A 49,543-nucleotide genomic window follows, 5' to 3' on the forward strand; every position below is an offset into this window, starting at 1 on the left:
TGCCTGGTTCTGGACTGAGCCGGAACGCGCGGCGCGCGACCGTCCGCAGGAAGGGCGGGACCCGGTCGATCATGGGGTTGTGGTGCCTCGCGAAAGGCGCAAAGCACCGTGTATCGGGCACCAGAAGTCCATGATCGACGCAAGCGGGGGCGAGCGGGGTGGGTTGTCGGGTGGGCTAGAGGCGGATGCCTAGGAGGGCGTCCACCGTCTTCGCGAAGAGGGCGGGTGCTTCGGGGTCATCCGTGGTGCCCGCCAGGGTCGCGTCGGCCCAGAGGTCGGCCACGGCCAGGGCGCCCGGGGTGTCCAGGTCATCGGCCAGGCGTTCGCGTACCCCGGCCAGCAGCTCGGCCCCGGACGGCCCGGCCGGCGCGGCGGCGGCCCGCCGCCAGCGGGCCAGGCGCTCCTGGGCGGCGGTGAGCAGGTCGTCGGTCCAGGTGCGGTCGCTGCGGTAGTGCTCGGAGATCAGCGCCAGCCGGATCGCCATCGGGTCGACCTTGTCGGCGCGCAGCCGGGACACGAAGACCAGGTTGCCGCGGGACTTGGACATCTTCTCGCCGTCCAGGCCGATCATGCCGGCGTGCACGTAGTGCTCGGCGAACGGGGCCTGACCGGTGAGCCGCTCGGCGTGCGCGGCGGACGCCTCGTGGTGCGGGAACAGCAGGTCGTTGCCGCCGCCCTGCACGTCGATGCGGTCACCGAGGAGGTTCATGGCGATCACCGCGCACTCGATGTGCCACCCCGGACGGCCCGGCCCCAACTCCCCGCCCGGCCAGGACGGCTCGCCCTCGCGGGCCCCGCGCCACAGCACCGGGTCCAGTGGGTCGCGCTTGCCGGCCCGGTCGGGGTCACCGCCGCGCTCGGGGAAGATCTCCAGCATCTGCTCACGGGTGAGGTTGGACTCGTAGCCGAACCGGCCGGTGGCGGAGATGTCGAAGTAGATGTCGCCGGTGCCGTCGTCGAGCCGGTACGCGGCGCCGTCCTTGACCAGCACCGCGACCTTGTCGGCGATGTCCGGGATCGACTCGACGGCACCCACGTAGTGCTCCGGCGGGATGATCCGCAGCGCCTCCATGTCCTCCCGGAACAGCGCGGTCTCGCGCATCGCGAGGACCACCCAGTCCTCGCCGTCGCGGGCGGCCCGCTCCAGCAGCGGGTCGTCGATGTCTGTGACGTTCTGCACGTAGCGCACCGGACGGCCGGCGTCGCGCCACATCCGCTGCACCAGGTCGAACGTGATCATGGTGGCGGCGTGACCGAGGTGTGTGGCGTCGTAAGGGGTGATGCCGCAGACGTACATGCTTCCCGCGTCGGCCGGCTCACTCGGGTGGACGCCCTGCCGCGCCGAGTCGTACAACGCCAACGGCTCGCCCTTGCCCGGCAGCCGTGGCACCTCGTGTCCCGCCCAAGACTCCATGGGACCAGCCTAGCCAGCCCGGCGACGCCGCCGGAGCGCACCACGGGTGATCAAGATGACAGCAGCTCACATGGGGGGCCAGGGCATCGCCGGCCAGTCCTCCGGCGGCTGCGGGAAACGGCCGCTCTCGCGCAACCGGTCGACCCGGCCGGCCAGCTCGGCCACCTCGCTGATCGTCAGGTGGTCGGCAAGCTCCGCGCCGAGCGCTCCGGTGATCTGCCCGGCGAGCCCGGCGAGCATCTCCACCGCGTCCGGGGGAAGCTGTCGGCCGGCCCAACCCCAGAGCACCGTACGGAGCTTGTCCTCCACGTGGAAGCTCACCCCGTGGTCGACGCCGTAGATGCGGTCGTCCGGGCCGACCAGCACGTGCCCACCCTTGCGGTCGGCGTTGTTGATCACCGCGTCGAGCACCGCGAGGCGGGCCAGTCGTGGGTCTTCGGCGTGCGCCAACACGTACGCCGCGCCGTCGTCGTCCCGGGCCGCGGCGATCGGGAACCAGCGCGGCGGCAGCTCGTCGGCCGGCAGGAAGCCGACAAGCGCCTCGGCGTCCTCCGGCTCGTCGATCCACAGCTGGCAGGAGCCGGGGCCGAACGGCCCGTCGCGCAGCACTGTGGGCGGCACCAGGCCCCAGCCCGTCGCCTCGGAGACCAGGTACGCCGAGACCTCCCGACCGGCCAGGGTGCCGTCGGGGAAGTCCCAGAGCGGTCGTTCGCCCCGCACCGGCTTGTAGACGCAGCGGGCGGTGACCCCGTCCAGGGTCAGGATGCCGCGCAGCGTCGTGTTCGACGCGTCGACCAGCCGACCCTCCAGGTCGAGCGTGCCGTCACGCAGCAGCCGCAGCGCCGCGTCGCCGTCCTGGCGAGGCTGGAGGCCGGACGAGGTCACCGGTGGTAACCGTTGTGCCGCGGGCAGAGGTGCCCGGCGGGGTCCAACGGTTGGCCGCAGAGCGGGCACGGCGGCCGGCCCGCGTTGACCACTCGCCGGGCCCGCTCGATGAACTGGCGGGTCGCCTGCGGGGTGAGCCGCACCCGGAGCCGGTCGAGGTCCTCGTCCGGCTCGTCGTCCTCGACATCGTCGTCGTCGGGGTCTTCGTCGTCCTCGTCGCCCAGCTCGACCTCGGGCTCCACCTCGCCGGCGGCGATCGCCTCGATCACCACGGTCGCGGTGTCCACGTCGAAGGCCAGCCCGAGGGTGCCGACCCGGAACTCCTCGTCGACCGGCGTGTCGAGCGGCTCGTTGTCGCCGATCACCGGCGCCAGCTCGGGCAGGTCCACCCCGAAGCGACGCTGCGCCTCGGTGAGCAGCTCTTCCAACTTCTCGGCGAGCAGGGACACCTGGACCTTCTCCAGCGCGACACTGACCAGCCGACCGCCGCCGCGGGCCTGCAGGAAGAAGGCGCGCTCCCCCGGCGGCCCGACGGTCCCGGCGACGAACCGCTCCGGCGGTTCGAACGCGTGCACCTGGTGGGTCATACCCACGACCCTATCCGGCCCGCCAGGGCACCGCGCACCCCACCGACCCGAATCACCGTGCGCCCCGCCACGCCCGGCGCACCGGTCCTGGCACCCGGGCGCGGCGGACGCCGGCTCACCGGCCGGCCCCCGCGCCGCCGCCCACCGGGGCGTCGGAGTCGGCAGTGCTCGCCGCCGCCCGCGTCGCCCGCCGACGCTTGCGGGGCGGCGGTGCCAGCGCGGCCAGGTCACCGCCGGTGTCGTTGAGCCGGAGCAGGAACGGCCGCAACGGGGTGTACCGGATCGCCGTCACCGACGCCGGGTCGGCCACGATCCGTTGAAAGAGATCAAGGTGTACGCCGAGCGCGTCGGCGACTATCGCCTTGATCACGTCGCCGTGGCTGCAGGCCAGCCAGACCGCCTCCGGGCCGTGCTCGGCGGTGATCCGGGCATCCCACGCGCGTACCGCCGCGACCGCCCGCGCGGCCATCGCGGCCATCGCCTCGCCGTTCGGGAAGACCGCCGCGCTGGGGTGCTGCTGGACCACCGGCCAGAGCGGCTCCTTCGCCAGCTTCTTCAGTGGCTGCCCCTCCCAGTCTCCGTAGCCGCACTCGATCAGCCCCTCCTCCACGAGCGGGGCGGTGTCGGGCAGCGCCAGCTCCAGGGTCTGCCGGCACCGGATGAGCGGACTGGTCACCACCGCCGCGAGCGGCACCCGGCGCAGTCGTTCGCCGACCGCTGTCGCCTGGGCCCGGCCGGTGTCGTCCAACTCGACCGGCTGGCGGCCGGCCAGGCCGCCGTCGGCGTTCGCTGTCGTCCGGCCGTGTCGCAGAAGCAGAAGGGTCGCCACGGGGACCACCCTATGACCTGGGCCCGACCGGACGTCGCCGTCGGGCGACCAGGGTGTCCGGCCACCGGTGGCGGGGGGGCTGGCGAAAACGGACTGAAGCACCAGGCTGACCGTAAAATGCGGTGTGCCGGTCTTGTCCGGAGCCGTTAGCGGAGGATGGGGAACGCGATGGGCGACTCGCCATCCCGACGGCCCCCGGACCCGCAAGACGCTTACCGGGAGTTCCGGTACCCGCTGCTGGTCCTCGCCGTGACCACCGGGATCGCCGGCTTCGTGGACGCCTTCGCGTTCCTGCGCTACGGCGCGTTCGTCGCCAACCAGTCGGGCAACGCCGTCCTGCTCGGCATCGGCCTGGCCGGACGGCACGCCGCCTGGCCCGAGTCCGCCGCCTCACTTGTCGCGTTCGCCACCGGGACCGGCGTGGTCTCCCAGGTACGCGCGGCGCGCAGCAGATGGTCGCCGGCTCTCCGGGGCCTCGGCAGCGCTGTGCTCACCCTCGCACTCTGGGCGGTGCTGAACGCCCTGCTGCACCACGGCCGGCAGGGCGGATGGCAACGAATCGCGCTTGCCGCTGCCGGCGGTCTCGCCATGGGCGCGCTGGCGACCCTGTTCGTCCGCACCGCCGGGGTCACCACCGCGATCACCTACCAGTCCGGCACGGTGGACAAGATCGGTGAGCGCATCGGTCGGTGGTTGGCCGGTCCGGACACCGGCCGGAAGCGGGCCCGGCAGGGCGCCTTCCTCGGGCTGTTGGCGCTTACCTGTTACGCCGCCGGTGGTGGCCTCGGCACGATCGCGCAGCAACGGCCCCTGTGGGTGCCGGCGTGGGGAACGCTGGCCCTGGCCGCCCTCTCGTTCCTGCTCCGCTCGGGACGGTCCCGGACCTGATCTCAGCGCACGTCGGTCGCGAGCTGGATCTCCTGCACGAAGCACTCCGGACGCTCGGCGCCGTACCGAACCAGCACGTCCAACACCGCGGACACCGCCTCGCGCTCCACCACCACCTCGACCCGGGCCCGGCCCACGAGATCCTGGTCCTGCCAGTAACCCCGGGGCAGCGAACGGGCCGCCGGTTCGGCGGTGGAGACCGTCGCGTCGGAGAGCACGATGGAGGTGGCTCCCGCGCCGACCAGGGCGTCGCGAAGCTCCCGGGTCGTCGGCAGCAGCGTCGGGTTGACAGTCGCGGTGACCAGTCGGGCGTTCTGGATCGGCCGGGTGGGCCGCTCGGCGGCGTGTCCCGGTCCGGGCTGGCGGCGTTGCGGTGCGCCGGTGCCGTTGAGGCCCGCCACGCCGCCCAGGTGGTAGGCATCGGCGTCCTGCTGGGCGTGGTCGAGGTTGTCCTGCACGTCGGCGGGGGCCCGCAGCCCGAGTACGGCCTGCACCGCGGCGGCGATCGCCCAACTGAGCACGAAGGAGAAGGCCACCACGGTGACCACGCCGACGATCTGGTGCCACAGCAGGGATCCGCCGCCGCCGAAGAACAGGCCATCCTTGCCGAGCGGATTGATGCCGCTGTCGCCGAAGAAGCCGACAAGCAGCGAGCCGAGCATGCCGCCGACGAAGTGGACGGCGAGGACGTCCAGCGCGTCGTCGAGGCGGAGCAGGTACTTTAGCCGCAGCGCGAAGTGGCAGACGAATCCGGCGATCGCGCCGATGGCGATGGCGGAGACCGTGTTGACGTACCCGGCGGCGGGGGTGACCGTCGCGAGCCCCGCTACCGCACCGGAGACGCCGCCCACGACGGTGCTGTGGCCGTCCTTCACCCGCTCGGCGATCAGCCAGACGAGCATTCCGGCGGCGGCAGCGAGATGGGTGTTGATCAGCGCCTGGGCGGCGAGTCCGTTGGCCTGGAGTCCGTCGCCGCCGTTGAAGCCGAACCAACCGAACCAGAGGATGCCCGCCCCGAGGATGGTGAGCGGGATCGAGTTGGGCGGGGACGCGGTGCGCGGCCAACCCCGGCGGCGTCCGACGACAAGCAGGGTGCCCAGCACGGCGGCGCCCGCCGAGGCGTGCACCACCATGCCACCGGCCCAGTCCTGGGCGCCGAACCTGGCCAGCCAACCGTCGGGGTGCCAGAGCCAGTGCGCGACCGGCGCGTAGACCACTATGGACCAGATCGCCAGGAACGCGACCCAGCCGGCGAACTTCAGCCGGCCCGCCGTGGCCCCGGTGACGAGCGCGGGGGTGATCACCGCGAACATCATCTGGTACGCGACGAACGCCAGGGTCGGGATGGTCACCTGACCGGCGATGACGTGCAGGTGGGGCGCGGGCGGGACCTTGAGGTCGGTCAGGCCGAAGAGTTCGAGGTTGCCGAAGAGGCCGGTGCCGGCGTCGTCACCGAAGGCGATGGTGTAGCCCACCAGGACCCAGGTCAGGCTGACCACGCCCAGCGCGATCATGTTCTGCTGGAGCATGGCGAGCACGTTGCGGGTGCGGACCATGCCGCCGTAGAAGGCGGCCAGGCCGGGAGTCATGAACAACACCAGGCCGGCGCAGACGAGCACCCAGGCGGTGTCGCCCGAGTTCACCGCTTCCTGAGCGAGCATCGCAGCTCACCTCTCCTCTCGGTACGTCAGACGGTGCGTCTCACCTCGGTGAGGATGGACTCCTTGACGCGTTCGTGGTTGGGCACCGGCGCGAAGTGCCGCTTGGGTAGCAGCAGCAGCCAGGTGGCGATGTTGAACGGCCCGGTCAGCACCGGAATGCCCAGCGGGGTGAGCACAGTCGCCAAGGCCAGTTGGACGAACAGCGTCAACGCGATGCCGAAGAGCGTGTAGAGGGTGACCATCGCTCCGGGTCGGTGCAGCACCGCGCCCACGGCGATCGCTGTCAGCACCGCGTTGAAGCCGAGCAGGCCCTTGTCCAGGGAGGACGCGTCGGCGCCGAACCAGAGCGCCAGCAGTGTCGCGCCGACGGCACCGATCACCGCGAAGAGCGCCGACCAGCGGGAGTTGACAAGCAACGCGACCAGGATGATCAACCCGGTGACCCAGCTGTCGATCAGGTAGACCTGGGACACCCCGCGCAGGAAGGTGGGGATCAGGTCCCAGTTGAAGCGGCCCCCGGTCAGTTGCCCCTCGCCGGGGAACATCGGCTTCAGTTTGGTGAGCACTGTGAACCTGTCGAACTGGTAGGCGGCCATCAGCAGGACCCAGGTGGTCAGCACGAACGGCATGGTGAACGCGGTGAGCCCCCAGGTCTTGAAGATCGCGTTCAGCGCGAGGGTGACCACAGTCGTGGCGATCGCGCCGAGCACCAGGTAGAGCCACATCAGCGGTCGGTCGTCGAGGAACGTCGGGACGGCGATGCCGGTCAGGAACGGGCTGAAGCCGAACAGTCCCTTGCGTAACGAGGGCTCGTCGACCCGCAGGGCGACGGCCGTGGCGGTGCCGACGACGAGGCCCACTACCGCTCCCCCGAGGATCCGCGGTTGCCCGTTCTCGAAGGCCCCCCAGGCGACCGCCACGAGGACGAGCAGGCCGGTGAGCGGGTTGTTCTGCAGGACGACCTGCGCGGGCCCGCGCAGGCAGGCGTCGACGAACCCGAGCAACGGGTTGCTGTCACTCAGCCTGTCCCAGCCCTGGGTCACGCTCGTCACGACATGCTCCTCGGATGCGTCATCGCCAGCTGAACGTCGGCGGGAAGGTGCGGCCGGTCACCTCTTCACGGGCGGCCACGCAGAAGGCGCGGACGGCGGCACGAACCGCCTCGGTCTCCTGCCCCAGCACCTTGAAGATGAGGCCGGCGTCGTTCGGCAGTCGGCTGACGGCGCTGGCCAGCGGTGTGTTCTCGTCCCAGACCGGCGTCGCGGTCCGTTCGAAAACGCGGGCGGCCCGCTCACCGCTGGTGAGCAGTACGACGTTGCCGAAGATGTGGAAGCGGTCCATGACCCCGACCCGCGCCACCGGAAACTGCCCGGGGGCCGCCACGAACTTCTCCACGAACAACTGCCGGCCGTCCGGGCGCTCGGCCCGTAAGCAGGAGGAGAAGAGGTCGTAGGCGAACAGTTCGCCGTCGCGGTAGTACTTGCGGCCGGGCTGCAGGACCTCGGCGTAGAGCATTGTGGCGTTCTCCGGGAGCCGCACCCGGGTGTCGGTGACGAACCGGCTGCCCCGGTACGGGATGGTCGGCTCCGGGAGGTATTCGAGATAGCTGTCCTCGGCCAGGGTGAACGTCTGGATCTGCGAGCCGTAGTTCGCGTCCATCTCCTGGATCTTGGTGGCGGCCTGGGTGACCAGGTGCGCCTGGCTGCCCGGCGCCAGGTCGACCTCCAGGTGCAGGCGGTCGCCCTGCAGCACCCCGCCGGAGGTGGTGAGGATCATGACGCAGGGCAGCTGCGGCATCTCCTCGTCCCAGTACAGGGCCCGCTGCACGAGCAGTGGTGACTGCCGGTAGAGGTCGTGCAGGATAGTCCGGTCGCCGCGCCGCTCGAACCCGAGGCGCAGGATGCCGACCTTGCCGTTGGACGCCGCGGGCAACTGGGCCGGTTGGTCCTGGTACGGCTCCAGTTCCCGCGCGCTGTCCAGTGTGATCATGCGACCACTTCGGCGTCGAAGAGCGCGTTGCGGCGGATCAGCGACACCAGTTCGTCGATGCCCTCGCCGGTCTTGCAGTTGGTGAACACGACGGGCTTGTCGTTGCGCATCATCGCCGCGTCGCGCGCCATGACGTCGAGGTCCGCCTCCACGTAGGGCGCGAGGTCGGTCTTGTTGATCACGAGGATGTCGGACTTGGAGATCCCCGGACCGTTCTTGCGCGGGATCTTGTCGCCGGCCGCCACGTCGATGACGTAGATGAAGAAGTCGACAAGCGCGGGGCTGAACGTGAGGGTGAGGTTGTCCCCGCCGCTCTCGATGAGCACCACGTCGCTGTCCGGGAAGCGGGACTCCATGTCCTCGACCGCCGCGAGGTTCATGCTCGGGTCCTCCCGCACCGCGGTGTGCGGGCAGGCCCCGGTCTCCACCCCGAGGATCCGCTCCTCGACCAGCACCCCGGTCAGGGCGCGTCGCACGTGCTTGGCGTCCTCGGTGGTGACGACGTCGTTGGTGATCACCAGTACGCGCAGTCCGTTGTCTACGAACCGGGGCACGACCGCCTCGATGATCGCGGTCTTGCCGCTGCCCACCGGGCCGCCGACGCCGATACGACTTGCCGACTTCATGATGTGACCTGTCCTTCTCAGAGACGTTTGAGGTGCGGGAAAGATGCGGGTGTCCGGCTCTCAGCTCATGAACATCCGCACGTGGACGTGCTGGTGCGCGGCGGACAGGACGTCGAGGTGCGGTCCGAAGGTCTGCATGTCGTCGAGGTCGGCGGTGCGCACGTCGCGGTAGTCGTCGGTGACCTTCTCGTTGACCGCGAACAGGATCGACTGCGCGTCGAGGTGGTCGACCCGCATCAACCGGATGGCGGCGCTGAGCACCGTCGAGGCCGCGCCGTACTGGTGGGCCGCGAAGGCGTCCTCCTCGGGCACCCCGAGGTCGGCGAAGACCACCCCGAGCGCGACCGGGTACGTGACCGGCACACCCGCCGCCGTCTCGTCGAGCCGCTTCTTCAGCAGCGTCTCCCCGACGATCCGGGTCGCGGCTTCGGCCAGCTTGCGCCCCATCCGTACGGACATGGTGCGCATCTCTTCATTGATCTTGCGGAGGTGCACGGCCTCGTCGGCCCGCCGGATCCGGTCGAGGTCCCCCGCGCCGGCGGCCCGGTGACCGACGAGCAGGGCGACCCCGTCCCCGGTGGCGGCGAGCCGGGTGACCGTCCGGACGTACTCCTGAAGGGTCGTCCGGTCGTGCACGACACCGTGCTCGACGGCCATCTCCAGGCCGCTGGAGAAGGAGAAGGCGCCGACCGGGAAGACCGAGTCGCCGAACTGCAGCAGCTTCAGGGTTTCGGCCATGGTGCGCACCGTGCGGCCCCGCTCAGTTGAGGTCGGCGGGGAGGTGGGAGTGTGGCGTCGAGTCCGCGCCGCCGAACAGTCGCCGCGACTCGTGCGGCGCGAGGTAGGCGATGATCTCGGTGCCGGGAACGAACTCGTGGGTGATCCCGGTGAAGGCGTGGGTACGCATCACCGAGTCCATGACCTTGCGGTCCACGGTCAGCGGGACGTACATCTTGGTGCCCTTGACCACCGCGGGCCAGTGCTGGTTGCCGATGGCGTGACCCAGCTCGACGGCCGAGCGGATGAGCAACTCGGCCGACTCGCCGCGCAACTTGTCGAGGTGGACCACCATCACCTCGCCCAGCTGCACCCGGGCCACCACCGCCGTGGCGCTCAGGTCGTCCCAGGCCAGGACGTCGCCGTCGCGCAGCCGGACGCCGCGCTCCAGCGAGACCGACAACTCCGCCCCGGAGGTGGTCAGCTTGCGGATGCGGCTCTTCTGGGCATCCCACTGGTCCAGGACCAGGTCGTCGATGCGCGCTTCCTTCAGGCGCAGCATCCAGTCCGGCTCGTTCATGTTGCCCAGCACCGTCTCGACGAGCACGGGCCTCTCCTTTCGGTGGATGTGCCGGGACCAGGCGCGTGCGGGCCCGGCCCGGCGGGGGTCAGCTGAAGAAGTAGAGCTGGCTCAACGGCAGGTTCCGGGCCGGCGGCACTGTCGCGTGTACGCCGTCCATCTTCACGGCGAAGGTCTCCGGATCGACCTCGAGCTTGGGCAGCCGGTCGTTGCGGACCATGTCCCGTTTGGTGAGCCCGCGGGTCCGGTACACCGGCATGACCTGCCGTTGCAGGCCGAGCTGTTCGGCGATGCCGGCCTCGTGGGCGGCCCGGGACACGAAGGTCACGCAGGTCTGGGCCAGCTGACTGCCGTACGCGGCGAACGAGGGTCGGTAGTAGACCGGCTGCGGTGTCGGCAGCGACGCGTTCGGGTCGCCCATGATCGACCAGGCGATCATGCCGCCCTTGAGGACGAGCTTCGGTTTCGCGCCGAAGAACGCCGGTTCCCAGAGCACCAGGTCGGCCATCTTGCCGGGCGTGACCGAGCCCAGCACGTGCGAGATGCCCTGGGTGATCGCCGGGTTGATGGTCATCTTCGCGACGTACCGCAGCACCCGGAAGTTGTCGTTGGCGCTGGAGTCCTCGGCGAGCTTGCCGCGGGCGGTCTTCATCTGCCCGGCGAGCTGGATGGTGCGCAGCCAGGTCTCGCCGACGCGCCCCATGGCCTGCGAGTCGCTCTGCATCATCGAGATGACGCCCTCGTCGAGCAGCACGTCCTCGGCGGCGATCGTCTCGGTCCGGATCCGGCTCTCCACGAAGGCCACGTCCGAGGGGACCTGCGGGTTGAAGTTGTGACAGACCATGATCATGTCGTACAGCTCGGACTGGCTGTTGATGCCGTACGGCACGGTCGGCGTCGTCGAGCTGGGCAGCACGTTCATCTGGGCGGCGACCTTGATGACGTCCGGCGCGTGCCCGCCGCCGGCACCCTCGGTGTGGAAGGTGTGGATCGTGCGGCCCTCGAACGCGGCGATGCTGTCCTCGAGATAACCACTCTCGTTGAGGGTGTCGGTGTGGATGCTCACCTGCACGTCGAACTCGTCGGCGACGTCCAGGCAGGCCCGGATCACCGCCGGCGGGGCACCCCAGTCCTCGTGGATCTTGAAGCTCGGCGCGCCGGCCATGATCTGTTCCACGAGCGGGGCCCGGCCGGTGCTGTTGCCCTTCGCCATCAGGCCGATGTTGATCGGGATGCTCTCGAAGGCCCGCATCATCGCCTGGATGTTCCACGGCCCCGGGGTGATGGTGACGCCGTTGGTGCTGTCGGTCGGGCCGGTGCCACCGCCCCACAGGGTGGTCACGCCGTTGCTCAGGGCGGCGTACGCCTGCAGGGGCGTCACCAGGTGCACGTGCGTGTCGATGCCCCCGGCGGTCAGGATGAGGTGCTCGCCGGAGATGGCCTCCGTGCCCGGACCGGTCACCAACTCGGGGGTGACCCCGTCCATGATGTTCGGGTTACCGGCCTTGCCGATGCCGGCGATCTTGCCGTCCTTGACGCCGACGTCGGCCTTCACCACGCCGAGCGTCGCGTCGAGGATTGTCACGTTGGTGATGACCAGGTCCAGGCCGCCCTGCGCGTTCGTGTACTGGTTGTTGACCCCCATGCCGTCGCGCAGCGTCTTGCCGCCGCCGTACATCACCTCGTCGCCGAGGACCCGGAGATCCTTCTCGATCTCGATGTACAGGTCGGTGTCGCCGAGCCTGATCTGGTCACCCGTCGTGGGGCCGTACATGCCGGAATACTCTTGCCGGGAAATCTGGCTCATCGAATCATCTCTCCTGCCCGAGGCGCGCAGCCCTGCGGGTTAATCGATCTACTTCTTCTTGCCCTTGGGGTCGTCCTGCTGCTCCGGGGCGAACTTGAATCCCCGGGTCTTGGCGTTGTGGATCGCCTCGGTACGGTCCGGCCGGTAACTGGGGGTCGACTCGCTGCCGCTCCACCCCTGCACCAGACCGTTGAATCCGTAGACACGCTGCTGCCCGCCGAAGGGGACGAGCTCGACTGTCTTCTTGTCGCCCGGCTCGAAACGGATCGAGGTCGTCGCCGGGATGTTCAGTCGCCTGCCGAAGGCGGCCTCCCGGTCGAAGGCGAGCATCCGGTTGGCCTCGAAGAAGTGGAAGTGTGAGCCGATCTGGATCGGTCGGTCGCCGGTGTTCTGGACGACAACCTCGGTGACCGGCCGACCCGCGTTCAACTCCAGCGGTTGATCGCTCAGCACGTAGCCGCCGATGGGTCGCACGTGCTTCGAGTTGGGGCCGGGATGTTGCGTGGCCATGTCCTGCTCCACCTTCCTGGGGATCGCGTCCGGGCTGCTGCGCCTATCGGATCGGTGAGTGCACGGTGACCAGTCGTGAGCCGTCGGTGAAGACCGCCTCGACCTGGATCATCGGCAGCATGTCCGGCACGCCGGGCATCACGTCGTCGGCGCTGAGGGTGCTGCGGGCCTCGTTCATTACCTCTTCGACGGTCTTGCCCTCCCGCGCCCCCTCCAGGGCGGCGGCGCAGATCACCGCGACGGCCTCGGGGTGGTTCAGCTTGATCCCCCTGGCCTTACGGGCGTTCGCGACGATGGCCATCGAGAGGATCGTCAGCTTGTCGAATTCCCTTGGTGTCAGATGCACTGTCCTGGTCCTTCACGACTGTCGGTCGGGAGCCGCCAGCCCGCCGAGCGGACGGCCACCGGGCGAACACGACGCTCGACCCGAATAGCTATTTGTCCGTCAGATCCGTTTTGGGCGACTTCGAGTCGAACGTACGCCCCGTCCCTGCGTGGTGGGTCAGAAGTCGAGAATCACGCCCGCGACTTCGCGCCGGAGCCGTGCCGCCGAGCGTCGGTCTGCCACATCTGCTGAATCTGTTCGAGGGTCCTGCCCCTGGTCTCCGGCAGGTACCGCCAGATGAACAGGAAGCCGACCACGCAGGTGCCGGCGAAGAGGGCGAACACCCCCGATCGCCCCAGGGCGTCGAGCATGCTCAGGAAGAACTGCGTGACCAGGTACTCGGTGCCCCAGTGGGTGGCGGAGGCGATCGCGACGCACCGGCCCCGGATGCGGCCGGGGAAGATCTCGTTGATAACGGTCCAGGCGGTCGGTCCGATCGACATCGCGTAGAACGCCACGAACATGACCACGCCAATCAACAGGAAGATGCCCGCGTCGGTGGGACGGTGCCCGGTCGCTCCTGCGGTCCGCGTCGACGGGGGCATCTTCGCGAAGCTGACGCTGACCACCACGAGCGAGACCGCCATGCCCAGCAGCCCCACCAGCAGCAGCGGCCGGCGACCGAGCCGATCCAGGAAGGCGACCGCGACCAACGTGAAGAGTGAGTCGACAGCACCGATCGCCCAGGTGGTCGCTGCCAGTTGCGCCTGCGGGGTGTGGAACCCGGCGGCCGAGAAGATCTCGTCGGCGTAGTAGATGATCCCGTTGATCCCGGTCAGTTGCTGGAACAGCGCCAGGCCGACACCCAGCACCAACGGACGCCGCCACTGCGGCGACACCACCTCCCGCCACCCCGCCCTGCCGGCCGAGAGGCTCTCCTCGACGGCGTGCAGCCGCTCGGGCACCTTTCGTGCCGGCACTGTCGCCCGTAGGGATGCCTCCGCCCGACGCCTGTCCCCCCGCCCGAAGTACCAGACGGCCGAGTCGGGGATCACCGTGGTGACCAGGGCGAGGGCCACGCCCAGCAGCGACGCCGCCGCCAGCAGGTAACGCCAGGAGCTGCCGGCCTCGAACAGCTCGTCGGCCAGGTAGCCGACGAAGATGGCGAAGGTGGTGGAGAACTGGTAGACCGCCAGGAGGCTGCCGCGGATCCGTTCCGGCGCGGCCTCCGCCGCGTACATCGGCCCGGCGACCGAGGCCACCCCGATGCCCAACCCCAGGATCAACCGCGCACCGAACATGACCCCGATGACCGGCGCCACCGCCTGCACTATGGTGCCCACCGCGAACGTGGCGGCGGCGACCCACAGCGCCCCCCGCCGACCGATCCGGTCCGCGAGGTGACCGCCGAGCAGGGCACCCACGAGCGCCCCGGGCGTCACCCAGCTCGCCGCCACCTCGACGGCGAAGGTGTCCGCGTGGAAGGTCTGCCGAATGTCGCGCAGCGCACCGCTGATGACGCCCTGGTCGTAGCCGAAGAACGCACCGGAGAGCACGACGATCGCCAGGACCGCGACGAGGTTGCGTCTCGGTGGCCGCCCCCGACCACGCATCGGGCCAGCACTCGCAGTCACGGTCGCCCCCTCCGCCGCGAGCCACCGACAGATCCCACCCGGGGAGACAGCCCGATATCAGCAGGATAAGTCCGTTAAGTCGGTCTCGTAGAGCACAACCGAAACGCCGAGCCCGCCCGGCCGCGCACACAGAGCGGCCCCCGTCGCCGCTGTCGCGGACGGGGGCCGGCTGCGGGCGGATCAGGTGGCGCTGATCGTGCCGGTCATCAGCAGAGCGAGGACCAGGGTGCCCAGCGCGACCCGGTACAGCACGAAGACGTACAGGGTGTGGTGGGCGACGTAGCGCAGCAACCAGGCGATGGCCGCGTACCCGATGCCGAAGGCGATCACGGTGGCCACGATCGTCTGCGCCACTGTGGGCACCGAGGTGCCCGGGGCGGACGGCTCGAAGACGTCCCCGAGGCTGAACACCCCGGACATCACCACCGCCGGGATGGCCAGCAGGAAGGAGTACCGTGCCGCCGCCTCCCGGGTGAGGTTGAGCAGCAGACCGGCGGTGAGCGTGCCCCCGGAGCGGGACACCCCGGGGACCAGCGCCATCGCCTGGGCGAAACCCATGACGATGCCGTCCTTCATCCGGAAGTTCTCCAGGGTGCGGGTCTGCCGCCCCCAGTACTCCGCGAACGCCAGCACGAAGGCGAACACGATCAGCGTGGTCGCCACCACCCAGAGGTTGCGCCCGGCGGTCTTGATCTGGTCCTTGAACAGGAAACCGAACAGCCCGATCGGGATCGAGCCGACGATCACGTACCAGCCCATCCGGTAGTCCAGGCTGGAACGCACCGACGTGTCCCGCAGGCCGACCAGCCAGGTGCGGGTGATCCGCCAGATGTCCTTGGCGAAGTAGATCAGCACTGCCGCTTCGGTGCCGAGCTGGGTGACCGCGGTGAACGACGCGCCGGCGTCCCGGTCGAAGAAGATCGCCGAGGTGATCCGCAGGTGCCCCGACGAGCTGACCGGCAGGAACTCGGTAAGACCCTGGACGATGCCCAGGACAATGGCTTCAACCCAGGTCACTCGCCGACTCCCGACAGATCAAGTGCCTCGGCGACGGTACGCAGGGTCTGCACACCACTGTCCCGGTCGGCCACGAACAAACTCACCGACAGCGTGGTGACGCCGGCGGCGGCGTACTCCCGCATCCGCTCAGCGACCCGCTCCTTCGGGCCGAGCAGCGAGGTGCGGTCGATGAACTCCATGGGTACGGCGGCGGCGGCGTCGCGCTGCCGCTTGGCCAGGTACAGCTCCTGCACCTCGCGGGCGGCGTCGCCGTAACCCATCCGGGTGGCGAGCTGGTTGTAGAAGTTCTGCTCACGGCTGCCCATGCCGCCCACGTACAGCGCGGCGTACCAGCGGACCAGTTCGGCGCAGGAGGCGACGTCGTCGCCGATCACGACGGGCACCGAGGGCACCACGTCGAACCCGGCCAGTTCCTTGCCGATCTTGGCCCGTCCGGCCCGGACCGAGGCGAGCTGCTCCTCGGCGAACTCCGGGGCGTAGAACACCGCCAACCAGCCGTCGGCGATCTCACCGGCCAGCTCCAGGTTCTTCGGACCCACCGCGGCCAGATAGATCGGTATCCGCTCGCGTGGCGGGTGGAAGCCCAGGCGAAGGGCCTTGCCGGGGCCGTCCGGCAGCGGCAGCGTGTAGTGCTGCCCGTCGTACGCCACCTCCTTGCGGGCGATCGCCAACTTCACGATGTCGACGAACTCCCGGGTCCGGGAGAGTGGCTTGGCGAACCGCACACCGTGCCAGCCCTCGGAGACCTGCGGGCCGGAGACGCCCAGGCCGAGCCGGAACCGGCCGCCGGAGAGCGCGTCGATGGTGGCGGCGGTCATGGCGGTGGCGGCCGGCGTTCGGGCCGGGATCTGCATCACCGCCGCGCCCACGTCGATCCGTTCGGTCTGGCCGGCCATCCAGGCGAGCATGCTTGGCGAGTCGGAGCCGTAGGCCTCCGCCGCCCACACCACCGAATAGCCCAGCCGGTCCGCCTCCTGGGCCAGCGCCAGGTGGTCGGCCGGTGTGCTCCATGCGGTCTGGTATCCAAGACTGAGCCCGAGTCGCACTGGTCCTCCCCCATCCGTGGCACAGGTCGCACCAGGTTACGCAATGCCGAAAACGGACTCGATCACCGGCTCGACACCTTCGCTCCCCCCTCCGTCGGGGCAGCCCAGGCCGACGGAACCGGCAGAGATACGGGAGCGAGGATATCCGTGGCGGCAGGTTCGAAATAAGGTTCACCCATGCAACAGCGACCGCTCGGCCGAAGCGGGCTGGCGGTTTCCCGGCTCGCGCTCGGCACCATGACCTGGGGCCGGGACACCGACGCCGACGACGCGGCCGCCCAGCTGAAGAGTTATCTGGACGCGGGCGGCAACCTGATCGACACCGCCGACGTGTACGGCGACGGCGACGCCGAGTCGGTGATCGGCTCCCTGCTGGGCACCCTGGTGCCCCGCGACGACCTGCTGATCGCCACGAAGGCGGGGTTGCGTCCGGGCAGTGGCCGACGGCGCGACGGCTCCCGGGGGCACCTGCTGCGCACGCTGGACGCCTCGCTGCGCCGGCTCGGCACCGACCACGTCGACCTGTTCCAGGTGCACGGGTACGACCCGGACACCCCGCTGGAGGAGACGCTTGCCGCACTCGACCAGGCGGTGGCCAGCGGCAAGGTCCGCTACGTCGGGGTGTCGAACTTCTCCGGCTGGCAGACCGCACGGGCCGCCGCCTGGCAGACCGCCTGGCCGGGGCGGGCACCGGTGGTCGCCAGCCAGGTGGAGTACTCCCTGCTGGAGCGGGGCGTGGAGCGGGAGGTGCTGCCCGCGTGCGACGCGCTCGGCCTCGGCCTGCTGCCGTGGTCACCGCTGGGTCGGGGGGTGCTCACCGGCAAGTACCGGCACGGCCGCCCGGCAGACTCCCGAGCCGCGTCGCCGCACTTCGAGCGGTTCGTCTCGACGTACCTGGAGCCGCGCTGCTCGAGCATCGTGGAGGCGGTGGCCACCGCGGCCGGCGGGCTGGGGGTCTCGCCGCTGGAGGTGGCGTTGGCCTGGGTCCGGGACCGACCGGGGGTGACCGCCCCGATCCTCGGCGCGCGGACCGTCGGGCAGCTGCTCGGCGCGCTCTCCGTGGAACGGATCACACTGCCCGAGGAAATCACCACGGCGCTCGACGACGTCTCGGCGGTGCCGGTGGGCTACCCCGAGCGCGACGGGTGACCAGCCCGCCCGGTCGGGGCCGACCCGCCGCCCGGGTCAGGACGTCGGGCGGCGGCTCCCAGGGTGCGGCGTCACGGCGTCGGGCAGCCGCGTCACGGCGTCGGGCGGTTGCCGGGCAGGTCCTGGATCGCGGTCAGGAAACGTGACTGGTCGTCGCGGAGCGCGGGCTGGGTGAGCCGGATCCAGGAACCGTCGTCGAAGAAGACGGTGGAGGCGAGCTGCACGAGCCCGCTCGCGCCGCGCTCCGAGTCGACCCGGGCCACCCGGCTGCGCGGCACACTCCAGAGCACCCGCGGTTGCCGCCGGTCCGGCCGGTCGGGGTCGGGCCGCACCCCCATCCGCAGCAGGTGCAGGTGGGTGTCGGTCACCGCCAGCGGCGTACCCGTGTAGCGCTCCAGGAAGAGCAGGAGGCTGCCGGCGAGGGTGGCGAGGTCACCGCTGAAGACGTACCGACGGCGGTAGGCGATCTCGGCCAACTGGTCGGCCAACGGGCGGTACAGGCTGAGCCGGAACAGCGCCCGGAACGCCTCCTGCTCCTCGGTGAGCGGGATCGGCACCCGCTCGGCGGGTTGGTGCGGCGGATCCGGCTGCGGCTCGGCAGTCTCCGGCAGCCCGGCCGCGACGGCAGCCGCCCGGCCCGGCAGCAGCAGCACGCCTGCGGCCAGCCGCACCGGCGTCAGCACCGCGTCCACCCAGACCACCGGGTTGACGATGTTGAGCAGCCCGAACAGCAGCTTCGGGTCGAGCTGGTCGACGAATTGGTCGGCCATCACCTCGGCGAGCTGCCGGCCCGCCTTGTGCGTGTCCGGAGCGCGGACCGGCGCGAGGCCCACGTAGCGCAGTTGCTGGCCGGGCAGCAGCGGCGCCACCAGGGCACGTTCGGGTTCGTCGCTGGTGCGGAACTCGTCACGCAACTCCCGGGCCTTGTCCCGGGCGACCCGCGCGCCGCCGAGCACCGCGTCGGTGAACCGACCCAGCCGGCCCCGCTCCCCTGCCGTCACGTGTTCCTCCTACCGGCCCGCCGGCTGACCCGCCGGCGGCTGCCCGAAGACATTCTGGTCGATCCAGTCGGCGCCGCCCTGCACCGCCTGGTCGACCCGGTCGCCGATCTGCTCGCTGCCCGGCACGGAGAGGCCACTGGTCAGTGCGACAGTCCCCCAGGTGACGCCGTGCAGCACCGAGTTCGGCACGTTCCACGGCAGGTTGGTCGCCCAGTCCCGGGCGATCACCCGGGCGCCGTCGGCGACACCGTGCGCCCGCAGCGCGGCGGCCCGGTCGAGGGCACCCATGTCGAACGGGGAACCGGACTTGCCCAGCTTGTAGGTGCCCTTGGTGGGGTCGAGGAACTTGTGGTGCCACTTGTCGAGCTTGCCGGCGGCGCGGCGCTTGTCGGCGTACTTCTTGCCGGTGCGCAGCGCCTTCTGCATGTCGACCAGCTTGTCCAGGTGCGCCCGCAGCTTGCGCAGGTACAGCAGGACCCGCTGGAGCAGGCGGATGACCTTCTGCAGGTGCACAGCGAGCGGCCGGATGACCTTCAACATCCGGGTGACCACGATCAGGCCCCTGGTGACGGCCACGCCCACCCCGGCGGCCCAGGACGCGCCCATCGTGACCGGCGCCATCAGCAACGCCGTCACCAACGTCACCAGGAGAAAGTTGACGAACTCCACGCAGATGTCGACGAGCACGTCGTGCACGGTCTGCAGGCCGTCGGCGACACTGCGCAGGTACTCCGCCGTCGCGGCGAACTGTTCGGCGACGTCGAGCAGTTGCTGCTCCACGTCGGCCAACCGCTGGCCGTACGCCACGCCGGACGGTGAGCGCCACCCGGTCTGCGCGGACTCCCGCGTCCCGCGGTGTGTTTGCGCCAGCTCACGCACATGCCCGGCCAGCGCGTCCCACTCGGCGGCCTTGGCGCGCAGCACGGCGGGCTCGCCGTCGACCAGGTCGACGAGTTGGATCAGCGGCCAGGCCAGGGTCCGACAGACGCTGTCCACAGCGTCCTGCACACCGGAGAGCGCGTTGTCGAGGCCGTTCCACAGTTGGACTGCGCTGCCTGCCGGGCCGCTCACCCGGGCAGCCCCGACTGGATGGCCTTGAACCCGGCGTCGAGATCCCGCTCGTTGACCTCGTACGCCTCGCCCGTGTCGCCCAGCGCCGTGGCGACCCGCTCGAACGCGGCGTTCGCGGCGGCGAACAGCTCCTTACCGCCGGTGACCTGCTCGGCGTACTTGTCGCGCAACATGTCGCTGGCGAACGGCAGGTGCCCGAAGGCGTCCGACGGCACGTCGCCGGCCGAGGTGATCTGCGCCTCCAGCGCGGCGAGCGAGCCGGCGACCCGCTTGGCGACTGTCTCCAGTCGACGGACCGCCTGCACGTCGACCTCAATGTCCGGCGGCATGCCGTTCCTCCCCCCAGGTGTCGAGCGCACCGACGATACGATCTCCGGGCCGCCGGCACCACCCGGTCGCACGTTCCACTGGGGAGGAACCTCATGACGGACCCGTCGTCCGCGTTCGACGCGCTCGCCGGGCGGATCGCCGACATCGAGCGCCGGTTCGCGGGCCTCCGCGACGACCTGGCCGAGCTCTCCGGCACCGCTGCTGACGAGAGCGGGCTGGTCTCGGCGACAGTCGACGCCACCGGGGCGCTGACCGGCCTCACCCTCGCGCCCGCAGCCCTGCGCGCGGGCACGGAGGGGGTGGCCGAGCTGGTGCTCGACGCGTACCGGCGGGCTCGTGAGGTCGCCTCCGCGCACGTCGAGGAGCACACCGAGGGGTTGGACGTCACGCTCGGCGCGGGGCTCGGCGACCTGTTCGGCACACCTGGCGATTTCTCGGCGTTCGGCCGGCTGGAGGAGACAGTCGCCCGGCTCGGGCGGATGGACGACCGCCTGCCCGGCCCACCGGCGTGACGTCGCCGACCTGGCCGGAGATCGTCAGCCGGCTACGGGACACGGTGGCCCGCTGCGACCGGGACACCGACCTGGAGCTGTCCGCCGGTCCGCGCGGGATCCGGCTGCTGGTGCGCCGCGAGGTGGTGCGGGTGATCTGCCCCGGCCACGACGAGGCACGCCTGGCCGCGCTCGGCTGGCACCGCCCGAGCGGCGACGAGGGCTGGTGGCACGAGGCACCCCGCACCCCCGACCAGGTGGAGCGGCTCAGTGCGTTCGTGACCCGTACCGCCGCCGAGGTGTTGACCGACGAGCCCGGGGCGCTCTCCTGCCGCGTGTTGCCCCCCGCAGCCCGGCCGGGGTCGGCGAGCCGGCCGGCTGCCGCCCGGTCGACGCCCGCCGAGCAGGTACCGGCCGAGCAGATGCCCGCCGAGCCGGCGGTGGTGGCGGTGCTCGCCGCGGCGGCCGAACGGCGTGACCTGCCCGGCTACCTCGGAGTGCTGGCCGGCGCCACGGTGTGCGTACCGCTGGCTGCGCAACCGGCGGCGGACGCCGACTTCCCGTGGACGGTGGTTGGCGACGCGACAGGCGAGCCACTGCTGCCGGTCTTCACCTCACCCCGGACGCTCAGCGCGTTCGCCGGGGACGGCGTGCCGTTTCTCGCGCTGCCCTGCGCCGAACTGTTCGAGGACTGGCCGGACCGGTCGTGGGGGCTGGCGGTCGACCCGGGCAGCGCCCGGGCGGTCACGCTGCCCGCGTCGGGGCTCGCCGCTCTGTTGACGGCGAACGTCCCCGCCAGCTGACCCGCTGCCCAGCCCAGACGATGCGTCGCAGGGTGGCACGAACCGCCCAGGTCAGCGTCGTTGGTCACTCCGAAGGGGGTGGCGAATGGCCGCTGGGCTGGGCAGCATGGATGGCATGGACTACGAATACGCGCCGCTGCGGTTGCCGCCGAACGTCGACCGGCTGACCGCCGCGGCGCAGTTGGCGATCCAGGCGGAGTTCTCCGGATGGGAGTTGGCCCGGGTGCGGCTGTACCGCGACGGGACCCGGCAGGTGGTGCTGCGTCGCCGGCGGGTCAACCAGCCGCAGCCGGGCCTGTCGTACTGAACGGGCCGTGACGCCCGGGGCCCGTGCGGGCCCCGGGCCGTCTCACCTAGTGCTGGTGCCCGGCGTGGTCGTGGTCGTCGTCGAGCTCCAGGAAGGGATGCTCGTCGAGCCGGCCGACCAGCCGGTCGTCGACCGCCGGCTGGAACGGGCCGACCGCGTCGTCGTCGTCGAACGACTCCAGGTCGACAGGGGTGCCCACCTCGCTGACCATCACCACCCCGTCGAGGGGCTCCAACTCGGGGACGTCGAGCGCGCCGAGCGAGCCGTCGCCGCTCTGCAGCAACTCGAGCACCGCCTCGCCGACACCCTCCACCGGCGCCGGCTCGTCGTCCTCCGGGGTGCCCTCGCGGCGGGCCGCCTCGGCCACCCGCAGCAGCGCGGCGACGCTCGGCACCCGGTAGTCGCGACGCTGCCGCACCGAGATCACCCGCGGGTGCGGGTCGCTGGCCTCGGAGCCCTCCGGGCCGCCGAAGCGCTCGTCGGCCTCGTCCGGGTCGATCGAGTCGACATCCCACGGCGTCACCTCACCGAAGGCGTCGAGCAACCGCTCGTCGTAGGCGAAGGAGGCGTTGTTCAACGCCACGTACGCCTGCCAGACGTCGTCGTCGTCGACGCGGCCCTGCGCGGCGCGTACGGCGGCCAGGTGGTGGCGGGCCGCTTCGATCACCCGCTCGAGAGCGGCGTCCAGCTCACCGTGCTGGTCGGTCATGTGGGGCAGTCCCTTCACGTTGGGGAGGTCGCGCGCCGAATGCAGCGTCGGGCGCGGCTAGCAGGTGCGGAGGAACCGGTCGAGAACCCGCACGCCGAACTGTAGTCCGTCGACCGGAACGCGCTCGTCGATGCCGTGGAACAGGGCGGAGAAGTTGAGGTCGGCGGGCAGCCGCAGCGGGGCGAACCCGAAGCAGCGGATGCCGAGCTGGGAGAACGCCTTGGCGTCGGTGCCGCCGGAGAGCATGTACGGGACCGGTCGCGCGCCCGGGTCCTCGGCGCGCAACGCCGCCGACATGGCCTCGACCAGGTCGCCGTCGAAGGTGGTCTCCAGGGCCGGCTGCCGCTGGATGTACTCGATGGCGATGTCCGGGCCGATCAGCTCACGCAGCTGCCGCTCCAGCAGCTCGGACTGGCCGGGCAGGCTGCGGCAGTCGATGGTGGCGGTGGCCCGGCCGGGGATGACGTTGTCCTTGTAGCCGGCGCCGAGCCGGGTCGGGTTCGCGGTGTTGCGGATGGTCGCGCCGATGATGTTGGCGATCGGGCCGAGCTTGGCGATGGCCGTCTCCGGGTCCTCCGGGTCCAGTTCGACGCCGAGCAGGTCGGAGACCTCCTCCAGGAAGGCCCGCACGGTGTCGGTGACCACCACCGGGAAGCGGTGCCGGCCGATCCGGGCGACCGCCTCGGCCAGGGCGGTGACGGCGTTGTCGTCGTGCACCATCGAACCGTGCCCGGGGCGCCCCTTGGCGTGCAGCCGCAGCCAGTCGATGCCCTTCTCGGCGGTCTCGATCAGGTAGAGCCGCTGGCTGTCGTTCACCGAGTAGGAGAAACCACCCACCTCACCGATCGCCTCGGTGCAGCCGTCGAAGAGGTCCCGGTGGTCGTCCACCAGGAACCGCGCCCCGTAGTCGCTGCCCGCCTCCTCGTCGGCGGTGTACGCGAGCACGATGTCCCGCGGCGGCCGTACGCCGGTGCGCTGCCAGTGCCGCACCACGGCGAGCACCATCGCGTCGAAGTCCTTCATGTCGATGGCGCCGCGGCCCCAGAGGTAGCCGTCGCGCAGCTCGCCGGAGAACGGGTGCACCGACCACTCGTCGGCGTCGGCGGGCACCACGTCCAGGTGGCCGTGCACAAGGAGCGCGCCCCGACTCGGGTCGGTGCCGGGGATGCGGGCCACCACATTCGCCCGGCCCGGCGCGGACTCGTGCAGGACGGACTCGACGCCCACCTCGGCGAGCTTCTCCGCCACGTACTCGGCGGCGAGGCGCTCGCCGACGCTCGTGTCGTTGTCCCCGGTGTTCGTGGTGTCGATGCGCAGCAGGTCGCGGCAGAGGTCCACGACCTCTGCGTTGGGGTCGGGTCGGGCGGAGGCCGCATCGCTCGTCATCGCCTCTTCATACCAGTCGACGCTGGCCGACCGGCCGGCGCACCGGTGCGGACGGGCCGCCGTACCGGTGTCCCCGGGCCGATGCATCGACGGGACCGGTTTCGCCGCGGCCGGGTTCGGGTACCGCCGCCCACGACCGCATCCCTGCCGGAGCTTTCGCCCGCCAGTCGAGGAGGGCACCATGTCCGCCGTTCCCCTGCCGCCGCTGCCGCCCGCGCCCGCACCCGAGGAGGGCTACCGGCCCGGTGGCCGCAACATCGCCGACGTCGTCGACCGGGAGCACCGTCAACTGTTGGCGCTGCTGGACCAGCTGACCGGCCCGGACACCACGCCGCAGGAGGGGCTGCCGGTGCTCACCGCCGCGCTGTCGCGGCACCTGTCCGCCGAGGAGCAGTACCTGCTGCCGGCGGTCCGCGCCGCGTTGCCCGACGCGACCGAGCGGGTGGACGCCGAGATCGCCGCCGACGGCGGCCTGTTGAACGCCCTGAAGGGTCTGACCGACGAGGCGCTCACCGACGTCGCCGAGCGGGTTCGTCAGCACGTCGACGGGGTGGGCGCGCTCGTCACCGAGCTGCGGGCGGTCGCGACCGAGGAGGAGCTGATCCGACTGGGCAACCGGTTGGAGATCGCCGAGGAGGCGGCACCGACCCGACCGCACCCGGGCACTCCGGCCACGCCGCCGTGGAACCGGATCGTCGAGCCGGCGGTCGGGGTGGTGGACAAGATGCTCGACGCGGTGACCCGCCGGCCCACGTACCTGGCGGACCTGCCGGAGTCACCGCGGGACTGAGCGCGGCGGCGATTCCGAGATGCATTCATTATCACCGATCCGCTCAGGCTATTCCGCCGACTGACCGGTAGTCCTACCGTCACGGTATGAACCTGGAGCTGCGTCACCTGCGGGTGGTCTGCGCGATCGCGGAGACGGGGAGTGTGACGAAGGCGGCGTCGGCGCTCGGCCTGGCCCAGCCGGCGCTCACCGCCCAACTCCAGCGCATCGAACGGACCCTGGGCGGCCCGCTGTTCGACAGGGACCGGCGCGGCGCCCGGCCCACCGCGCTCGGTGAGCTGGTGCTGGCGCGGGCCCGGGTGCTGCTGCCGGCGATGAAGGGGTTGCAGGACGAGGCGGCCCGGCTGGCCGGGGCCGGCGACGCGCCGCCGTGCTACCGGTTCGGGGGCGTGAACAGCCCCATCCTGGGCCGGATGGTGCACCGCCTGGCGGCCGAGCAGCCGCCCGCCCAGATCACCACGTTGGCCTCCTGGTCGGTGGACGAGTTGGCGCAGTTGGTGGCGGGCGGCCGACTGGACTTCGCCCTCACCGGGGTGTGCGGCGACGCCAGCCCGTCGGCGGGGTTCGGCTTGAGCTGGCAGGAGGTGGCCATAGACCCGGTGCTGGTGCTGCTGCCGGAGACGCACCCGCTCGCGGCGCACGACGAGGTGCGCCTGGCCGACCTGCGCCACGAACAGTGGGTGGCCGCCCCGGGTGACGGCTGCTTCAGCGACTGTTTCGCCACCGCCTGCGCCCGCGCCGGTTTCACCCCCCGGAAGGTGTACGAGACCGACATCCGCGGCTGCGTCGACCTGGTCGACGCCGGGGTGGCGGTGGCGCTGTGCCAGGCCACGTTCCGTCCGGTGGCCGGGCTGGTGACCCGCCGCCTCGCCGGCATACCGCTGCGCTGGCGGCTCCTGCTCGGCTGGCACCCGGACTCCCCCGCCGCCCGGGAGGCCGACCGGATGTTGGAGACGGCGAAGGCGGCGTACGTCGACTCGTTGGCCCCGCATCCCGAGTACCTGGACTGGCTGCTGCGCCATCCGGCGTTCGGCGTCCGGCAACCCAGCGGGGTCCGGCCGGGCTGAGCGGGAGGTAACCGGCCCGTGGCGGTGCGAACCGCCGTTGGCCGGGTATCTGGCGGACATGACCGACCTCTACCCGCCCGCCGACGACCGGGAACTGCTCCGCGCGGCGGCCGCCGCGCACACCGCCGCCACCCGTGCGGTGGAGGCGTTCCTGCGCCGCCTGCCGCAGGTGCCCGACCCGGCCGCCGTCACCGAGTACGCCAACCTGCTCACCCGGGAGGACCAGACCCGCGCCGACCGCGACGCCGCCGCCGACGCGGCGGGGCTGACCATCGCCAGCCTGGAACCGGACCAGGGCCAGTAGACCAGCGCGACGGTGCCGTTCCCGGTGGGACGGCACCGTCGCGCGTGGCGTCGGTCAGCGTTCGACGAGCGGGTCGTGACCCAGGTCGAGCAGGGAGTGCCGCCAGTCGTCGTCGGCGTTGCCGCGCGACGGCTTGGCGTCCATCAGCTCGCGGATCCGCTCGACCGCCTCCCGCATCACCTCGATGTCCTCCGGGGTGAGGTCGACCTTGCGCTTGTTGAGCACCTTGAGGATCTCCCGGCCCGGCTGGGGCAGGTCGAGGTTCGGGTTCGGGCTGAACGAGTCCTCCCCGGAACCCCGGGTCAACAACCACGTCCGCAGCTGCTCCGACGGAACGTTGACCTCGGCGTGGAAGTCCTCCCAGAGCACTTCCACCTCGGGGTCGAGCCGCGCTTCGCGTACCATCAGGTCTCCTCTCCGGGCGGTTTCCCGGACGTCTCCGGGTCGTCCTGGTCGGTCTTGGGATGCAGGCCCTCCGCGGGCACCCGGGTACGGCGGGGGTTCGCGGTGGGCGACGCCAGGATCGGGTCGGGATGGTCGTCCTCGTCCCGGGGTTTCGTGGGCTCGGGCGGGTCCTCGTGTTCGTCTCGTCGTGCCGGCCCGCTCATCGTGGGTGGGTGGTCGTGGCGGCGGTGTACCCGCGCTCCCCCGCGCTCACCTCGAAGGTGAGCGCGCCGTCGCGGACGTCCACGGTGACCTTCTGCCCTGGTGAGATCGCCGACTCCAGCAGCATCCGGGACAGGTGGTTGTCCACCTCCCGCTGGATCACCCGGCGCAGCGGGCGGGCACCGAACTCCGGCTGGTAGCCGTGCTCGGCGAGCCAGTCGATGCCGGCGGTGGTGAACTCCACCTGGAGATCCTGGGCGTGCATGCGACGCCGGGTCTCCTCCAGCAGCAGCGCGGTGATGTCGCGCAACTGCTCGGCCTCCAGCCGGCGGAAGATGATGACCTCGTCGATGCGGTTGAGGAACTCGGGGCGGAAGTTCTCCTGCAGGCGGCGCATCAGCCGCTCCCGCAACTCGTTGCTCTCCTGCTCGCTGCCGACGTCCCCGGTGCCGAAGCCGACCGAACGCTGGGCGCCGGTGATCAGCTCCGAGCCGAGGTTGCTGGTCATGATCAGGACGGTGTTCTTGAAGTTGACGGTGCGCCCCTGGCTGTCGGTCAGCCGACCGTCGTCGAGCACCTGGAGCAGGATGTTGAACACGTCGGGGTGGGCCTTCTCGATCTCGTCGAGCAGCACCACCGCGTACGGGCGGCGACGCACCGCCTCGGTGAGCTGGCCGGCTTCCTCGTAGCCGACGTATCCGGGTGGGGCGCCGACCAGCCGGCTGACCGTGTGCCGTTCCTGGAACTCGCTCATGTCCACCCGGACCATCCGGTCCGCCTCACCGAACAGCGCCTCGGCCAGGGCACGGGCCAGCTCGGTCTTGCCGACGCCGGTCGGCCCGAGGAACAGGAAGCTGCCCATCGGCCGTTCCGGGTCGGCCAACCCGGCCCGGGAGCGACGGACGGCCTCGGCGACAGCGGTCACCGCGTCGTCCTGGCCGACCACCTTCTGGTGCAGGTGCCCCTCCAGGCGCAACAGCCGGTCCCGCTCCTCCTCGGTCAGCTGGCTGACCGGGATGCCGGTGGCCCGGGAGACCACCTCGGCGATCTCCTGCGGACCCACCTCCGGCACCTGCGAAGAGGACATTCCGTCCTCGCCGTTGGCCTGGCGGATCTGCTGTTCCAGCTCGGCGATCCGGTCGCGCAGGGCGGAGGCGCGCTCGTACTGCTCGTCGGTGACTGCCTGTTCCTTGTCCCGGCGTACCTCGTCGAGTTCCTGCTCCAACTCCCGCACGTCGGACGCGGGGGTACGGGTGCGCAACCGCACCCGGGCGCCGGCCTGGTCGATCAGGTCGATCGCCTTGTCGGGCAGGAACCGGTCGGTGACGTACCTGTCGGACAGCTCGGCGGCGGCGACGAGCGCCTCGTCGGTGAACCGCACCTGGTGGTGGGCCTCGTACCTGTCGCGCAGCCCGCGCAGGATCGCGATGGTGTCGTCGACGCCGGGTTCGGGCACCAGCACCGGTTGGAAGCGCCGGGCCAGCGCGGCGTCCTTCTCGATGCTCTTGCGGTACTCGTCGAGCGTGGTCGCGCCGATCACCCGCAACTCGCCACGGGCGAGGGCGGGTTTGAGCATGTTGGACGCGTCCATCCCGCCCTCGCTGCCGGCACCGCCCGCCCCGACCAGGGTGTGGATCTCGTCCATGAAGATGATCAGCTCGTCCCGGTGTGCCCGGATCTCGTCGATCACCTTCTTCAGCCGCTCCTCGAAGTCGCCCCGGTACCGGGTGCCGGCGACCAGGCCGGCCAGGTCGAGTTGGACGACCCGCTTGCCGAGCAGGGTCTGCGGGACGTCGCCGTCGCAGATCCGTTCGGCCAGGCCCTCGACGATGGCGGTCTTGCCGACACCGGCCTCGCCGATCAGCACCGGGTTGTTCTTGGTCCGCCGGGACAGGATCTCCACGGCCTGCTCGATCTCGTCGGCCCGTCCGATCACCGGGTCGATCTGGTCGTTGCGGGCCAGATCGGTGAGGTCCTGCCCGTACTGGTCCAGGGTCGGCGTGCCGCGATCGGGCTTCGGGCCGTTCATCGGCCCGCGCTCCGCGTTGGCGGCCTGCAACGACTCGGGTTGGATCCGGCCGGCGGCAAGCATCCGCCCGGCCGGCGACTCCGGGTTGAGCGGCAGCGCCATCAGGATGTGCTCGGGGCCGATGTAGTTGGCACCCATCGCCCGGGACAGCTGGTGGGCGTCGAGCAGCGCCCGCTTGGCGGCCGGGGTCAACGACAGGTTGGGCGGCACCTCGCCGCGCGGCGCGCCGTCGCCCTTGCCGCCGAGGGCGTTGAGCAGGGTGTCCGGGTCGGCCCCGGCGCGGCGTACCAGGTCACGCAGCGGTTCGCGTTGCAGCGCCGCCCAGAGCAGGTGGTCGGTGTCCAGGTCGTTGCTGTGGCGTTGCGCGGCCCGCCGGGCCGCGTCGGCAAGCATCTCCCGGGCGTCCGCGGTCATCAGTCGGGTGATGTCGACCCGGTGCGGCGGTCGGCGCCCTCCCTCGCCCCGACCGAAGTATCTGGCCAGGAATTCGTCCCACGGGTCGGAGCCGGTGTCACCGGGTCCCATCATGTCTTACCTCCGCAGTCGGGCGCGGCACGGTCGGCAGGGGCTACCCGGCGCGCGCCCCGACAAACGCCGTGGACGGCGGCGTAGCGGCGTTCCGGCAGTGGCGTCGGGTCGAGGCCGGCCGTTGGTGGCAGGCTGGTCGGATGGATGAGACACCGCTGCTGATCGTGGACGGCGCCAACGTGGTGGGCTCCCGCCCGAACGGGTGGTGGCGTGACCGCGCCGGGGCGGCGGCCCGCCTGCGCGACTCCCTCGCCCCGGTGGCGACCGGCGGGCTGCCGGCCCGGCTGCCCGCCCCGGTGGAGGTGGTGCTGGTGGTCGAGGGGGCCGCGCGGGACGTACCCGGGACCGACGGTGTGCGGGTGGTCGCGGCCCCCGGCTCCGGTGACGACAGCGTTGTCGACCTGGTCGCGGGTGCCCCGCTGCGGCGTCGGTTGGTGGTGACCGCGGACCGGGAGCTGCGCGAGCGGGTCACCGCCCTGGGCGCGGAGGTGTACGGGCCCCGCTGGCTCCGGGATAGCTGAGAAGTTCTCGCACTGGGAGTCCCACAGAACGGACTCCCGGCACTTCCGGGGTCCTACCGGACAGGCGGGCAGGAACACCGACAGGGCGGATGTTCTTTCGCGGTGGCCGATAGGCTCTAATGGAGATCTCCCCGCCCCCAGGAGGTTCCGCCGTGGCGAGCGTCGCCGAGCTGAAGGCTGCCATCGATGTCGCCCTCCAACAGATCGGAGACGGCCAGACAGCCGTGCAGGCGGCCGGCGAGAAACTGGCCGAGGCCCAGCAGACCCTGGCCGGTGCGCTGGAGGGCAGCGGGCACGAGACGGTGGAGGCGGCCCAGGCGTCGCTGACACAGGCCAGCCAGGAGCTGGAGGAGTGTCTCGCCGCGACACTTGTCGCGGTCGAGCAGGCGCAGCTCTACGTCGCGACCCTGTAGCCGCCATGTCCATCATCGAGGACGTCGGTGGGCAGGTCCGCGCCGCCAGCGAGGAGTTCCCGCTGGCCCTGCTCGGGCAGGCCCTGGACAAGTTCGGCCTGGCCGCGGAGCGACTGCGCTGGGTCCGCCAGGAGTCGGCGAACCCGATGGGAGTGCCGGAGTTGTCCGCCGCTACCGAGCATGCCGAGAGCGCCGGCTACGCGTTGCGGGTGGCACAGGAGCAACTCTCGGCGTACCTGGCGGCGATCGGGCTGGGCGCAGACGGCGGCCCGGCGCCCCGCCCCGAGCAACGCGCTCCCCGACACGACACGCCGCCGTCCGCAGGGCCCACCGCTGTCGCGCCGGAGCCGGCCGAGCAGGTCCGCATGAGCCGCTGGTGGTCGGTGCGGGTGGCCGAGCTGACCGGCGGACGCGAGAGCACCGACGACGAACCCGACGAGCGGGTGGACGACTCCCAGGAGTTGCTGCGCCGGGTGGTGGGTGGTGTCCGCTCCGGCGACCGGGACCGGCTCCGCAAGGATCTGCGCCGGGCCCCGGCCGACGTGGGGCTGGGTATGGCGGCGCTGGCGCCGCCCCTGCTGCGCGAGCTTGCCGGTGAGCTGCTCGGGCATCCGCCGCGCGCCGCCGACCTCCCTCGACTGCGCGGGGAGCTGGACGGGCGGGTCCGCGACCTGCTGCCCGGGCTGCCGCCGCCGGTGCTGGAGACACTGCTGACCCGGGTGTGCCGGATGCCGCCGCCGCGCGCCACCGGCGAGCCACCGCACGCCGCCGACTCCGCGGTGACCGCCGGTGTGGCGACCGGGTTGCTGCTCGCCCGCCTCGGCCGGGACCTGCCCGCCGGCACGGCCCGACCAGGCGGCACGGGCCAGTCGGGCGGCACGAGCCAGTCGGGCGGCACGGGCCAGTCGGGCGGCACGGGCCAGTCGGGCCGCACGGGCCCGTCGGGCGGCACGGGCCAGTTGGGTGTGCGCCCCGCTGGTGCGGTCCGACGGCCGGCGGATACGGGTGGACAGCGCTCCGGCGGGCTGCCGGCACGCTCGGGCAGCCCGTGGCGGGACGCCCCGACTCGCCGGGGCTCCGATGGCTGACCGGCGTGGTCAACTGGCCCGGCGGATCCGGGACACCCTGGCCGAGGCGTTGGGCGCCACCCGTACCCAGCTGTCCGCCGCCCAGGCGGAGCTGACCTCCGGGCGGGAACGGCTGGCCCGGGTCCAGCGGGCGGCGGCCGCCGTACCGGAGCGGGTGGGCGCCCAGCGGGACCGACGCATCGCCGAGATCGACGCCCGCTACTCCACCCGGATCGCCGAGCTGGCCCGCAGGGCTGCCGAGGCGGCCCGGCAGGAGGCGCCCGGCTGCGCGGGGGCCGACTGGGCCCGGTGGACGCCGACACCGACCCGGCGGGCGGAACCGCCCGGCGCGCTGCGGGTCGGCACCGTCCGGATCGACGGCGTCGACCCGGTGCCGGCGCTGGTGCCGCTCCTGGACGCCGGCCACGTCCACCTCTCCGGAGACGATCGGGCCGGCTGCGACGCGGTGGTGTCGGCGTTGCTGCTGCGGGCCGCCGGCCGCGCCGAACCGGGGGCGGTACGGCTTGTCGGGTACGACCCGGAACAGCTTGGTGGCGGCCTGGCCGGGTTCGCGCCGCTGGGCACGGCGGGGCTGCTCACCTTCGTCGGCCCCGGCGGGCTTGGCGCACTGCTCGACGACCTGGTGGAGCAGATCCGCCGGATCAACGAGACGGTGCTCGCCGGCGAGTACGCCTCGCTGCGCGAGCTGGCCGCGGCGACCGGCCGACGACCCGAACCGTGGCGGGTGGCGGTGCTGCTCGGCGGCGACGAGCTGAACCGGCACGAGCGCGGCCAACTGGACCGGGTGGTACGCGCCGGCGCGGCCTGCGGGGTGCACCTGGTGGTGCACGGTGTGCCGGTGCCGGAGGACCCGACGGTGACCCGGGTGGTGGCCGAGGCCTCGGGTGCCCGGGTCGGCGGGTCGGCCGGGCTGCCGGTGCGGTTGGATCCGCCGCCGCCGCCGACGCTTGTCACCGATACCTGCCGGGAGATCGCCGCCCAGGTGAACGCGGGCCCGCCGCCGACGCCGTTCGCGGACCTGCTGCCCCCGCCCGAGCTGATGTGGCGGGAGGACTCCGCCGACGGGTTGACCGCACCTATCGGTGAGGGACCGCAGGGCCGCCCGGTTCGGCTGACGTTGGGCGACTACCCGCCGCACGCGCTGATCGGTGGGCCGTCCGGCACCGGCAAGACCAACCTGATCTTCGCGTGGATCGGCGCGCTGGCCGCCCGCTACTCCCCCGCCGAGTTGGAGTTCTACCTGCTGGACTTCAAGGAGGGGGTGTCGTTCGCGCGGTTCGCGCAGGGCCGGCGTGACCCGAGTTGGTTGCCGCACATGCGTCTGGTCGGCATCAACGTGAACACCGACCGGGAGTTCGGCCTGGCGCTGTTGCGGTTCCTCGCCGAGGAGCTGCGCCGGCGGGCCGACGCGGCCAAGAAGCACGAGGCCACCAAGCTGGCCGAGCTGCGGGCGGTCGACCCGACCGGGCACTGGCCCCGGATCGTCGCCGTGGTCGACGAGTTCCAGATGCTGCTGGCCGGTCGCGACGTGGTCGCCCGGGAGGCCGCCGACCTGCTGGAGGACCTGGCCCGGCGCGGCCGGTCGCAGGGCATCCACCTGGTGCTCGCCTCGCAGGACGTGCGCGGCATCGAGGCGCTGTGGGGTCGCCCGGCGCTCGTCGCCCAGTTCACCCTGCGTATCGCGCTACCCAAGGCGCTGCGGATCCTCGCCGAACGCAACGACGCGGCGCAGTCGCTGCCTCGCTGGCACGCGGTGGTCAACGCCGAGTCGGGCATGGTGGAGGGCAACGAGGTCGCCCGCATCCCGTCGGCAAGCGACTGGGAGACGTGGAGCGGGTTGCAGCACCGGCTGTGGCGGATGCGGCCGCCCGACGCGGCACCGGCCCGACTCTTCGACGGCGACGCGATCCCCCGGCTGGCGGACGCCCCGGACTTCCGGGCGCTCACCGCGCCCGCGGACGGGAGCGTGCCGCGCAGCCCGGTGGCCCTGCTCGGCGAGATCATCGACGTGCAGTCCCGCTCGGCGGCGCTGCGACTGCCCCGCGCCCCGGGGCGCAACCTCGCGGTGCTGGGCACCCGGGTGGACGAGGCGTGCGCGGTGCTGGACGCGGCGGCCCGGTCACTGGCCCGCCAGCACCCGCCCGGCACCGCCCGGTTCTCCATCGCCTGCCTCGACGCGGACGCCGACCCGATGGCCCGGGCCCTCTACGACGACCTGGCCGACGACGCCGCCTGGTACGACGAGGAGACGGTGGGCGAGCTGATGGCCGAGACAGCCGACGGGTTGACCGGCCCGGGTACCCCGCACTACCTGCTGCTGTTCGCTGTCGACGCGGCGGCCGGCGCGCTCGCCGCCCGGGTGGGTCGAAGCACCGGCCTGGAGCAGCTGCGCCGGATCCTGCACGACGGGCCGGAACGACGGACGCACGTGCTGGCCTGGTGGCGGGGAGTGGCCCGGATGCGCGCCGACCTCGGCGGGCCCGCTGCCCGCACCGACCAGATCGGCGCCTGGGTGGCGCTTGACGCGCACGGCGGGGAGCTGGGTTCCTCGCTCTACCCGGGCACCGGCGGCCCGGACTGGTATCCCCGCCCCTGGCGAGGGCTCTTCTTCGACCGGGCTGTCCACCGCACCGGACAGGTGATCATCCCTTATGGACCGTCGCGATGAACGAACCAGTGGCCAGTGAGACGTACGCGGCGCAGTTGCGGCGGCTGGCCGAGCTGACCGCGCGGGTGGGTGAGCAGCGCGCCGAGGCACACAGCTGGTACGAGCGGCAGTGCGCCGCTGCCGAACGGGCCGTCGCCGACGCCACCGAGCAGGTCCAGGACGCCGAGGTGGCCCTCGTCGAGGCGCGCGAGCAGCAGGAACGGGTCGACGCCGAGGTGGCGCACCTGTGGCAGCAGGTACGCGCCCGCCTGGGCGCCCGTCGTCTCGGCGGCCCGCCCGCCCCGGCGAGCGGCGACGGGGCCACCGACGCGGTGCTGCTGCTCACCCGGGCCCGGGACCTGCTCGACCGGGCCGGGCAGCCGGGTGAGCTGCCGGGTTCGGTCAACCCGCTGCTGGCGCTCTGCGGGGTGGCCGGCGCGATGCTCGCGTACGCCCTGGGGGCCGGGGCGCGGGCGTTGGGCGTCGGGTACGGCGGCGACCTGGCGGTGGGCATGCCGGTGCTGGCGCTGGTGGTGACCCTGTTCGGGCCGTTCGTCGGGCTGGTGCCGGCGCGGGTGCTGGCCGACCGTCGGCACGCGGTGCTCGGCCCCCGGCCGATCACCGTGGTGCTCGGCGCGGGCCTGCTGACCACCGCGCTGCTGCTGACCCTCGGCCGCTGACGATCAGTCCACTGAGGCTGTCGAGAAACCGACCATCGACGCGGCGAAAATCAGAGCGCGATCTTCGATATCGTGGGCGGGATGGTGAGCTTCTCCCTGAGTTACCACACCGACGGTGAGAGCGTCGCCGCGCGTCTGTTCGTCGACACGCTGACTGCCCGCGTCGGCGACGACAACATCAGGCGCGGCGATCCGAGCGTGGTCGAGACCACCGCCGATCTTCGGCGTCGCCTGTCCGCCTCGGCGGCGCTGATCGTCGTGATCGGACCGCAGTTTCTCAGCGTGCTGCGGGATCCGTCGCAGGACCTCCAGAAGCTCATTCACCGCGAGATCGAGACGGCCTACGAGCTGACGGTCCAAATTATCGCGGTGCTGGTGGACGATGCTGAACTACCGGACGTTGCGGCGTTTTCCAGGGCGCTGGGGGCGCTCCAATCGCGTCGGACACACCGGGAGCGGCTCAGCCTGCTCCTCGGCCAACGCTGGATCAACAGTCGGGTCGACAGCTTCGCGGAGAATTTCGGCACGCGGCTCAGAGCGTCCAGGCCGGTGATCCCTTTGGTCCTCAGCGAGGAGCCGGTGCACGTTGACATGCCGCCCCGCGCGCACCCGGAGGCGACTGTCGTCTACCTGACCCGCCAGGGTGACCTGGAGGTCCCCGAGAATGACCTACTGACAGGGTCGGGGATCCACACCAGGTACTCCACCCGATACGAGGTGGACACCAGCGGGCACGACGTCTCACTCGACGTCCGGCTGGCCACGATAAATGCGGACTACTTCGATGCGTGGTTCACAGTCGACTTCCGGGTGACTGACGTGGCGGAGGTCGTCCGCCATCCGGACCCGGATGCCGTCGCTCAGCTGCGTGGCTTCCTGCTGGACACCTGCCGGCCGATCAGTCGACAGTTCACCGTTGACCAGGGCGATGCTGCGGCGGCGGCCATCGGCACACGGCTCGCTCGAGACACACTCGCCACCGGCGGTATCACGCTCTCCCGCGTCTCCTGCTACCTGATCCACCCGTCAACACGCGAGTGGTATCGCGCGCCTTATCCGCTCCGCCGCGAGGACGAACCGTCAACACGCGTAGTGGACGTAGGCTCCGCGCCTAAGGGGAGCCGGCCCGTAACCCCGACCTGGCCCGGCACGACGGGAAGCGATAGGCCCAAGCGGGTAGAACCGCCGGCAAGGCGGGCGAGACCCCCCTCCTCGAAAACCGTTCCGAGGTCAGACCGGCAGCTGGTGGTCCGGGCGCCCGCTCGGGTCCCGGCCGGGCAGGACCTGAGCGTCGAGGTTCGGCTCGTCACCGAGGGTCGATCCGTCCATCCAGACGCCGTGGTGGCGCCGATGCCGAATTTCCTCGTCGCCGACGCCGGCACACCTGTCACCGTGACCGTCCACGCGCCCGCCGGCCTGCACGCCGAGGGTCCGCTCCAGCAGACCGTCCTGGTCAAGCCCGGCATCGATCCGGATCCGATCCGGTTCGGCTTCGGGGCTCGTACTCCTGGTCTGCATCGCGTCGACGTGACCACCTGGGCGGGCGGCACCTTCCTCACCGAGGTTTCGGTCGAGGTCTTGGTCGCGGACGGTGGGACGTTCCGCCCCGGCCAGCCGAAGACGGCGCCGATGGGTGCCCCGCGGGCACGGCCGGGCGAGGTCACCATGGAGGTCCGGGTCGACGGGGGCCGGTACACCTTCCAGCTGCGCTCCGACGCGGCGCTGTTCGCCCCGGTCGTCGCGTCGGCCACGACCACACCTGACGTCGCGGTGGAGAACGCCATCCGGGAGATGCAGCAGTTGGCCGGTGGTGGTTCCCGCTACAGCGCGACGATGATTCGCGAGGTCATCAGGTCGACGGGCATCCAGCTGTGGTCGGAGCTGGTGCCGGCCGACGTGCGCGACCAGTTCTGGCAGGTCGGCGCCGACATGAGCGCCTTCACGATCGCCACCGACCACGACGTGGTCCCGTGGGAGTTGCTCTACCCGCTCAGCGACCAGCGCGACGCCGGTTTCCTGGTCGAGCAGGTCCCCGTGGTCCGCCGCACCTACGGGCAGCACCGCACCGCGAAGGTCGGCCTGCGCAACCCGCACTTCGTGGTGCCGCCGAAGGCGCCGACCGGGGCGTACGAGGAGGTCGCCGCCATCCGGGCGATCCTCGGCGCGGCCGAGCACAAACCGATCACCAGTGCGGACGCGCTGCTTGCGTTGATCAGATCTGGTGGGCTGGGCGCGACACACTTCGCCTGCCACAACACCTTCTCGTCGGACGGCTCGTTCATCGAGATGGACGATGGCCGGTTCAAACCATTCCTGCTCGCCGACGCCTGCGCCCGGAAACTGCTGGCGGAGACCAGCCCGCTGGTGTTCATCAACGCGTGCCGAAGCGCGGGCGTGGCGCCGACGTACACCAGCATGCTCGGCTGGGCGCAGCAGTTCATGTCGTCCGGTGCTGGCGCTTTCGTCGGGACGCTCTGGGCGGTGCGCTCGGACAGTTCGGCGCGCTTCGCCACCGCGTTCTACCGGTCCCTCGCCGACGGCGCCACACTCGGCGCGGCGGCCCTCGCCGCCCGGGTCGAACAGCAGGACGACCCGCTCGACCCGACCTGGCTGGCCTACACCGTGTACGGCGACCCGTTCGCCAAGGCCGCCTGACCGGTCGGCTGCCCAACTCGTGCGCAAGGATGGTGTGGCATGGACGTGACCGACTACAGCGTGCCCGTCGAGGAGCTGGTGTCGGCGGTGAAGTCCGCGGTGGAGCAGGCCGGCATCTCCACCGCCGACGAGGGCCGCGACCTGCGGGTCGCCTCCGTTCAGCTGATCCTGAGCGCGGTCGTCACCACGAAGGCCGGCGGTGGCGTGGACTTCCGGGTCCCGGTGATCGGCTGGAAGGTCAAGGTGGGCGGCAACCGCTCCCACCAGCAGACCCACACGATCGACATCACGCTCGTCGCCGAGGATCTCTCGGATCGGCACGAGCTGCGGCACAGCGGGGTCGCGGCGGCCCTGGTGGACGCGATCACCACGATCCGCGCGGTGGTCGCCGCCGGCAGCGGCGGTGACGACCCGCTGGTGTTGCGGACCGCCAGCGTCGAACTCGTCTTCGGCGTCACCGACCAGGGCACGATCTCGGTCGGCGCGGAGGGCGAGCTGACCGACGAGATCACGAACACGCTCCGGATCGAGCTGGTCGCGGTCACCGCCGGGTAGCTCAGGCCGGGATCAGGACGGCCTCGCGCAGGAGCCGGCGGGTCAGGGTGACCCGGTCGGCGTCGTCGGGCAGGCCGGGCAGGTCGCCGACCCGGGCGACCGCGCCGCTGAGCAGGGCACGGACCGCGGCCTCGCAGCTCACCGGCAGGGTGATGGTCCGGTCGAACAGCCGCAGCGCCACCGTGTCCGACCCGTGCGGCACCAACTGCCAGCGCAGGCCCGGCCGCAGGGTGACCCGGGTGTCGGCGTCCAGCGCGGCCAACGCGTCGGCCTGGGCGAGCGGTCGGATGGGTGCCGGGCGGGCCGCCGGCCAGGCCCGCTGACGCAGACGCGCGGCGACCGCGCCCGGGTCGGCGCGCAGCAGCCAGTCGCGCAGGGCCTCCACCGTCTCGGTCAGCTCCGGCTCGATGTCGTCGGGGTCGGCGACGTCGGTGCCGAACGGTAGGGTCGCCCGCAGCCGCTGGTCCTCGGCGGCCAGCGCGAGCAACTCCTCGACCAGGGCGTAGCGGGTGAGTGCCCGGATGCCCACGGTCAGGTGCAGCGAGCTGGCGTCCTGCGCCTGCGCGCTGTGCAGCCAGCCCCGGGGCAGGTAGAGGGCGTCGCCGGGGGCGAGCACCACGTCCAGCGCGGCGGGGCCCTGCGCTGTCGCCCCGACCTCGTCGGCCCGTCCACCCCACTGCTGCTTCTCCAGCGGGTCGGGCAGCACCGGTGGGTGGATCCGCCAGTGTTTGCGGCCGTCGACCTGCAGGACGAACACGTCGTGGGTGTCGTAGTGGGTGGCGAAGCCCTGACTGCCGGTCGGGGTGAGGTAGGCGTTGACCTGTAGCGGCTGGTTGAGCGCCAGCCCCAAATCACGGGCGAAGTCGACGAGCGGTGGCCAGATCCGGTGCAGACCCTGCAACACCAGGGTCGCGCCGGCGGCGTACTGCTCCAGGACCCGCTCGTCGAGCACCTGGTCGCCGATCTCGGCGCCGGCGCCGCCACCGCCGGTGAAGCGCGCCGCCGGCACCAACTGGCCGTCCTTGGCGACCCGCAGGAACGGGGTACGCAGACCCCGCCGGCTCAGCAGCTCATCGGCGTCGGCGGGGCTGAGCAGGTCGGTGAAGCCGGCCGGGTCGGGCAGCTCGGCGGCGCGCGACAGCAGCGGCGTGTGGCCCCAGTGCGCGGCGGCGAACTTGGCCGGTTCGACAGAGACGCAACGGGCCAGCGCGGCGGCGGCGGATGCGGACGGAACCGCCGGGCGGCCGTGGCCGCCCGGCGGGTCGAGGTGCGTCATGATGTGCCGCTACCGCGCGCTGCCGTCGGCGCCACCGTCCTGCTGACCCGGCGTCGCACCGCCGTCGGCCGGGCCTTCCGCGCCACCGTCCGCGCCACCGTCGTGCTGACCGGGGGTCGCGCCACCGTCGGCCGGGCCCTCCGCGCCACCGTCCGCGCCACCGTCGTGCTGACCGGGGGTCGCGCCACCGTCGGCCGGGCCCTCCGCGCCACCGTCCGCGCCACCGTCCTGGTGACCGGGGGTCGCGCCACCGTCGGCCGGGCCCTCCAGGCCGCCGCCGCCGCTGGTCTGCATGTCGTCGTCGTTGAGTGCCATCGGTACTCCCTCGGGTGTGCCGCCCCGCCGTACGCCGGGGTTCGTCGTGCTGCGGGTGGTACCCCACGCGCGATCTTCTCTAACCCTCACCGTAGACGTCGAAGCGGGGCGAGACGGGCGGTTCACCGGCGGCAGTGTCACGATGGGACGGTGATCCTGGTGGGTACGTCCGGCTGGCAGTACCGGGACTGGCGGGGCCGCTTCTATCCGCAGCGGTTGCCGCAGCGGCTCTGGCTGGAGCACTTCGCCGAGGGCTTCGCCACGGTGGAGGTCAACAACGCCTTCTACCGGCTGCCGGAGCGGGACACCTTCGCCGCCTGGCGGGCCCGGACGCCCGCGGACTTCTGCGTTGCGGTGAAGATGAGCCGCTATCTCACCCACATCAAACGGTTGCGTGACCCGGCCGAGCCGGTGGCCCGGTTCCTGGGTCGGGCCACCGCGCTCGGTGACCGGCTCGGCCCGGTGCTGCTGCAACTGCCGCCGAACCTGCGGGTGGACGTGGCGGCGCTCGACGCCACCCTGCGGCTGTTCCCGGCGGACGTGCGGGTCGCGGTGGAGCCCCGACACCCCTCCTGGTGGACCGACGCCACCCGGGCGGTGCTGGAACGGCGTCGGGCGGCCCTGGTCTGGGCGGACCGGCTCGGACGACCCGTCGCGCCGCTCTGGCGCACCACCGACTTCGGCTACCTGCGGCTGCACGAGGGCCGGGCCCGACCCTGGCCCCGCTACGGTCGCGCGGCGCTGCGGTCCTGGGCGCACCGGCTGGACGACACGTTCGGCGCGGACGAACCGGCGTACGTGTACTTCAACAACGACCCGGGCGGCGCGGCGATCGTGGACGCTGTCGCGTTCGCGGCGGAGGCCCGGCGGGTCGGGCAGCCGGTGTCCCGGGTGCCGACCGCCGCCGAGGCGGACCCCACCGGCGACTGAGCCCGCCCGACGGGGTCGTCGGGCGGGCTCCGGCGCGGATCAGGTCGTCACGGCATCATGGTGGCCAGGTCGGCCGGCATGGTGTCCTTCACGTCCTGCCATTCGCCCTGCGTGACGTGTCGGCGCAGAGTGTCGAGCACCACCTGCGTCACCCGTTCCGGGCCGCCCTCCGCGTCGTACGGGAAGCCCTGGCGGACCTCGTAGAGGAAGTCGTCCCGGTTGAGCTTGATCGGCACGTCCGACGGGACCCACCCGTCGAAGTAGATGCCCCGCACGAGCACCGGCAACTGCTGGGCGAACTCCACGCTCTCGTCCACCGGCAGCCGGTCGCGCAACAGGTGCAACACCGTGCGCAGCGCCGCGTACGACTGGTTGCGCCGATCCTTCGGCCAACCGTAGGCGTCCTCGATGTCCTTCAGGATCAGGTTCGTCTTGTCCAGCGAGGATTCGAACGCTGAGATCATCGCGTCAGCCATCGGTGGCCCCCCGTTCCGTGTTGTCCCACCGTCGGTCGTCGGTGCGACGTGGCGGCCCCACCGGGCCGCGTCGGGCCCGCACCGGGCTGCCCTGCGGGGCGCGCCGGGCGTCGTCGGGTGTGCCGACCACGTGCAGGACGGCTCCACGCCGCCGATCCGTCACCACTCGAACCGTCATCCCCCGTCACCTCCGTGTCGTCTCCGGCGGCGGCCACCGACCCGGTGGCCGCACCCACCGCGTCCACCCTGCCGGCGGCCCGGGTGACCCGACCTCACCCCGGTCGGGTGAGTGGTGACCGCGGCGACCTCTCAGTCCGCGCCGAGCAACCCGGCCAGGGTCGTCGCGTTTGTCTGCGCGTAGTCGCGGTAGCAGTTGTTCATCAACACGTGGGTCTGGCCGGCCTGGTCGGCCAACTCGCGCAGCTTCGGCGCCCAGTCGGCCAGCTCCCGCTTGGAGTAGTGGTAGCCGAACTTCTCGTGGATGTCCTTGCTTGTCCACTTGTCGCTGTGGCCGTGGAAACGCACGACCGCGAGGTCCGCTGTGGCGGCCAGCACCGGGGGCAGCGACGAGCGGTGACCCTGCGGCATGTCCACGCACACGTACGGCAGGTTGTGCTCGCGCAGGAAGGTGAGGGTCTCGTCGGCGTTGTCGCCGTCGAACCAGGAGGCGTGCCGGAACTCGTAGACCGGGCGCAGCGGCGCGCAGCGCTTGGCCACCTCCAGCAGGTACTCCTTGTTGGCCCGCTTGATGGTGAACCAGGGCGGGAACTGGAACAGCAGCGCGCCCAGCTTGCCCGCCTCGACGAGCGGGTCCAGCGCGGACAGGAACCGCGTCCAGACCTCCTCGTACGCCTGGGCGGGTAGATCGTCGGGGTAGACGTTCTTCTTGTCGGTCTCCGGTCGCAGGTCCTTGTAGAGCGCGCTGACCCGGGTGGGGTGTCCGGTCAGTAGGCTGAACGCCTTGATGTTGAAGGTGAAGCCCGCCGGGGTGCGCTCGGCCCACAGCCTCGCGGTCGCCTCGGCGGGTGGGGAGTAGTAGGTGGCGTCCACTTCGACGAGCGGAAACTTCCGGGCGTAGTAGGCCAGCCTTTTCTCCGGGGTGTCCGCGGTCTGCGGGTACCACCCCGAGTCGAGCAAGGTGCGGTCGGTCCAGGACGCGGTGCCCACCAGGATGTCACCCATGGGTGCAGTCCATCGCGTGCTGAACCGACCGGCAACCGCTGGCGTCGCTCAGGCCGCCCGCCGTTCACGGGTCTGCTTGCAGGACACACAGGTGGTGGCCGCCGGGAAGATCTCCAGCCGCTCCACCGGGATCGCCGCCGCGCACCCCTCGCACCAGCCGTAGGTGCCCTCCTCGAGCCGGCCGAGGGCGTGCTCATACTGGGCGCGGCGGTCGAGGATGGTGCGCAGCAGCGACTGCGCGGTGTCCCGCTCGGCGGTCTTGGTGCCACTGTCGGCCTGGTCGTCGCCGGCGGTGTCACCGACCTCCACCAGTCGCAGCACCTGACTCTGGAGCACGGCCTGGTCGTACTCGGCGGTCAGCTCGTCGTAGCGCGCCTGCAGGGACTGCCGGATCTGGTCGATCTCCGCCTGGGGACGGGTCGTACCGACCGTGTCGTGGACGAGCATCGCTGCCTGCCTTTCCTGGGCCTTGGCTCTCGGTGAACCGGCTGCCGGCGGCGTGGTGCCCCGGTCACTGTCGCGTCTGGTGCGCGGGCGATCACCCGCGCGCTGTGAGCCGGGCGAGTACCCACCCGACGAGCCGAGCAAACCGACGATCTCGACGGTTTTCAGGCGTCCTCGTCGGGCTGCACGAGCGCCGGGTGGCGGGGGTCGTCGGCGCGGACCACCACGTCGGCGAAGCTCGCCGGAACGACCTCCTCGGCGTACCTGTCGAAGGCCGGCAGCGCCCATTGCTGGGCAGCTTCGGTACGCCGGCGCAGCGCCGCCGGGGACAGCTGAAGGTGGACGGTGACGTCGAAGGGCAGGCCGCCGCCGAGCAGCAGCGGGCCGCTGACCAGGACGACGCCTCCGGGTGGCAGGTGGACGTAGCGGGCGCGGCTGGCGCGGTCGGCGTCGGCGTCCCAGAGCGACGGGAGCAGTCGCCCGGTACCACCCGGACCGGCCGGGTCGAGCACCTCGCGACGCAGTCCGGCCTCGTCGACCCAGTTCTCGTAGAAGGAGTCCGGGTTGGTGCGGCCCAACTCGAAGCGCAGCGACGCGGGGCGGAGGAAGTCGGTGGCCCGGACGTGCAGCACCGGATGACCCCGGGCGCGCAGTGGGTCGACGAGCGCGGCGGCCAGGTCGTCGACGCCCGCGGCGGGTGGGCCGTCCACCGCCACCCGCAGTCGCGCGGGCCCGGCGGCGTCGGTCGCGGCGCGTGTCGCGGCGGCGGCCAGCCGGCCGGTCAGCTCGTCGACGAGCAGGTCGGGCGAGATGGGGCGGATGCGCACCGGACCATCCTGCCCCGCGCCGGGCGGGGCGGTGCCGCCGGTCAGCCGGTGCGGTCGATCGTGACCCGGGCGTCGTCGGCCAACCGGTAGCCCACTCCGTAGACCGTGGTGACCAGGGGCACGTCGACGCCCACCTTGCCGCGCAGCCGACGCACGTGCACGTCGACGGTGCGTACGCCGGCGTGCTCGTAGCCCCAGACGGCGTTGAGTAGTTGCAGCCTGGTGAACACTCGGCGCGGGTGGGCGACAAGGTGCAGCAGCAGGTCGAACTCCAGCCGGGTCAGCGGCAGTGGCTCGTCGTCGCGCAGCACCGAGCGCGACGACGCGAGGATGTGCAGGGCCGGGATGGTCGGGCTGAGCGCGCGGGTCGACGCTCGGTTGGAGGACGTCTGCTCGGGGCGGCGCTCGGCCGGGACCGCGCCGACGATCACGCCCTCCCCCCGCTCGAGCATCTCGCGGGCGGCTTCGAGCAGCCGACGTGCCGCCGGGGTCAACGACTCCTCGCAGGCCAGCGGGATGGACAGCGTCACGGTGAGCACGGGCGCGGCGGTGTTGGCCGGGCGACGCTGGCCGCCGGGAGGTCGACCGGGCACCGGAGGTTGGGACGTATGCCATCCGGCGCGCGGCGAGGCAGGGCTGACCGACATGGTCCTCCTTGGGCTGATCCGGGTATCTCCCCACGGCCCGGGACGCCGCTTCATCGATGTTTCCCGGCGCTTGGGCGAGGGTCAAGAGGCGGCCGCGTTGCATGACTGTGACAATTGACTTACACATCGGAGCCACGTGCTCGCTCTGCGTGTGAGGTCAGATGATTACAGCAGAGCCCGCCAGATGCCCCGATACGGGGGTCCCCGTCCCGTTCGGTGCGGCCTCGCCGGATCGCCGGAGTGAGGGCTCAGCGATCGTGGTCCACGCTGATCCCCGCATCGTCGGCCAGCCGGTAGCCGACACCGTAGACGGTGGTGATCAGCTCCGCGCCGGGGAGCTTGGCGCGGAGCCGGCGGACGTGCACGTCAACGGTCCGGGCCACGGCGTGCTGGTAACCCCAGACGCTGGACAACAACTGCGGGCGGGTGAAGACCCGGCGCGGCCGCTCGGCCAGGAACAGCAGCAACTCGTACTCGATGCGGGTCAGCGGGACGACCTGGCCGCCACGGCGGACCAGCCGCGAGCCGGCCAGGATGTGGACGTGCTCCACGTCGGCGGGCAACTCGGCGATGGGCGGAACCGGTCGCGGCCCCGCCGCGACGTCCTCGACGGCACCCGGTTGGCCCTCCCCCGACTCGGCCAGCTCACCGAGCAGCTGGACCAGTCGGGCAAGCCGCGGGCTCAGCGGCCCGGGGACGAGGTCGACGGTGATGGTCAGGGTCGGTGCGGTGCGCGGCCGGGCGGGGCGCAGCCCGGGGTGACGGCGCGTGGGGATGGCGACGACGGACATGGTGCCTCCTGGGTGGCGGTACGCCCGCTACGGCGGGACGGTCAGCGACGCGCTCGCCCGGTGTCGACCGGGGGCGCGGGAGCGGTGGTGCGGTGCAGCGGCGTCGGGCCGAGGGCTGGCAGACCGGCGATCCGCCAGGCCGCGAACCCACCCGCCACGTCGGTGGCCCGGTGCAGTCCGAGGTCCTGCAGGGCGGCGGCGGCCAGCGACGAGGTGTAGCCCTCCTGGCAGAGGATCACCACCGGCACGTCGTAGTCGACCGCCTGCGGCAGGCGGGCCGGACAGCGCGGGTCGAAGCGCCACTCGAGCACGTTGCGCTCGACCACGAGCGAGCCCGGCACCATGCCGTGCGCGGCCCGCTGCGCGGCCGGTCGAATGTCGACGAGCAGCGCCCCGGCCCGGTACGCCAGGTGCGCCCGCTCCGGGTCCAGTCGGTCGAGGCGGGCACGCGCGGCGGCCAGGATCTCGTCGATGCCCCGAGCGCCCGGCGGCGGCACCGGGGCCGGGCAGTGCTCGGCGGTCAGCTGCATCATGGGTTCCTTCCGGTGACGGGTATGGATCGTGGCGGGCCGCTCACCAGGACCGGCCGGCCTCGGCGACCTCGGCGACCCGCAGTCGGCCGTCGACGAGGTGATAGCGGGTCATCCGCAGCAGGGCCGGCCGGTAGACGTGCACGCTCACCGCCGGCACCGGCCCCTGGTTGGTCACCTGGTGCACGTGGCGGGCGCCGAAGCGGCGCACCGCGCCGGTGGGCAGCAGCCGGGGGCGCAGCCGACCGGCGCTCACCGTCTGCTCGGTGAGCGCGCCGGCGACGACCCGGAACGCTCCGGCGGAGCCACCGTGGTCGTGCAGGTCGGTGCCCTGTCCGGGCAGCCAGCTCAGGGCCCACACCTCATGGTCGTCGCCGCCGTGCAGGCGTGCGTACCAACGCTCGGCCGGGTCGTAGCGCAACGCGACCGGCCAGCCGGCCGGGTCGGCCCACCGCGCGGCGATGGTACGCAGGTCGGGCTCCGGGCGGTGGTGCGTCATGGCGGTTCCTCGCGGGTCGTTCGGCGGGGTGCCCTCGTACTCTAGACGGTAAAGCCTATAGGTTTAGTAGGTAATACCGTCTGGTGGGACGCCGTCCCCGCCCTCGACGATCAGCGCAGCACCGGCGGGTCCACCCGGTAACCCGGCACCGAGGGCCACCGCACGGTGAGCACCACCGACGCGCGTTCGGAGAACCAGGAGTGGTCCACCCCCCGGCCCCACACCACGTAGTCGCCGGGCGCCGCCAGCCGGACCGTCCGGTCCGGCAACTCCACCCGGAAACACCCCTCGACGAGGACCAGCAGGGTGGTGCGCCGTTCTCCGGTGGCCCACCGCGACCGGGCCTGCCCGGGCGGATGCACACCCCACTTCACCTCGACCTCGCTGCTGTGCCGGATCTCGCCCGGCGGCACGAAGTGCCCCAGCAGCCAACCGGCGTCCGCGGCGCCGTCGACACCCGCGTTGCCCACGTACACCGTCTCCGCCATCGGACCCTCCCCCAGCACGCCGGCCGAGCAACCTATCAGGATCGTGGCGACTAACCTGAACCGGTGACCGACCACCTCGACGCCGAGACGCTGGCGTTCGCGCACCGGATGTTCGACCTGGCCCGGGCCGGTTCCACCGAGGAACTGGCCGCGCAGGTCGACGCCGGCCTGCCCGTCAACCTCACCAACGACAAGGGCGACACGCTGCTGATCCTGGCTGCCTACCACGCCCACCCAGACACCGTGGCCGCCCTGCTCAGTCGCGGCGCCGACCACTCCCGGGCCAACGACCGCGGTCAGACCGCGCTGGCCGCCGCTGTCTTCCGCAGCAACACCGAGGCGGTCCGCGCGCTGCTCGCCGCCGGCGCCGACCCGGCCCACGGTAACCCGTCGGCCCTGGACACCGCGGCGTTCTTCGACCTGCCGGAGATGACGCGGCTGCTGCGCACCGGCTGACACCGACGGCGACCGGCCGGTATACAGGGTCGGTGGAAGATCCCCTGCCCGAGCAGATGCGCACCGCCGCCACCGCGCTGCTGGCCGCGCTCAACCCCACGGCCCGCGACAGCGCCGTACACCCGTTCGACGACGAGTCGAACCGACGGTGGCTGGAATACCGCCCCCGCCCCCGCCCCGGCGTCTGCCTCGCCGCGCTCGACATCGCCGGCCGCAAGGCCGCACACCGGCTGCTGGCCACCGCGCTCAGCCCCTCGGCGTACGCGCAGGCGATGGCGATCATCGCGCTGGAGGAGGTGCTTGACCGGGCCGAGGACTGGCAGCGAGGGCGGCACAGCGGTGACTACTGGGTGGCCGTCTTCGGCGATCCGGCGCGTGACGACCGCTGGGCGTGGCGGCTGGAAGGACACCATCTGTCGGTGAACATGACGGTGGTGGACGACCAGGTCTCCCCCGCGCCGATCTTCTTCGGCGCCAACCCGGCGGCGGTCCGGTACGCCGGCCGCCCGGTCTCCCGCCCGCTGGGCGTCGAGGAGGACCTGGCCCGGGCCCTGCTCGACGCGCTGGGGCCGGCCGAGCGGGATGCCGCGATCATCGCCGACGAGGCCCCGGCGGACATCATCAGCGCCACCCGTGGGCGGGTCGACGGGCCGCTGGAACCGCTCGGCGTGTCGGCGGCCCGGCTGGGGCCGACCGGCCGCGCCCTGCTCGACCAGGTGGTCGCGGTCTACCTGGACCGGTTGCCGCCCGAGTTGGCGATCCGCGAGGCGGCCCGGCTGGACGCCGGCCAACTGCACTTCGCCTGGGCCGGCCCCACCCACCCCGGGCAGCGGCACTACTACCGCGTCCAGGGCGACGACCTGCTCATCGAGTACGACAACACCACAGCGGACGGCAACCACGCGCACACAGTGCTGCGCCGCCCCGCCAGCGACTTCGGCGCCGACATCCTGGCCACCCACCACCGGGCCCACCGGCACTGAGGCGCGGCGGGCCACACTCGTCAACGAGGGCGGGTGGCCTCGATGAGGAAACGCTGGGCGTGGGCCACGAACGGGCCCTCGCTGACGATCCGGTGGTGCAGGGCGCGCAGTTGTTCGCGGTAGCGGTCGACGGTGAACCCGGGCACCGTCCAGATCACCTTGCGGAGAAACCACACCACCGCCCCGACGTCGGCGAAGGTCGCGCGCAGGGTGGCCCGCCGCAGCTCGACCACCCGCAGGCCGGCGGCCTCGGCGGCGGCCACCGCGTGCTCGGGGTGCCGCTCGGCCGGCGGGGGCAGCGGACCGAGGATCGCCTCACTCAACTCCCGCATGGTGCCCGCCCCGATCTGCTGCGACAGGAACGTGCCGCCCGGCCGCAGCACCCGCGCCGTCTGCGCCCAGTCGGTACGCACCGGATGCCGGCTGACCACCAGATCGAAGGAGGCGTCGCGGAACGGCAACGGCCCGTCCTGGGCGACCGCCACCACCGTCGCGCCCACCCGCCGCAGGGTCCGCCGGGCGACCTCGACGTTCGGCGGCCACCCCTCGGTGGCCGCCAGCAGCCTCGGTGGCCGCGGCACCTCGGCGAGCACCTCCCCACCACCGGTGTCCACGTCCAGCGCCGCGTCGACGCGGGCCATCCGGTCGGCGACCAGCCGCGCGTACCCCCAGGGTGGGCGCTCCTCGGTGGCCCGGCCGGCGAGCCAGCCGAAGCCCCAACCGTCGACCGGCGCGGCGGCTCCCTGCGCGATCAACTCCTCGACGTCATCCGTGGCATGCACGGCGACCAGCCTTGTCGGCCGATCGCCCGGCCGGCAACCCATTTGCCCGCCGGCCGGGCGAGATGGGCCCTGCCGAAGCAGGTTGGGGTGGACCGGTGACCGGGTGGTACGGCTGCGGTCCCGCTCGCAGATCTCAGCCGAGCCCCAGCTGATGCTCTTCGAGGGCGGCCTGGAGGGTGGCGAGCGCCTTCGGCCCCATGCCATGCAGTCTGGCCAGGTCCGATCGGGCGACGCCGGCGAGTTGGCGCAGGGTGGTGTAGCCGGCACCGTGCAGGGCCCGCGTCGCGGGCGCACCGATCTTCGGGAGGGTATCCAGATCAGACGTCATCCGCGGATGATAGGCGGCTCGGCCGTCCCGGCGCCGGCCTGGCGGCCGGATCGCGGACGGCCCGGTGGTGCGCTCGGCGCGCGGGGACGGCCCGGTGGTGCGCTCGGCGCGCGCGGACGGCCCGGTGGCGCGCTCGGCGCGCGCGGACGGCCCGGTGGCGCGCTCGGCGCGCTCGGGTCAGGGCCGGGGGCGGGACATCTCGACAGTGGAGCCGGCCAGCGTTTCCAGGCCGCCGGCCTCGGCGCGGCCGGTGTCGAACTGGCGCATCAGCCGGGCGCCCAGGTGCACGCCGACCCCGCCGACAGCCAACGCGACAAGCTCGGTGATCAGGATCGCGGCTGACGCTCCACGTTGCGGGGAGTGCGACCGGACCAGGCAGGTGAGCAGGAACATGGCGGCCATCACGGTGTTCACCAGATTGAAGGCGACAGCGGTGCGGCGGGTGCGGTCACCCGGCACGTCCCACAGGTCGACCATGCCGGCCACCGCGGTCAGCCCGGCAGCGACGAGTGCGGCGACAGCCGTCCAGTAGCCGACCTCACCGAGGAACGCCGGGCCACCGATGACGTCGGTCAGGTCGAAGACGGCGGCGCTCACGAAGAGCCCGAGCGGGAACGTCACGAGCATCGGTTGGATCGGGTGGCCCTGCACCCGCAGTCGGCTCTGCATCGGTCCTCCCCCGGGTCGGCGCACCTCACCTGCCCCAAGGGTGCTACCCGGGCGCGGTCGACGCGAAACGATGCCGCCCGACTCGCCGCTGGCAGGGAGAACGGGCACCCCGTGGCCATCGCGTCGGGGCGGAACGGTTGATCGACTCGCGTTCAAGGAAACCGGGTCATCGGCGAGCCTTGGGCTCAAGTGGTTGTTGCAACGGGGTGGATTCTCGTCAGGATGAGGGGTCATGCCGGGGCAGAGGTTGTCGTCCGTTGAGCGGGCGCAGA

Annotated in this window: 58 protein-coding genes and 1 pseudogene; 18 read left to right on the plus strand and 41 right to left on the minus strand. The window is 72.0% G+C overall.

The window, feature by feature from the left end; all coding sequences use genetic code 11:
- Window positions 1-175 precede the first annotated feature (175 nt).
- The 4 genes from mshC to AB0B86_RS29560 form a co-directional block, all read right to left on the minus strand.
- A complete protein-coding gene (mshC, locus tag AB0B86_RS29545) occupies window positions 176-1,414 on the minus strand; it encodes a cysteine--1-D-myo-inosityl 2-amino-2-deoxy-alpha-D-glucopyranoside ligase (RefSeq protein WP_357420227.1) in 1,239 nt (412 codons plus the stop codon).
- Between the two features lie 66 nt (window positions 1,415-1,480).
- The gene (locus AB0B86_RS29550; protein WP_357406320.1) at window positions 1,481-2,299 is read right to left on the minus strand and encodes an SCO1664 family protein; all 819 of its coding nucleotides are present in this window, start codon (window positions 2,297-2,299) and stop codon (window positions 1,481-1,483) included.
- Window positions 2,296-2,886: a DUF3090 domain-containing protein gene (locus AB0B86_RS29555; RefSeq protein WP_357254163.1), complete on the minus strand. Its 591-nt coding sequence runs from the start codon at window positions 2,884-2,886 to the stop codon at window positions 2,296-2,298. The genes AB0B86_RS29550 and AB0B86_RS29555 overlap by 4 nt, the downstream gene beginning before the upstream one ends.
- Before the next feature lie 115 nt (window positions 2,887-3,001).
- A complete protein-coding gene (locus tag AB0B86_RS29560) occupies window positions 3,002-3,724 on the minus strand; it encodes an MSMEG_4193 family putative phosphomutase (protein WP_357406318.1) in 723 nt (240 codons plus the stop codon).
- 159 nt (window positions 3,725-3,883) lie between these two features.
- On the opposite strand from AB0B86_RS29560, the gene AB0B86_RS29565 reads away from it, so the two are divergent.
- Window positions 3,884-4,603 (plus strand): YoaK family protein, encoded by a 720-nt coding sequence (locus AB0B86_RS29565; RefSeq protein ID WP_357420228.1) that lies wholly within the window; start codon window positions 3,884-3,886, stop codon window positions 4,601-4,603.
- A 2-nt stretch (window positions 4,604-4,605) separates the two neighbouring features.
- Here the strand turns inward: AB0B86_RS29565 and AB0B86_RS29570 are convergent, their stop codons facing one another.
- The 12 genes and pseudogenes from AB0B86_RS29570 to AB0B86_RS29625 form a co-directional block, all read right to left on the minus strand.
- The gene (locus AB0B86_RS29570) at window positions 4,606-6,264 is read right to left on the minus strand and encodes an ammonium transporter (RefSeq protein ID WP_357406314.1); all 1,659 of its coding nucleotides are present in this window, start codon (window positions 6,262-6,264) and stop codon (window positions 4,606-4,608) included.
- 26 nt (window positions 6,265-6,290) lie between these two features.
- Window positions 6,291-7,316 carry an urea transporter gene (gene yut / locus AB0B86_RS29575; protein ID WP_357406312.1) on the minus strand — a complete coding sequence of 342 codons (1,026 nt, stop codon included), beginning with the start codon at window positions 7,314-7,316 and terminating at the stop codon, window positions 6,291-6,293.
- Window positions 7,317-7,335: 19 nt separating this feature from the next.
- On the minus strand, window positions 7,336-8,253 hold the full coding sequence (locus AB0B86_RS29580) for an urease accessory protein UreD (protein WP_357406310.1): 918 nt from the start codon (window positions 8,251-8,253) through the stop codon (window positions 7,336-7,338).
- Window positions 8,250-8,879, minus strand: coding sequence for an urease accessory protein UreG (ureG, locus tag AB0B86_RS29585; protein WP_357420229.1), 630 nt, complete (start codon window positions 8,877-8,879; stop codon window positions 8,250-8,252). The genes AB0B86_RS29580 and ureG overlap by 4 nt, the downstream gene beginning before the upstream one ends.
- A 60-nt stretch (window positions 8,880-8,939) precedes the next feature.
- A complete protein-coding gene (locus AB0B86_RS29590; protein WP_357406306.1) occupies window positions 8,940-9,617 on the minus strand; it encodes an urease accessory protein UreF in 678 nt (225 codons plus the stop codon).
- A gap of 22 nt (window positions 9,618-9,639) precedes the next feature.
- Window positions 9,640-10,203: an urease accessory protein UreE gene (gene ureE / locus AB0B86_RS29595; protein ID WP_357406304.1), complete on the minus strand. Its 564-nt coding sequence runs from the start codon at window positions 10,201-10,203 to the stop codon at window positions 9,640-9,642.
- Window positions 10,204-10,264: 61 nt separating this feature from the next.
- Window positions 10,265-11,983, minus strand: coding sequence for an urease subunit alpha (locus AB0B86_RS29600; protein WP_357406302.1), 1,719 nt, complete (start codon window positions 11,981-11,983; stop codon window positions 10,265-10,267).
- Window positions 11,984-12,157: 174 nt separating this feature from the next.
- Window positions 12,158-12,493: pseudogene (locus tag AB0B86_RS29605) on the minus strand (urease subunit beta); the annotation flags it as partial.
- 43 nt (window positions 12,494-12,536) lie between these two features.
- Window positions 12,537-12,839 carry an urease subunit gamma gene (locus AB0B86_RS29610; RefSeq protein ID WP_088948057.1) on the minus strand — a complete coding sequence of 101 codons (303 nt, stop codon included), beginning with the start codon at window positions 12,837-12,839 and terminating at the stop codon, window positions 12,537-12,539.
- 170 nt (window positions 12,840-13,009) lie between these two features.
- Entirely contained in the window at window positions 13,010-14,452 is a 1,443-nt protein-coding gene (locus AB0B86_RS29615; protein ID WP_357406300.1) for a sugar porter family MFS transporter, read from the minus strand.
- A 180-nt stretch (window positions 14,453-14,632) separates the two neighbouring features.
- Entirely contained in the window at window positions 14,633-15,469 is an 837-nt protein-coding gene (locus tag AB0B86_RS29620; protein ID WP_357406298.1) for an undecaprenyl-diphosphate phosphatase, read from the minus strand.
- Window positions 15,466-16,518, minus strand: coding sequence for an LLM class F420-dependent oxidoreductase (locus AB0B86_RS29625; RefSeq protein WP_357420230.1), 1,053 nt, complete (start codon window positions 16,516-16,518; stop codon window positions 15,466-15,468). The genes AB0B86_RS29620 and AB0B86_RS29625 overlap by 4 nt, the downstream gene beginning before the upstream one ends.
- A 177-nt stretch (window positions 16,519-16,695) precedes the next feature.
- On the opposite strand from AB0B86_RS29625, the gene AB0B86_RS29630 reads away from it, so the two are divergent.
- Window positions 16,696-17,667, plus strand: a complete 972-nt coding sequence (locus tag AB0B86_RS29630) for an aldo/keto reductase (RefSeq protein ID WP_357420231.1) — start codon at window positions 16,696-16,698, stop codon at window positions 17,665-17,667.
- Between the two features lie 92 nt (window positions 17,668-17,759).
- Here the strand turns inward: AB0B86_RS29630 and AB0B86_RS29635 are convergent, their stop codons facing one another.
- The 3 genes from AB0B86_RS29635 to AB0B86_RS29645 are packed head-to-tail and all read right to left on the minus strand — an operon-like array spanning window position 17,760 to window position 20,068.
- Complete coding sequence (locus tag AB0B86_RS29635) at window positions 17,760-18,668, minus strand: hypothetical protein (RefSeq protein ID WP_357420232.1); 909 nt, start codon at window positions 18,666-18,668, stop codon at window positions 17,760-17,762.
- Between the two features lie 9 nt (window positions 18,669-18,677).
- Window positions 18,678-19,739, minus strand: a complete 1,062-nt coding sequence (locus AB0B86_RS29640; RefSeq protein WP_357406290.1) for a WXG100 family type VII secretion target — start codon at window positions 19,737-19,739, stop codon at window positions 18,678-18,680.
- Window positions 19,736-20,068 carry a hypothetical protein gene (locus AB0B86_RS29645; protein ID WP_357406288.1) on the minus strand — a complete coding sequence of 111 codons (333 nt, stop codon included), beginning with the start codon at window positions 20,066-20,068 and terminating at the stop codon, window positions 19,736-19,738. The genes AB0B86_RS29640 and AB0B86_RS29645 overlap by 4 nt, the downstream gene beginning before the upstream one ends.
- 93 nt (window positions 20,069-20,161) lie before the next feature.
- On the opposite strand from AB0B86_RS29645, the gene AB0B86_RS29650 reads away from it, so the two are divergent.
- The 3 genes from AB0B86_RS29650 (at window position 20,162) to AB0B86_RS29660 (ending at window position 21,670) form a co-directional block, all read left to right on the plus strand.
- On the plus strand, window positions 20,162-20,581 hold the full coding sequence (locus AB0B86_RS29650) for a YbaB/EbfC family nucleoid-associated protein (protein WP_357406286.1): 420 nt from the start codon (window positions 20,162-20,164) through the stop codon (window positions 20,579-20,581).
- Complete coding sequence (locus AB0B86_RS29655) at window positions 20,578-21,363, plus strand: SseB family protein (protein ID WP_357420233.1); 786 nt, start codon at window positions 20,578-20,580, stop codon at window positions 21,361-21,363. Before AB0B86_RS29650 ends, AB0B86_RS29655 begins: the two co-directional genes overlap by 4 nt.
- A 115-nt stretch (window positions 21,364-21,478) precedes the next feature.
- Window positions 21,479-21,670 (plus strand): DUF5703 family protein, encoded by a 192-nt coding sequence (locus AB0B86_RS29660; protein ID WP_013734349.1) that lies wholly within the window; start codon window positions 21,479-21,481, stop codon window positions 21,668-21,670.
- A gap of 46 nt (window positions 21,671-21,716) precedes the next feature.
- Here AB0B86_RS29660 and AB0B86_RS29665 read toward each other — a convergent pair whose 3' ends face one another.
- Both AB0B86_RS29665 and AB0B86_RS29670 read right to left on the minus strand, forming a co-directional pair.
- A complete protein-coding gene (locus AB0B86_RS29665; RefSeq protein ID WP_357374921.1) occupies window positions 21,717-22,379 on the minus strand; it encodes a hypothetical protein in 663 nt (220 codons plus the stop codon).
- Window positions 22,380-22,436: 57 nt separating this feature from the next.
- Window positions 22,437-23,765: a M20/M25/M40 family metallo-hydrolase gene (locus AB0B86_RS29670; RefSeq protein WP_357406282.1), complete on the minus strand. Its 1,329-nt coding sequence runs from the start codon at window positions 23,763-23,765 to the stop codon at window positions 22,437-22,439.
- A gap of 181 nt (window positions 23,766-23,946) precedes the next feature.
- Here AB0B86_RS29670 and AB0B86_RS29675 point away from each other — a divergent pair, with 181 nt between their 5' ends.
- From AB0B86_RS29675 to AB0B86_RS29685, 3 genes are all read left to right on the plus strand, one after another.
- The gene (locus AB0B86_RS29675) at window positions 23,947-24,555 is read left to right on the plus strand and encodes a hemerythrin domain-containing protein (protein WP_357406280.1); all 609 of its coding nucleotides are present in this window, start codon (window positions 23,947-23,949) and stop codon (window positions 24,553-24,555) included.
- An 86-nt stretch (window positions 24,556-24,641) separates the two neighbouring features.
- Complete coding sequence (locus AB0B86_RS29680; RefSeq protein ID WP_357406278.1) at window positions 24,642-25,622, plus strand: LysR family transcriptional regulator; 981 nt, start codon at window positions 24,642-24,644, stop codon at window positions 25,620-25,622.
- Between the two features lie 58 nt (window positions 25,623-25,680).
- Complete coding sequence (locus AB0B86_RS29685; protein WP_357406276.1) at window positions 25,681-25,926, plus strand: hypothetical protein; 246 nt, start codon at window positions 25,681-25,683, stop codon at window positions 25,924-25,926.
- A 54-nt stretch (window positions 25,927-25,980) separates the two neighbouring features.
- Here AB0B86_RS29685 and AB0B86_RS29690 read toward each other — a convergent pair whose 3' ends face one another.
- From AB0B86_RS29690 to AB0B86_RS29700, 3 genes are read right to left on the minus strand one after another with little or no spacing between them, the layout of a single operon-like run.
- Window positions 25,981-26,331: a DUF3140 domain-containing protein gene (locus AB0B86_RS29690; protein WP_357406274.1), complete on the minus strand. Its 351-nt coding sequence runs from the start codon at window positions 26,329-26,331 to the stop codon at window positions 25,981-25,983.
- Window positions 26,331-26,534, minus strand: a complete 204-nt coding sequence (locus AB0B86_RS29695) for a hypothetical protein (RefSeq protein WP_357406272.1) — start codon at window positions 26,532-26,534, stop codon at window positions 26,331-26,333. Before AB0B86_RS29695 ends, AB0B86_RS29690 begins: the two co-directional genes overlap by 1 nt.
- Window positions 26,531-29,089: an ATP-dependent Clp protease ATP-binding subunit gene (locus AB0B86_RS29700; RefSeq protein WP_357406270.1), complete on the minus strand. Its 2,559-nt coding sequence runs from the start codon at window positions 29,087-29,089 to the stop codon at window positions 26,531-26,533. The genes AB0B86_RS29695 and AB0B86_RS29700 overlap by 4 nt, the downstream gene beginning before the upstream one ends.
- A 140-nt stretch (window positions 29,090-29,229) precedes the next feature.
- On the opposite strand from AB0B86_RS29700, the gene AB0B86_RS29705 reads away from it, so the two are divergent.
- The 5 genes from AB0B86_RS29705 to AB0B86_RS29725 all read left to right on the plus strand — a co-directional run bounded on the left by AB0B86_RS29705 (window position 29,230) and on the right by AB0B86_RS29725 (window position 34,438).
- Entirely contained in the window at window positions 29,230-29,610 is a 381-nt protein-coding gene (locus tag AB0B86_RS29705) for a hypothetical protein (protein ID WP_357406268.1), read from the plus strand.
- 152 nt (window positions 29,611-29,762) lie between these two features.
- Entirely contained in the window at window positions 29,763-30,023 is a 261-nt protein-coding gene (locus tag AB0B86_RS29710; protein ID WP_030504016.1) for a hypothetical protein, read from the plus strand.
- A 5-nt stretch (window positions 30,024-30,028) separates the two neighbouring features.
- Complete coding sequence (locus tag AB0B86_RS29715; protein ID WP_357406266.1) at window positions 30,029-31,111, plus strand: hypothetical protein; 1,083 nt, start codon at window positions 30,029-30,031, stop codon at window positions 31,109-31,111.
- Complete coding sequence (locus tag AB0B86_RS29720) at window positions 31,104-33,779, plus strand: FtsK/SpoIIIE domain-containing protein (RefSeq protein ID WP_357420234.1); 2,676 nt, start codon at window positions 31,104-31,106, stop codon at window positions 33,777-33,779. The genes AB0B86_RS29715 and AB0B86_RS29720 overlap by 8 nt, the downstream gene beginning before the upstream one ends.
- Window positions 33,776-34,438, plus strand: coding sequence for a hypothetical protein (locus AB0B86_RS29725; RefSeq protein ID WP_357406262.1), 663 nt, complete (start codon window positions 33,776-33,778; stop codon window positions 34,436-34,438). Before AB0B86_RS29720 ends, AB0B86_RS29725 begins: the two co-directional genes overlap by 4 nt.
- A gap of 3 nt (window positions 34,439-34,441) precedes the next feature.
- Here the strand turns inward: AB0B86_RS29725 and AB0B86_RS29730 are convergent, their stop codons facing one another.
- A complete protein-coding gene (locus AB0B86_RS29730) occupies window positions 34,442-34,762 on the minus strand; it encodes a hypothetical protein (RefSeq protein ID WP_357420235.1) in 321 nt (106 codons plus the stop codon).
- A gap of 417 nt (window positions 34,763-35,179) precedes the next feature.
- Entirely contained in the window at window positions 35,180-35,461 is a 282-nt protein-coding gene (locus AB0B86_RS29735; RefSeq protein ID WP_357420236.1) for a hypothetical protein, read from the minus strand.
- Window positions 35,462-35,788: 327 nt separating this feature from the next.
- Here AB0B86_RS29735 and AB0B86_RS29740 point away from each other — a divergent pair, with 327 nt between their 5' ends.
- The gene (locus tag AB0B86_RS29740; RefSeq protein WP_357420237.1) at window positions 35,789-37,093 is read left to right on the plus strand and encodes a CHAT domain-containing protein; all 1,305 of its coding nucleotides are present in this window, start codon (window positions 35,789-35,791) and stop codon (window positions 37,091-37,093) included.
- Between the two features lie 39 nt (window positions 37,094-37,132).
- Window positions 37,133-37,648, plus strand: coding sequence for a trypco2 family protein (locus AB0B86_RS29745; protein ID WP_357420238.1), 516 nt, complete (start codon window positions 37,133-37,135; stop codon window positions 37,646-37,648).
- A 1-nt stretch (window position 37,649) separates the two neighbouring features.
- Here the strand turns inward: AB0B86_RS29745 and AB0B86_RS29750 are convergent, their stop codons facing one another.
- Both AB0B86_RS29750 and AB0B86_RS29755 read right to left on the minus strand, forming a co-directional pair.
- Window positions 37,650-38,924, minus strand: a complete 1,275-nt coding sequence (locus AB0B86_RS29750; protein ID WP_357406252.1) for a cupin domain-containing protein — start codon at window positions 38,922-38,924, stop codon at window positions 37,650-37,652.
- 9 nt (window positions 38,925-38,933) lie between these two features.
- The gene (locus AB0B86_RS29755; RefSeq protein WP_357406250.1) at window positions 38,934-39,239 is read right to left on the minus strand and encodes a hypothetical protein; all 306 of its coding nucleotides are present in this window, start codon (window positions 39,237-39,239) and stop codon (window positions 38,934-38,936) included.
- A gap of 150 nt (window positions 39,240-39,389) precedes the next feature.
- Here AB0B86_RS29755 and AB0B86_RS29760 point away from each other — a divergent pair, with 150 nt between their 5' ends.
- On the plus strand, window positions 39,390-40,169 hold the full coding sequence (locus AB0B86_RS29760) for a DUF72 domain-containing protein (protein WP_357406248.1): 780 nt from the start codon (window positions 39,390-39,392) through the stop codon (window positions 40,167-40,169).
- Between the two features lie 47 nt (window positions 40,170-40,216).
- Here the strand turns inward: AB0B86_RS29760 and AB0B86_RS29765 are convergent, their stop codons facing one another.
- From AB0B86_RS29765 to AB0B86_RS29810, 10 genes are all read right to left on the minus strand, one after another.
- Window positions 40,217-40,645: a DUF2267 domain-containing protein gene (locus AB0B86_RS29765; RefSeq protein ID WP_357406246.1), complete on the minus strand. Its 429-nt coding sequence runs from the start codon at window positions 40,643-40,645 to the stop codon at window positions 40,217-40,219.
- A complete protein-coding gene (locus tag AB0B86_RS29770) occupies window positions 40,638-40,823 on the minus strand; it encodes a hypothetical protein (RefSeq protein WP_357406244.1) in 186 nt (61 codons plus the stop codon). Before AB0B86_RS29770 ends, AB0B86_RS29765 begins: the two co-directional genes overlap by 8 nt.
- Window positions 40,824-40,954: 131 nt before the next feature.
- Window positions 40,955-41,827, minus strand: coding sequence for a DUF72 domain-containing protein (locus AB0B86_RS29775; protein WP_357406242.1), 873 nt, complete (start codon window positions 41,825-41,827; stop codon window positions 40,955-40,957).
- Window positions 41,828-41,875: 48 nt separating this feature from the next.
- A complete protein-coding gene (locus tag AB0B86_RS29780) occupies window positions 41,876-42,274 on the minus strand; it encodes a TraR/DksA C4-type zinc finger protein (RefSeq protein ID WP_357420239.1) in 399 nt (132 codons plus the stop codon).
- 161 nt (window positions 42,275-42,435) lie between these two features.
- Entirely contained in the window at window positions 42,436-43,098 is a 663-nt protein-coding gene (locus AB0B86_RS29785; RefSeq protein ID WP_357406238.1) for a uridine kinase, read from the minus strand.
- Window positions 43,099-43,139: 41 nt separating this feature from the next.
- On the minus strand, window positions 43,140-43,745 hold the full coding sequence (locus AB0B86_RS29790; RefSeq protein WP_357406236.1) for a winged helix-turn-helix domain-containing protein: 606 nt from the start codon (window positions 43,743-43,745) through the stop codon (window positions 43,140-43,142).
- Window positions 43,746-43,993: 248 nt separating this feature from the next.
- Window positions 43,994-44,536 (minus strand): winged helix-turn-helix domain-containing protein, encoded by a 543-nt coding sequence (locus AB0B86_RS29795; RefSeq protein ID WP_357406234.1) that lies wholly within the window; start codon window positions 44,534-44,536, stop codon window positions 43,994-43,996.
- Window positions 44,537-44,577: 41 nt separating this feature from the next.
- A complete protein-coding gene (locus AB0B86_RS29800) occupies window positions 44,578-45,066 on the minus strand; it encodes a rhodanese-like domain-containing protein (protein ID WP_357420240.1) in 489 nt (162 codons plus the stop codon).
- Between the two features lie 43 nt (window positions 45,067-45,109).
- Entirely contained in the window at window positions 45,110-45,565 is a 456-nt protein-coding gene (locus AB0B86_RS29805; RefSeq protein WP_357406230.1) for a cysteine dioxygenase family protein, read from the minus strand.
- Between the two features lie 110 nt (window positions 45,566-45,675).
- Window positions 45,676-46,053 carry a signal peptidase I gene (locus tag AB0B86_RS29810; RefSeq protein ID WP_357406228.1) on the minus strand — a complete coding sequence of 126 codons (378 nt, stop codon included), beginning with the start codon at window positions 46,051-46,053 and terminating at the stop codon, window positions 45,676-45,678.
- Between the two features lie 63 nt (window positions 46,054-46,116).
- Here AB0B86_RS29810 and AB0B86_RS29815 point away from each other — a divergent pair, with 63 nt between their 5' ends.
- Both AB0B86_RS29815 and AB0B86_RS29820 read left to right on the plus strand, forming a co-directional pair.
- A complete protein-coding gene (locus AB0B86_RS29815) occupies window positions 46,117-46,509 on the plus strand; it encodes an ankyrin repeat domain-containing protein (RefSeq protein WP_357406226.1) in 393 nt (130 codons plus the stop codon).
- A 32-nt stretch (window positions 46,510-46,541) separates the two neighbouring features.
- Complete coding sequence (locus tag AB0B86_RS29820) at window positions 46,542-47,492, plus strand: DUF3500 domain-containing protein (RefSeq protein ID WP_357406224.1); 951 nt, start codon at window positions 46,542-46,544, stop codon at window positions 47,490-47,492.
- A gap of 20 nt (window positions 47,493-47,512) precedes the next feature.
- Here the strand turns inward: AB0B86_RS29820 and AB0B86_RS29825 are convergent, their stop codons facing one another.
- The 3 genes from AB0B86_RS29825 to AB0B86_RS29835 form a co-directional block, all read right to left on the minus strand.
- Window positions 47,513-48,274, minus strand: a complete 762-nt coding sequence (locus tag AB0B86_RS29825) for a class I SAM-dependent methyltransferase (RefSeq protein ID WP_357406222.1) — start codon at window positions 48,272-48,274, stop codon at window positions 47,513-47,515.
- 133 nt (window positions 48,275-48,407) lie between these two features.
- Entirely contained in the window at window positions 48,408-48,602 is a 195-nt protein-coding gene (locus tag AB0B86_RS29830; RefSeq protein ID WP_357406220.1) for a helix-hairpin-helix domain-containing protein, read from the minus strand.
- A gap of 177 nt (window positions 48,603-48,779) precedes the next feature.
- A complete protein-coding gene (locus AB0B86_RS29835; RefSeq protein WP_357406218.1) occupies window positions 48,780-49,271 on the minus strand; it encodes a DUF2231 domain-containing protein in 492 nt (163 codons plus the stop codon).
- Window positions 49,272-49,543 lie beyond the last annotated feature (272 nt).

It is taken from the genome of Micromonospora sp. NPDC049047, assembly GCF_040649135.1.
Classification (GTDB): Bacteria; Actinomycetota; Actinomycetes; order Mycobacteriales; family Micromonosporaceae; genus Micromonospora.

Coding starts and splice junctions, on each gene's coding strand:
- mshC (WP_357420227.1), bottom strand. CDS start 1,414: ATGGAGTCTTGGGCGGGACACGAGGTGCCACGGCTGCCGGGCAAGGGC.
- AB0B86_RS29555 (WP_357254163.1), bottom strand. CDS start 2,886: ATGACCCACCAGGTGCACGCGTTCGAACCGCCGGAGCGGTTCGTCGCC.
- AB0B86_RS29565 (WP_357420228.1), top strand. CDS start 3,884: ATGGGCGACTCGCCATCCCGACGGCCCCCGGACCCGCAAGACGCTTAC.
- AB0B86_RS29570 (WP_357406314.1), bottom strand. CDS start 6,264: ATGCTCGCTCAGGAAGCGGTGAACTCGGGCGACACCGCCTGGGTGCTC.
- AB0B86_RS29580 (WP_357406310.1), bottom strand. CDS start 8,253: ATGATCACACTGGACAGCGCGCGGGAACTGGAGCCGTACCAGGACCAA.
- ureG (WP_357420229.1), bottom strand. CDS start 8,879: ATGAAGTCGGCAAGTCGTATCGGCGTCGGCGGCCCGGTGGGCAGCGGC.
- AB0B86_RS29590 (WP_357406306.1), bottom strand. CDS start 9,617: ATGGCCGAAACCCTGAAGCTGCTGCAGTTCGGCGACTCGGTCTTCCCG.
- AB0B86_RS29600 (WP_357406302.1), bottom strand. CDS start 11,983: ATGAGCCAGATTTCCCGGCAAGAGTATTCCGGCATGTACGGCCCCACG.
- AB0B86_RS29630 (WP_357420231.1), top strand. CDS start 16,696: ATGCAACAGCGACCGCTCGGCCGAAGCGGGCTGGCGGTTTCCCGGCTC.
- AB0B86_RS29645 (WP_357406288.1), bottom strand. CDS start 20,068: ATGCCGCCGGACATTGAGGTCGACGTGCAGGCGGTCCGTCGACTGGAG.
- AB0B86_RS29650 (WP_357406286.1), top strand. CDS start 20,162: ATGACGGACCCGTCGTCCGCGTTCGACGCGCTCGCCGGGCGGATCGCC.
- AB0B86_RS29660 (WP_013734349.1), top strand. CDS start 21,479: ATGGACTACGAATACGCGCCGCTGCGGTTGCCGCCGAACGTCGACCGG.
- AB0B86_RS29665 (WP_357374921.1), bottom strand. CDS start 22,379: ATGACCGACCAGCACGGTGAGCTGGACGCCGCTCTCGAGCGGGTGATC.
- AB0B86_RS29670 (WP_357406282.1), bottom strand. CDS start 23,765: ATGACGAGCGATGCGGCCTCCGCCCGACCCGACCCCAACGCAGAGGTC.
- AB0B86_RS29675 (WP_357406280.1), top strand. CDS start 23,947: ATGTCCGCCGTTCCCCTGCCGCCGCTGCCGCCCGCGCCCGCACCCGAG.
- AB0B86_RS29680 (WP_357406278.1), top strand. CDS start 24,642: ATGAACCTGGAGCTGCGTCACCTGCGGGTGGTCTGCGCGATCGCGGAG.
- AB0B86_RS29685 (WP_357406276.1), top strand. CDS start 25,681: ATGACCGACCTCTACCCGCCCGCCGACGACCGGGAACTGCTCCGCGCG.
- AB0B86_RS29690 (WP_357406274.1), bottom strand. CDS start 26,331: ATGGTACGCGAAGCGCGGCTCGACCCCGAGGTGGAAGTGCTCTGGGAG.
- AB0B86_RS29695 (WP_357406272.1), bottom strand. CDS start 26,534: ATGAGCGGGCCGGCACGACGAGACGAACACGAGGACCCGCCCGAGCCC.
- AB0B86_RS29700 (WP_357406270.1), bottom strand. CDS start 29,089: ATGATGGGACCCGGTGACACCGGCTCCGACCCGTGGGACGAATTCCTG.
- AB0B86_RS29705 (WP_357406268.1), top strand. CDS start 29,230: ATGGATGAGACACCGCTGCTGATCGTGGACGGCGCCAACGTGGTGGGC.
- AB0B86_RS29715 (WP_357406266.1), top strand. CDS start 30,029: ATGTCCATCATCGAGGACGTCGGTGGGCAGGTCCGCGCCGCCAGCGAG.
- AB0B86_RS29720 (WP_357420234.1), top strand. CDS start 31,104: ATGGCTGACCGGCGTGGTCAACTGGCCCGGCGGATCCGGGACACCCTG.
- AB0B86_RS29725 (WP_357406262.1), top strand. CDS start 33,776: ATGAACGAACCAGTGGCCAGTGAGACGTACGCGGCGCAGTTGCGGCGG.
- AB0B86_RS29740 (WP_357420237.1), top strand. CDS start 35,789: ATGCCGAATTTCCTCGTCGCCGACGCCGGCACACCTGTCACCGTGACC.
- AB0B86_RS29745 (WP_357420238.1), top strand. CDS start 37,133: ATGGACGTGACCGACTACAGCGTGCCCGTCGAGGAGCTGGTGTCGGCG.
- AB0B86_RS29750 (WP_357406252.1), bottom strand. CDS start 38,924: ATGACGCACCTCGACCCGCCGGGCGGCCACGGCCGCCCGGCGGTTCCG.
- AB0B86_RS29755 (WP_357406250.1), bottom strand. CDS start 39,239: ATGGCACTCAACGACGACGACATGCAGACCAGCGGCGGCGGCGGCCTG.
- AB0B86_RS29765 (WP_357406246.1), bottom strand. CDS start 40,645: ATGGCTGACGCGATGATCTCAGCGTTCGAATCCTCGCTGGACAAGACG.
- AB0B86_RS29770 (WP_357406244.1), bottom strand. CDS start 40,823: ATGACGGTTCGAGTGGTGACGGATCGGCGGCGTGGAGCCGTCCTGCAC.
- AB0B86_RS29775 (WP_357406242.1), bottom strand. CDS start 41,827: ATGGGTGACATCCTGGTGGGCACCGCGTCCTGGACCGACCGCACCTTG.
- AB0B86_RS29780 (WP_357420239.1), bottom strand. CDS start 42,274: ATGCTCGTCCACGACACGGTCGGTACGACCCGTCCCCAGGCGGAGATC.
- AB0B86_RS29790 (WP_357406236.1), bottom strand. CDS start 43,745: ATGTCGGTCAGCCCTGCCTCGCCGCGCGCCGGATGGCATACGTCCCAA.
- AB0B86_RS29795 (WP_357406234.1), bottom strand. CDS start 44,536: ATGTCCGTCGTCGCCATCCCCACGCGCCGTCACCCCGGGCTGCGCCCC.
- AB0B86_RS29800 (WP_357420240.1), bottom strand. CDS start 45,066: ATGCAGCTGACCGCCGAGCACTGCCCGGCCCCGGTGCCGCCGCCGGGC.
- AB0B86_RS29805 (WP_357406230.1), bottom strand. CDS start 45,565: ATGACGCACCACCGCCCGGAGCCCGACCTGCGTACCATCGCCGCGCGG.
- AB0B86_RS29810 (WP_357406228.1), bottom strand. CDS start 46,053: ATGGCGGAGACGGTGTACGTGGGCAACGCGGGTGTCGACGGCGCCGCG.
- AB0B86_RS29830 (WP_357406220.1), bottom strand. CDS start 48,602: ATGACGTCTGATCTGGATACCCTCCCGAAGATCGGTGCGCCCGCGACG.
- AB0B86_RS29835 (WP_357406218.1), bottom strand. CDS start 49,271: ATGCAGAGCCGACTGCGGGTGCAGGGCCACCCGATCCAACCGATGCTC.